Origin of the sequence: Cupriavidus necator (genome assembly GCF_013141915.1) — a bacterium.
Lineage (GTDB): Bacteria > Pseudomonadota > Gammaproteobacteria > Burkholderiales > Burkholderiaceae > Cupriavidus > Cupriavidus necator_B.
Map to the genome: position 1 here is coordinate 225,609 of NZ_SROX01000002.1, position 56,267 is coordinate 281,875.

Here is a 56,267-nt window from a genome sequence, read left to right on the forward strand (position 1 = left end):
TCGGTCGTCCTCGGCGATTCGCGCCAGCGGCACCGGCCGGGGCTTGCCCCAGCCCTTCGGGCCGCGGACCTGCTCCAGCGGCTCGATCGTGCCGGGCGCGCCGTCGGCATCGAGCGTCAGCGCCCACAGCAGGCGCCGGGCGGGCTGGGCTACGCCGGTTGAGCTGGCGGGGTCGGCGCCGGCGAGCGCGCGCAGCGCGTCCAGCGCCTGCTGCCAGCCGGCTTCCGGCGCCGGCGCGCCAGGGACGTCCGGTATCGCGTCGGGCTGGCGATCGGGGCTGGAATGTGGGCTCGGAGGCACGGCTCGTAGATGAGATCGGTGGGCCGGCGCGCCCGACACGGCGGCGCGCTGCCGCAAACGCGGCGACAATGCCCGGAAAAAGAGGATTCTAGACCGCCGCGGCGCCCGCGCCGCGTTGTGACCCATGCCCCCGGGGCTTACAATATCGTTTTTGCTATTTTCACGGCGCAGGAGAACAGACATGTCGATGGCGGATCGCGACGGCAAGATTTGGATGGACGGCAAGCTGATCGAATGGCGCGACGCCAAGATCCACGTGCTGACGCATACGCTGCACTACGGCATGGGCGTGTTCGAGGGCGTGCGCGCCTACAAGACTCCGGAAGGCACCGCCATCTTCCGCCTGAAGGAACACACCCGCCGCCTGTTCAACTCGGCCAAGATCTTCCAGATGGCCATGCCCTTCGACGAAGCCACGCTCGAGGCCGCCCAGCGCGAAGTGGTGCGCGCCAACAACCTGGAATCGTGCTACATCCGCCCGCTGGTGTGGATCGGCTCGGAAAAGCTGGGCGTGTCGGCCAAGGGCAACACCATCCACGTCGCCATCGCGGCATGGCCGTGGGGCGCGTACCTGGGCGAGGAAGGCATGGAGCGCGGCATCCGCGTGAAGACCTCGTCCTTCACCCGCCACCACGTCAACGTGTCGCTGGTGCGCGCCAAGGCCAGCGGCTACTACATCAACTCGATCCTGGCCAACCAGGAGGCCACCGGCCTCGGCTATGACGAAGCGCTGCTGCTCGACACCGACGGCTACGTCAGCGAAGGCTCGGGCGAGAATGTCTTCATCGTGCGCAACGGCGTGATCTACACCCCGGACCTGGCCTCGTGCCTGGACGGCATCACGCGCGACGCCACCCTGACCATCGCGCGCGACCTGGGCATCGAGGTCCGCGAAAAGCGCATCACGCGCGACGAAATGTACTGCGCCGACGAAGCCTTCTTCACCGGCACCGCCGCCGAAGTCACGCCGATCCGCGAGCTGGACGACCGCATCATCGGCGAAGGCCGCCGCGGCCCGGTGACCAAGCAGATCCAGGACGCATTCTTTGCCGCCGTCGGCGGCACCGACGAAAAGTACAAGAAGTGGCTGACGCTGGTCTGAGCACCAGCCGGCAGTCGACGCGCCCGGCGCCCGCCCCTTGCGGGCGCCGGGCGCGCACCTTGTTTTGACGAACAATAAGCCTTATTCCCTGCAACACCATGACGCAAACCGCGACCATCATCGAAATCGGCGCCGAAGACATTCCGCTGCACTGCCCGACCGCGAACACCCCGGCCTGGAACTACCACCCGCGCGTGTTTCTCGACGTGGCCGACACCGGCGAAGCCAAGTGCCCGTATTGCGGCACCGTCTACAAGCTCAAGCCGGGCACCGTGCTGAAGGGCCACCACTGACCCGAGCCGCCTGCCATCGCACCACCCTGACGCTCCGGGCCGCCTTCCAGCGCCCCGGAGCGTTGGCGTTGCCGGCGCCCGCGCCGCTGCGCCCGTGCCGGCTCCTTGCGCCCCGCCCATGAAGAAAGCCCTCGTCATCGCCCCCAACTGGATCGGCGACGCCCTGATGGCGCAGCCGCTGTTCGCGCTGCTCAAGGCGCGCCATCCGCGCCTGGTCATCGATGCCCTCGCGCCCAAGTGGGTCGCGCCGGTGCTCGCGCGCATGCCGGAAATCGGCCGCGTGTTCCCGTCCGACCTTGCGCACGGCAAGCTGCAGCTGTCGGCGCGGCTGATGTTCGCGCAGCAGCTGAAGAACGAAGGCTATGACCTCGCCTACGTGCTGCCGAACTCGCTCAAGTCAGCGCTGATCCCGTGGCTGGCAGGCATTCCGCTGCGCATCGGCTATCGCGGCGAAGCGCGCTTCGGCATGCTCAACGTGCGCCACGCCAATCCGCCGCGCGACCACCGCCCGCCAATGGTCGAGCACTATGCCCGGCTGGCGCTCAAGCCTGGCGCGCGCCTGCCCGAGAACCTGACCGAGCCGCGCCTGCGCGTGGACCCGGCGCGCGTGGCGGCCACCGCCGAGCGCTTCGGGCTGGCCCCGCACACGCGCGTGATCGCGTTCTGCCCCGGCGCGGAATTCGGCCCGGCCAAGCGCTGGCCCGCGGCCCATTTCGCCAAGCTGGCGCAGATGCTGCGGCGCTCCTACCCCTACGCGCAGATGATCGCGCTGGGCTCGGCCAAGGACGCCGAGATCGCCGCCGAAATCACCAGCGAGGCGCCGTTCGTGCGCAACCTGTGCGGCCAGACCTCGCTCGACGACGCCGTGGACCTGCTGGCGCTGTCCGAAGCCGCGGTCTGCAATGACTCCGGCCTGATGCACGTGACCGCGGCGCTGGGCCGGCCCCAGGTGGCGGTGTACGGCTCGAGCGATCCGCGCCACACGCCGCCGCTGTCACAGGCAGCGAGTATCATGTGGCTGCAGCTGGAGTGCAGTCCGTGCTTCAAGCGCGAGTGCCCACTGGGCCACCTGCGCTGCCTGAAAGAAATCGAACCGGAAATGGTGTTCGTCGAGCTGCGCAAGCTGCTGCACCGGCCCTGACCTCCCTGCCCTTTCCACGTCCATTGCCACCATGCCTCGCTTTGCCCGCCTGTTCGATTCCGCCGAAGACATCGTCGAAGCTTTCCGCGAAGCGCTGAAGCTGCGCGACGCCGAAGGCGCGCTGCGCCTGTGGCTGGACGAAGACTCGATCACCTGCGTGCTGCCCGACGGGCAGCGCCTGATCGGCCACGAGCAGCTGCGCCAGGCGTTCTCGCAATTGCTGGAAGAGCAGCCGGTGCTGGTCGACGCCATCGAGACCAGCAGCCATGCCTCGATGGCCGTGTCGATCTTCGACGTGACCGAGGCGCTGCGCTTCGGCAGCGACCGCGTCGAGGCCGACCTGTACGTCCACACCACCTACGTGCTGATGCAGAACCACGAAGGCTGGCGCCTGGCGCATATCCACTGCAGCCCGGCCAACGCGGTGCAGGTCGCCGCCGTGGCCGCCACGCCGGGCCAGGCGCTGCACTGAAACCGCGGCCGCGCAGCGGCCCGTCGCCACCACATTGCCGGCATGACGCAGCTCCCGCACCACCGCCTGCCGCACGCGGTCCAGGCCGACCTGGCGACTGCATCGCATAGCTACGGCGGCAACATGCCGATGCCGTGGTGGCTGCGCGGCGGCCACGCGCAAACCATCATCCCCGCGCGCTTCACGCGCCGCCCGCCACGCGTCGGTTTTCGCCGCGAACGCTGGACCACGCCCGACCACGACTTCATCGACCTCGACTGGACCACGCACGCGGTGCAGGCCGATACTCCGCTGGTGGTGATGTTCCACGGGCTGGAAGGCGACTCCGGCAGCCACTACGCGCAGGCGCTGATGCATGCACTGGCGCTGCGCGGCTGGCAGGGCGTGATCCCGCATTTCCGCGGCTGCTCGGGCGAACTCAACCTGGCGCCGCGCTTCTACCACTCGGGCGATTCGGCGGAAATCCGCTGGGTGCTGGAGCGCCTGCGCCAGCACCACTGCGCTAACGGGCGCAAGCTGCTGGTGGTAGGCATCTCGCTGGGCGGCAATGCGCTGCTGCGCATGCTGGGCGAGGACGGCAGCCGCGCCGGGCACGTGCATGCGGCCGCGGCGATCTCGGCGCCGCTGGACCTGGCCGCGGGCGGCGCGGCGCTGTCGGTTGGCTTCAACCTGGTCTACACGCGCATGTTCCTGCAGACGCTCAAGCGCAAGTCGCTGGCCAAGCTGGAACAGTTCCCGGGCCTGTTCGACCGCGACACGATGCTGGCCAGCCGCGACCTGTACGCCTTCGACAACGTCGTCACCGCGCCGCTGCACGGCTTTGCCGATACCGACGACTACTGGCGCCGCGCCGCGAGCAAACCCGTGCTGCGCGACATCGCCGTGCCCACGCTGGTGCTCAACGCGCGCAACGATCCCTTCCTGCCAGGCCAGCACCTGCCCGGCCCCGCCGACGTCAGCCTGCAGGTCTGGCTGGAACAGCCCGAGCACGGCGGCCATGTCGGCTTCATGACCCCGCCCGCGGGCTGGCGCCGGCACCTGCCGCTGCAGGTCGACGGGCGCTTCAGCGGCCATATCGAATGGCTGCCGGCACGGATCCTGCAATTTTTCGACAGCATGATGTAAGGCGGGGCACCGCTCCGCCGGGAGGCAATGATGGACGACATCGTCAGGCAGGCCATGGCACGCTGGCCCAACGTGCCCAATGCCTATGGCTGGCTCGCGCTGGACCGCCGCGGCCAGTGGCGCCTGCGCAATGAATACGCCCAGCAGCACGGGCTCTCGGGCGACCCCATCCGCCATGAAGCGCTGATCGGCTTTATCGAGCGCAACTACCTGTGCGATGAGCGCGGCTGCTGGTACTTCCAGAACGGGCCGCAGCGGGTCTTCGTGTCACTGGGCTATGCGCCGTGGATCGTGCGGCTGCACCAGGGCAGGTTGCAGACCACTACGCGGCAGGCCTTCACGCTGCAGTCATGCTACGCCGACGAGCACGGCAACGTAGTGCTGGCAGGCACCGTGGACGGCGTTGATGGCCCGCAGGCAGCCCTGCTGCACGACCATGACCTGGAGCAGTTCAGCGGCGCCAGCACCTGGCATGGCGAAGCCTGCGGCGCCGACCTGGGCGTGTTCCACCACGATGGCCGCGACCTGCCGATCGAACCGATTGCCGAGAGCGAAGTGCCCAAGCGCTTCGGCTTCGTGCGCCAGCCGGCGTCGACGGAATGAAGCGGGCCTAGTTCGGCATGCCCTTGTTGTCCTGCTTGTCCTCGCGGTACTGGCGCTCCAGCTGGTGCAGCCGCGCATCGACCTCGGAGAGCGTGTAGAAATCGCCATCGCCGGCCTTGCGCGCGATCTGCAGCTGTTCGATGGCAGCCTGGTAGGCGCCATCCATCGCGTACTTTTCCGCCAGCGCCTGGTGTTGCTGCAGCCGCTTGCCCTGGCCCGCGTAGGCGCGCGCGAGCATCTCCCACCATTCGCTGCGGCCGGTCTCCTGGCGCGTGCGCTCGCGCAGGAAACGCACGGCTTCGTCGTGGCGGCCCGAGCCGATCAGGGTCTCGGCGTAAGCCACCGCCACCGCGTGCGACAGCGGGAAGGCCTTCATCGAAGCGCTGGCCTGGGACAGCGCCTCGGGCACCCGGCCCTGCACGCGCGCCAGTTCCACCGCCATCACGTCCAGCATCGGGCTGCCGGAGCTGGCGCCGGGGATATTGCCGTAGAGGCGGCGCGCTTCGGCCAGTTCCTGTTCGGCAGCCGGATAGCGGCGCAGGCGCTGCTCGATAAACGCCAGCGCGTAGTGCAGGGCCGGCGCGCGCAACGTGGAGGCACCCGACAGTTGCGTGCGCAGCGCCGCGCGCAGGTTCTGCAGGTCGCTCGGCGACGCTTCCTGGATCACGCGTGCGCGCATCCGCGCGAACTCGTACTCGGGCGTGTTGGGCACCTTGCGCTGGCTGGCATGGCTGACGCGATCCTGCATGTCGGCGATGCGCTCGGAGGTCAGCGGGTGGGTGCGCACATAAGACGGCACCGAGTTCTCGGCAGTGCCCGAAGCACGCTGCAGCCGCATGAAGAAATCGGGCATGCCCTGCGGATCGAATCCCGCCGCGGTCAGGATCTGGAAGCCGACCCGGTCGGCCTCGCGCTCCGCGCCGCGCGAGAACGACAGCTGGTTGGCGATGGCAGCGCCCTGCCCGCCCATGGCCAGCGCCGCCGCCGCATCCGGGCTGCGCGTCGCGGCGAGCCCGGCCAACACCATCGACGCCAGCGCAATCCACATCGACTGGTCTTGCTGGGTGATGCCGCGCGCGATATGCCGCTGCATCACGTGGCCGATTTCATGGCCCACCACCGAGGCCAGCTCGGATTCGGTATCGGACTGCACCAGCAGCCCGGTGTGCACGCCGATATAGCCGCCCGGCAGGGCAAAGGCGTTGATGCTGCGGTCGCGCACCGCGAACAGGTCGAAGCCGGTGGCGAAGGTGCCCGCGCCGGTGGAGCCGGAGATGCTCTGGCGCCGCGCCGCCTGCACCAGCCGGTAGCCGAGCGCGTTCAGGTAATCGGACAGCAGCGGATCAGCCACGTACAGCGGATCGCGCCGGATATCGCGCATGATGCGGTCGCCCAGGCGTTTTTCCATGTCGGGCGACAGCGCCGCGGTGGACGGGTCGCCAAGGTCCGGCAGCTGCACGCCGCCCGCCTCTACCACTGCGTTGTTGGTGCGCAGGCCGAACTCGGATTTCTGGCCGGCCTTCACACTGCGGTTCAGGTTGTCATAGACCTGGTCGGCGGCCTCGCCCGATGCGGCCGGTACCGGCGTCGCTGGCGCCGCCGCGGTGCGCGGCGTACCTTGTGGCCAGGCCGGTGCCGCGAACGTCAGCGCAAGCAGTGCCGCCAGCGGGCGCCGCCACGGCGACCTGCCGCACCGATGTGACGCGGAGCCGGCAGGAACGGCATCTGCCACGGCGTCACGGCCACATGCGGCAGACCTGCGAAGCGATGGGTGATTTGGCATGTTGCTATGATAGCGGCCTCCCGCACGCAGTTCGCCCCCAGGCTTTCCACCATGACCCAGCTCACTCATTTCGACACCGCCGGACAAGCCCACATGGTCGACGTCGGCGACAAGGCCAGCACCCATCGCGTCGCGGTGGCCACCGGCACCATCACCATGCAGCCCGCCACCTTCGCCCTGGTGCGCGACGGCAGCGCCAAGAAAGGCGACGTGATCGGCATCGCCCGCGTGGCGGCGATCATGGCCACCAAGCGCACCGCCGACCTGATCCCGCTGTGCCATCCGATCGGCCTGACCAAGGTGGCCGTAGAGTTCGCGCTGGACGAGGCCACCGCCACCGTCGCCTGCACCGTGCGCACCGAGACCCGCGGCCAGACCGGCGTGGAGATGGAGGCACTGACCGGCGTGCAGGTGGCGCTGCTGACGATCTATGACATGTGCAAGGCGGTGGACCGCGGCATGGTGATCGGCAATGTGAAGCTGCTGGAGAAGCACGGCGGCAAGTCCGGGGATTGGGTGGCGGCGGATTGAAGCGCTGGTGTTGAATCCCGACGTACGTGACGCTCGCAATACGTGGGGTAAGGGATGACGTGGCCTTGTCTTACTCGAACCTGGTTCCCGAGTAATAAAGGTAACGCCGCATTTCCCCGTGCGCTTTCGCCCACATCTGCGCGTGACAATTTGGTATTCAATATGATTGCGGGCCGCCGCTGGGTCGCGGCCAGCTGACCCTGTCCGCGGCGCGCGCGGGGATGAGGTGGATACCATGAACGGGCGCATGCTCTGCCAGATCGCCCTGGCACTCGCGGCCACGGCCGCAAGCGGCGCCGCCCTTGCCGGGCGGGCCGATTTCCATGATGCCGCCTGGCATGACGGCGATACCCGCGGCGGCATGATCCGGACACGGACCAGCGTGGGCGTCGGCATCTATCTCGGCCCCGGCGCGTTCTACGGTGGCTATCCCTATGGCTACCCCGCTCCGTACTATTACCCGCCCGCCGTGGTCGCGGTACCCGCGGCGCCGCCGCAGTATATCGAGCAGGGACCCAACGGCCCGGTGCCGGCCCCCGGCCCCGACGGCGTCATGCCGCAGCAGGGCTGGTGGTACCACTGCAACCAGCCTGAAGGCTACTACCCTTACGTGGCAGACTGCCCGGGCGGCTGGCAACGCGTACCGGCACAGCCGCCGGCCAATTCCTGACACGGGGGTGACACCATGCATGCCCTGATCCGCGCCACGCTGGCCGTGGCCACCCTCGCCCTTGGCGCTTGCGCCGTGCTGCCCGCGGGACCTAGCGTGATGGCGCTGCCGGGCACCGGCAAGAGCTTCGACCAGTTCCGCACCGACGACTACAACTGCCGGCAATTTGCCTTCGGGCGCGTCGGCGGTGTTTCTTCGGCACAGGCGGCGAACAACGCCGCGGTCGGCAGCGCCGTGGTCGGCACCGCGCTGGGCGCCGCCGCCGGCGCCGCGTTCAACGGCGGCTCGGGCGCGGCGGTGGGCGCGGGCGTCGGCCTGCTCACGGGCGCGGCGGTCGGCGCCGGCAATGCGCAGTACGCCGGCTATGGCACGCAGCAGCAATACGACGCCGCCTACGTGCAATGCATGTACGCGAGCGGCAATCGCGTCCCCGTGCCGGGGCGCGTGGCCGCGGCACCGGTTGCGGCGCCGCGCTACTACTATCCGCCGCCCCCGCCGCCGGTCTACTACAGCCCGTATCCGTACTACTAGGTCAGTCGCGGCCCAGTTGCGCAAGCCGCCGCGAGCGATCGGCCACCCACGCGCAGAACGCCTGCGGGCGCTCATCCGCCTTCACGCCGCGGCACGCCTGCGCGATCGTCGCATATTGCGCGGGCTCGTCGCCAAGGTAGTACCAGCGTAGGCGCTCCATCCATTGCCGGCCTTGCGCGGCATCGCCCGTCAGCGCCAGCAGCCATGCCGTGCGCGCGATCATGGTCGGGGTCGGCAGCAGGTGCACCCCCGCAACATGCGCGGGCAACAATGCCGCGGCATTCTCCGGCGTGATGTCGGCCTGTCCGGCCGCATCGGCCTGCGCATGCTGGCGGAACCAGAAGCGCGGCATCGGCAAGGCCTCGCGGCCCTCGCTGCTGGCATACTCGCGCGCTTCGGCGCGGCGATAGTCCTGCCACATCGTGCCCAGTACCACCGCCGCCACCGCGACAAACGCCAGCGCCAGCCCCCGCGCCACCGGCAACGGCACCTGCCAGCGCCCGATGCCCGCCGGCTCCAGCCAACCGAGCATGAAGCAGAACGGCAGGAAGAAATACAGGTAATGCAGCGGGTATTCCAGCATCGAATGCGCGCACAGCATGGCCAGCCAGGTGAGCACAAGTACCGTTTGCTTGCGCTCCTCGCTATCGCCATGCCACAAGCGAACTCGAACCACGCGCCACAGCCACGCCAGCAGGATTACGCCCACGCCGGCGGTGCCGACGATGCCGGTCTTGGCGAGCAGATCGAGAATCGCGTTGTGGGCGTGGAGCGACATTTCGACTTTGACGCCGACCTGATCCAATTGCTGGAACTGCGCCCAGCCGAACTCACCCCAGCCCACGCCAAACCACGGATGCGCGCGGAACATGGCGATGGCGTGCGCCCAGAGCGCGCTGCGCGCAGACATCTGGTCTTCGGCGCCGAGCTGGGCGACGGTATCGAACAGGCGCCAGTCAAAGGCCTGCCCTGCGGCGCGGATCAGAGGCTGGAGGATCAGCAGCATCGCTACCAGTGCCACGGCCGCAACCAGCAGACCGATTGGCCGCTGCATAGGATCGGCATCGCGCCGCGCGCCTCGTGCGAGCCAGGCTGCAATAAGCGCGTAGACCGTGGCCAAGCCGACATGCAACACGCCGGTGCGCGACCCGGACAGCACGATGCCACTCTCTAGCAGCACCACGGCGACGAGCCACATCGGGAAGCGCAGGCTGCCGCGCGAGGCGAGCCACACCGCGGCCACCAGCGCGAGGCCTTCAACGGTGGCCTGGTGGTTGGGTTGGTTGAGGTTGCCCCAGAGGCGGCGGTTGGTGTCGTAGAAGTAGGTGGAGATCAGGCCGAACGAACGCGATTCGAGGTGGAATAATTGAGCCCACTGCGAGACGGTCCCCAGCAGCCCGGCGATCAGAAACGCAACGGCGAGAGCGTCACCAAGGTCCTGTTCGCTGCCTGACGGAGTGCAACGGTACCACCAGGCGGCGCATGCGACTGTAGCCCCGAGAAGCAACGTGAGGACGGTTAGCAAGCGGCTGCCGGTTGTGTCGGTGTGCCCGAGAGCCGCGAAGATCAGGCTGGCTATGACCAACCAGAGGAATAGCAGTGAGACCAACGATAGCGATGTGGACGGCTTCGTTGTTGACGTTGCCGGTCTGCGGATCACTTGAAAGCCGGCAGCGACCGCAGCAATGCTGCACAGAAGTGCGGCGGTCCACTCGCCGTAAAACGTCGCTAGTGGCAGCGTGTGCCGGGAAACTAGCAGCGGGATGACGATTGCTGCGATGAGAGCAGCCGGCGGGAGGTTTGTCCGGGACGGCGGCATCGAGGCGCTTGGGTAAGGAAAAGGCGCATGATAGCTCGGGCTGCGGATAAAGAAAAAGCGCCCGAAGGCGCTTTCTCGTTGCGTGACTTGTGCTACGGGGCCGTCATTAGCACTTAAGACCACGCTTCCCACCGTCGCACACCGTTCCTGTCGCAACCCAATTGACGTTGACGGCATTTAGAGTCGGGGTCAAAGTCAGAGTTGCTGCAGCATTTGCAGCCGTCGTGGCTTCCAAGGTGGCAACAATAACGCCGTTCGTAATGGAGGTGATACCTGACACGTACTTGGGCAACGGGTCTGCGGCAGTGCCTGCGGGAATTGCAGGGACGTTATTGCTACCAGCACTGCAACCTGTCAGGGTCCCGAGTTCCTGCGAACACATTGCCACGGCGACCTTAAAGCTTTCGAGCCCGGCAAGAGCGCCATTCGCCTTCGTTCGTTGCGTATAGTCTTGATATTGCGGAATCGCGATCGCCGCCAAAATACCAATGATCGCCACCACGATCATCAGTTCGATCAGCGTAAAGCCCTTCTGGACGCGGCGGCCCAGCTTCTTCAGTTGTTGTACCCGTTGCATGATTTGACCCCTCGAAGAGATTTTGGTTAAGCGTTGCACGTCTTCGGTTGCGTGACGCGGGGACGATTGAGCAGCAAGTGTGCCAGCGGCATCCCCCATCGGTAGGGGGTGAAAAGCGACAAATTTCGTCACCCGTCGGGGGGAAGCTTGCCGGTTACGCCAAAAATTGTCACCTGGGACCGCTATCACAAGCAAGCGCGACAAAATGTGCGATCACTCACATGAGTTAGTGGGCATGGGCACCGACCCACGCCGTGCAACGCCCGATGAGAAAAAGGGCGGCCAGTTGGCCGCCCTTCCCCCTCAGCAGATCGACGTCAGGCCGGCTGGGCTGACCGGCGGCTGAGCAGCTTGCCGATGAGCACCACCAGGATGGCGCCGGCGGCGCCGAAGACCAGGTGGGCGTGCGGTACGTGGACTTCGAACCAGGCGGCGTCGACCGGGTCGCTGACCAGCATTTCGCCGGCCAGGTAGCCGAGCAGCGCGGCACCCAGCACGATGATGACCGGGAAGCGCTCCATCACCTTGAGCAGGATGGTGCTGCCGAACACGATCAGCGGGATCGACAGGCCCAGGCCGACGATCAGCAGCAGCAGCTGGCTGCCTTCCGGCCCCTTCTGGGCGGCGGCGGCCACGGCGACCACGTTGTCCAGCGACATCACCAGGTCCGCGATCAGGATGGTGCGGATGGCGGCCCAGATATTGTCCTTGGCGTCGTGGCCTTCCTCGTCGTCATCGCCGGTCAGCAGTTGCACGCCGATATAGACCAGCAGCAAGGCGCCGATGATCTTCAGGTACGGCAGGCTCAGCAGCTTGACCGCGGCCACGGTCAGCACCACGCGCATGATGATGGCGGCGGCGCTGCCCCAGAAGATCGCTTTCTTCTGCTGGGCGGGCGGCAGGTTGCGGGAAGCGAGCGCGATTACCACCGCGTTGTCGCCGGACAGGACGATGTTGGTCAGGATGATCGATCCCAACGCAATCCAGAAAGTGGTGGAAGACAGCATTTCCACGGCGAGGCTCCTCGAGTTCTATGTTGTGGCGCGCCCCGTCATCTGACGGGATTTCGGATGTCTGAAAGCGCAGACATGACTGTTTAACGCACCAACCTTTCGATTAGATTTCAATATTGTAATCTCCCGCTCGGGCGTGGCAACCAAGCCACTTCGCGCGGAAAAAACAATGCCCCCGCAGTGCGGGGGCATTGATGGCCGGCCTTCTCCACCAAAGCGGAGAAGCCGCGGCAATACTTGTTACAGCATTGCCTTCAGCAGGCGGCCCATTTCGGACGGGTTCTTGGTCACCTTGATGCCGCAGGCTTCCATGATTTCCAGCTTGGCCTGGGCGGTGTCGGCACCGCCCGAGATCAGCGCGCCGGCGTGGCCCATGCGCTTGCCCGGAGGGGCGGTCACGCCAGCGATGAAGCCAACCACCGGCTTCTTCATGTTGTCCTTGATCCAGTTGGCCGCGTTGGCTTCATCCGGACCGCCGATCTCGCCGATCATGACCACGGCGTCCGTTTCCGGATCGTCGTTGAACATCTTCATCACGTCGATGTGCTTCAGGCCGTTGATGGGGTCGCCACCGATGCCGACAGCCGACGACTGGCCCAGGCCCAGCGCGGTCAGCTGGCCCACGGCTTCGTACGTCAGCGTGCCCGAGCGCGACACCACGCCGATGCGGCCCTTGCGGTGGATATGGCCCGGCATGATGCCGATCTTGATTTCGTCCGGCGTGATCAGGCCCGGGCAGTTCGGCCCGAGCAGCAGGGTCTTCTTGTTCTCGCGGCGCATGCGGTCCTTGACTTCCATCATGTCGCGCACGGGAATGCCTTCGGTGATGCAGACCACCAGGTCCAGGTCGGCGTCAACGGCTTCCCAGATCGCGGCGGCGGCGCCCGCGGGCGGCACGTAGATGACCGACACGGTGGCGCCGGTCTCGGCCTTGGCGTCCTTGACGCTGGCGTAGATGGGAATGCCTTCGAAGTCTTCGCCGGCTTTCTTCGGGTTCACGCCGGCGACGAAGCAGTTCTTGCCGTTGGCGTAGTCGCGGCAGCCACGGGTGTGGAACTGGCCGGTCTTGCCGGTAATGCCCTGGGTGATGACCTTGGTGTCTTTGTTGATCAGAATCGACATGCTTTCGTCCTTTGCTTGACTCTGGCAGCGCGGGCTAGGCCACGCGCGCTGCCGGAGTTCGCTTGTATTGGGTAACGGCGCCTCGGCTTACTTGCCGGCGGCGGCAGCCACGACCTTCTGGGCGGCCTCTTCCATCGTGTCCGCCGAGATGATCGGCAGGCCCGAGTCAGCCAGCATCTTGCGGCCCAGTTCTTCGTTGGTGCCCTTCATGCGCACGACCAGCGGCACCGTCAGGTGCACGGCCTTCGAGGCCGAGATCACGCCTTCGGCGATCACGTCGCAGCGCATGATGCCGCCGAAGATGTTGACCAGGATGGCCTGCACGTTCGGGTTCTTCAGCATCAGCTTGAAGGCCTCGGTCACCTTCTCGGTGGTGGCACCGCCGCCCACGTCGAGGAAGTTGGCCGGCTCGCCGCCGAACAGCTTGATGGTGTCCATGGTGGCCATGGCCAGGCCGGCGCCGTTCACCAGGCAGCCGATGTTGCCGTCCAGCGAGATATAGGCCAGGTCGAACTTCGAGGCCTCGATTTCGTTGGCGTCTTCTTCATCCAGGTCGCGGTAGGCGACGATTTCCGGGTGACGGAACAGCGCGTTCGAGTCGAAGTTGAACTTGGCGTCCAGCGCGATGACCTTGCCGTCGCCGGTCAGGATCAGCGGGTTGATTTCAGCCAGCGAGGCGTCGGTGTCGTAGAACGCCTTGTACAGGCCTTGCAGGGCCTGGCGAGCCTGGGCAACCGAAGCGTCGGGCACGCCGATCTTGCGGGCGATGTCGTCGGCGTCGGCGTCGGTCAGGCCGGTCGACGGCTCGATGATCAGCGTGTGGATCTTTTCCGGGCTGTGGGCAGCGACTTCCTCGATGTCCATGCCGCCTTCGCTCGACGCCATCAGCGCGATCTTCTGCGAAACACGGTCCACCACCAGCGAAACGTACAGTTCCTTCTTGATGTCGGCGCCTTCTTCGATCAGCAGGCGGTTGACCTTCTTGCCTTCCGGACCGGTCTGGTGCGTGACCAGCTGCATGCCCAGGATGTTCGAGGCGTAGGTCTTGACGTCGTCGATGCTCTTGGCAACCTTGACGCCGCCGCCCTTGCCGCGGCCGCCCGCGTGGATCTGCGCCTTGACAACCCACACCGGGCCGCCGAGCTGTTCTGCGGCCTTCAGGGCCTCGTCAACCGAGAACGCGGGGATGCCGCGCGGAACCGGCACATTGTATTTGCGCAGGATTTCCTTGCCTTGATACTCATGGATATTCATGCGTGTTTCCTTTCGGGTAGGCGTAAAAGGTAGAAGGGAAGAATCTGAAAGAAGACGAACTCTCTCGTCGGACTGGCCGATCCTGAGAATCAGCCGGAGGTGCCGGTCGGCCGGTCGGCCGGGACAGCGTCGTTGCCGTCGATTGCGTGACCACCGCGGTCGCCATTGGCCGCGGGCTGCTGCGCCTGGGGCGCGGATGCGACGGCAGGCGCGGCCTCGGCCCGTACCTTGGGCGTCGGCTGGTGACCATACCAGCGCGGGTAAAACTGACGCACCACCTCGCCGTCGAAACGCAGGGCGTGGCAGCCGTTCAACTGATAGGGCGGCTCCGGATTCGGATCGTCCTCGCCGTTGTCGCGGATACTGATGACCTCGCCGGCAAAGGCCTGGATCGCGGTGCTGGGCAGCACGCCCGCGGCTTCGGTCAGGTGCGAGCAGCCGTGCATGCCGCCCAGGCGCTCGCGCACGGCCTTGCGGAACCCCTTGCGCAGGTTCAGCCCGATCAGCTTGCGGTAAGCCGGGCCGATCGTGTCGCAGTGGGACGGATACGGCACCCAGTCCGAGCAGGCCTCGGCATCCACCACCGTCATTGCCTCATCGATGGTGATGCGCAGCCACAGGTCATGCAGCGGCTGGCCTTGCGGCCGGATGCGGTCGCCGGCCAGTTCGATATCACGGGGCTTGGTGTCGGTCAGGCGCACCTCGATGTCCCACAGGCCGTCGTCCCTCTGGTACGCCTCGGCCGAAATGGCGCGACGGTGACGCAGGGAGCGGTTGACGGGCTGGGACAGAGGCATGGCCAGGCTGGGAATACGGAAGATACGGAGGCGACGGGAGAATCCGGGGGCTGGGGCACCGTGGTGCCGCGGCACCGAAATAACCCGGGGAGTTTAACATGCCAGGCCGCGTTGGCCGGGAACATCCTTGTGCGGCGACTGTCGCGCCAGGATTGTCGGCCGACCATGGCGCAAGGGCAGGCCGGTCGGCCTTGCCGCAATGCACCAGCAGGTACTGCCTTCCGGCCCAGACAAGAATGCGGAGTGGGCATTGCGCCATGACGCAACGCAGCGAAATACACATGACGGCAGCGCAGGTACTCGCACCTGGCCTGCGGACGCGAGTTCAATCCCCGTCGCCGTAGTCGTCGTCCGCGCCCTGGATGATCTTGCCGACCACCGCACGCGAAAATCCGCGCGCCACCATGAAGCGGATCTGCTTCGCCCGTGCCTCGGGCGTATCGGGCGGCGTGCCGAAGCGCTTGCGCCAGACCTCGCGGGCACGCTCGGCCTCCGTGGCGCGCAGGCGCTCCTGCAGCTCGCCCAGTTGCTCGTTGTCCAGCTTGTGGGTCTTGGCCTCCTGCATCACGCGCGCGGTGCCATAGCGGGCGCCGCGGCGATGCACCAGGCTGTCGGCGAAGCGCTGGTTCGACAGCCAGTTCTCGCGCTCCAGCGCGTCCAGCAATTGTTCCAGCTGCTCGGCCGACTCGGCATGGGGCGCCAGCTTGCGCGCCAGTTCGGCGCGGCTGTGCTCGCGGCGCGACAGGTAGCCGACGGCGCGGGCCTTCAGCGACAGCGGGGGACGGGTTGCCATGGATGAGCGGGAATCAGCGGATAGGAGACCGGCCCTGCGGGCCAAGCAAAAAGGCCGGGGCATCGGCGATGCCCCGGCCTTCCGGATGGCGCAGCGGGCGCCAGCCCGATCAGTCTTCGATCGTTGCCGCCGCGGCCGCGGCCGTGGGGTTCATGGCCACCACGCCCAGTGCGGCGCGCACCTTGTTTTCGATTTCGTCGGCAATGTCCGGGTTCTCGCGCAGGTATTCGCGCGCGTTGTCCTTGCCCTGGCCGATCTTCTCGCCGTTGTAGCTGTACCAGGCGCCCGACTTCTCGACGATTTTGGCATCGACGCCCAGATCGATGATCTCGCCCTGGCGCGAGATGCCCTGGCCGTAGAGGATGTCGAAGAAGGCCTCGCGGAACGGCGGCGACACCTTGTTCTTGACCACCTTGACCTTGGTCTCGTTGCCGATCACGTCGTCGCCCTTCTTGATCGAGCCGATGCGGCGGATATCCAGGCGCACCGAGGCGTAGAACTTCAGCGCATTGCCGCCGGTGGTGGTTTCCGGCGAGCCGAACATCACGCCGATCTTCATGCGGATCTGGTTGATGAAAATCACCAGGCAGTTGGTGCGCTTGATGGTGCCGGTCAGCTTGCGCAGCGCCTGGCTCATCAGGCGGGCCTGCAGGCCGGGCAGCGAATCGCCCATTTCGCCTTCGATTTCGGCCTTGGGCACCAGCGCCGCCACCGAGTCGATCACGATCAGGTCGATCGAGCCCGAGCGCACCAGCGCGTCGGTGATTTCCAGCGCCTGCTCGCCGGTGTCCGGCTGCGAAATCAGCAGGTCGCCGACACTTACGCCCAGCTTGGAGGCGTAGTTGACGTCCAGCGCGTGCTCGGCATCGATAAAGGCGCAAGTGCCGCCCAGCTTCTGCATCTCGGCCACGACCTGCAGCGTCAGCGTGGTCTTGCCCGACGATTCCGGCCCGTAGATCTCGACCACGCGGCCGCGCGGCAAACCACCGACGCCAAGCGCGATATCCAGGCCGAGCGAACCGGTGGAAACCACCTGGATGTCCTTTTCGACCTCGCCGTCGCCCAGGCGCATGATCGAGCCCTTGCCGAACTGCTTCTCGATCTGGGAGAGCGCGGCGGCAAGCGCCTTTTGCTTCTCGGCGCTCACGCCGGCACCTGCCTTCTTGTCGTCCATGGTCGTCCTTGAGTCAATGGTGTATAAATAGGCCGCATGTGGCGCGGCACCGGCATTTGCCGGCATCAGCGCCGGCCCGGCTATCTGCGCGGCCGCACTCCAGGGGGTCTCCCCCGGGCGGCCCCAGCGGAACGTGCGGGTACTGTATAAAAAAACAGTATGCTTGGCAAGCCCCTTCGCGCCGCGCGCCGCTGTTTGCGCACCGGTGCCGGCGATGCCGGCCAGGGTGGAGACAACCATGCGCATTCTGATCGCCGAAGATGACGACGTGCTGGCCGACGGCCTGACACGCTCGCTACGCCACTCTGGCTATGCCGTCGACCACGTCGCCAATGGGCTGGAAGCCGATTCGGCGCTGTCGACCCAAACCTTCGACCTGCTGATCCTCGACCTCGGCCTGCCGCGCATGAGCGGGCTGGAGGTGCTCAAGCGCCTGCGCGCGCGCGGCGCCATGCTGCCGGTGCTGATCCTGACCGCCGCCGACAGCGTCGACGAGCGCGTCAAGGGCCTGGACCTGGGTGCCGACGACTATATGGCCAAGCCGTTCGCGCTGTCCGAGCTGGAAGCGCGCGTGCGCGCGCTGGTGCGGCGCGGCGCCGGCGGCGGCGCCACGCTGATGCGGCACGGGCCGCTGGCCTATGACCAGGTCGGGCGCATCGCCTATCTGAACGACCAGATGCTGGACCTGTCCGCGCGCGAGATCGGCCTGCTCGAGATCCTGCTCACGCGCAGCGGCCGCCTGGTGTCGAAGGAACAGTTGGTGGACCACCTGTGCGAATGGGGCGAGGAAGTCAGCAACAACGCCATCGAGGTCTATGTGCACCGCCTGCGCAAGAAGATCGAGGTGGGCGGCATCCGCATCGCCACCGTGCGCGGGCTGGGCTATTGCCTGGAAAAATTCCAGCCGGCCGTGGCCGCGCCACATTGATCGCACCGATCGCATGCAGGCCACGCGACTGACCTGAGCGCAACCTCGCCGACATGAGCCTGCTGCGACTGCCCTGGCGGCGCGTGCCCCGCACCGCGCCACCACCGCCTCCCGCCCCGGACGCCACCGACCAGGACCTCGCGGACGCCCTGCCGCACCTGGAGGAAAGCACCGCCCATCCCGCACCGCGCTCGCTGTTCGGCGAGATCCTCGACTGGATGCTGGCACCGCTGCTGCTGCTCTGGCCGATGAGCATCGCGGTGACCTACCTGGTGGCCAAGTCGATCGCCAACGGCCCGTTCGACCGCGCGCTGGAAGCCAGCGCCATCGTGCTGTCGCAGCAGGTGCGCGAGGTCAACGGCCGCGTCACGCTGCAGCTGCCGCTGTCGGCGCGCGAGATCCTGCGCGCCGACGAGACCGACAACATCTACTACCAGGTGGTCGGCAAGCGCGGCGAGTACATCGCCGGCGACCATGACCTGCCGTTGCCTTCCGAGGAAGACCAGGGCCACGCGGGGCTGGTGTCGCTGCGCGATGACCGCGTGGCCGGCAACGACGTGCGCGTGGCCTACACGTATATCGAACTGAAGCAGGTCAGCGGCACCCAGCCGGTGCTGGTGCAGGTGGCCGAGACCCTCGACAAGCGCGCGCGCCTGGCCAACGAGATCATCAAGGGCGTGATCCTGCCGCAGTTCGTGATCCTGCCGCTGGCGGTGGTGCTGGTGTGGTTCGGGCTGTCGCGCGGACTGGCACCGCTGACCGCGATCCAGCAGCGCATCCGCGCGCGCAACCCTGGCGATACCAGCCCCATCGACGAGCGCGCCGCGCCGCAGGAGATCACGCCGCTGGTGGGCTCGTTCAACGACCTGCTGGCGCGCCTGGACCAGTCCGTTCAAACCCAGAAGCGCTTTATCGCCGATGCCGCGCACCAGATGAAGACGCCGCTGGCGGGCCTGCGCATGCAGGCCGAGCTGGCGCAGCGCGAGCAGTCGCCCGAGGAACTGCGACGCTCACTGGCGCAGATCGCCGGCAGCTCGGAACGCACCGCGCACCTGGTCACGCAGTTGCTGTCGCTGGCGCGCATGGAAAACCTGGCCGGCACCGGCGGCATGGCCGCGCTGGACCTTGCAGCGCTGGCGCGCGAGGTGGTGAAGGACTGGCTGCCGCAGGCCTGGGCGCGCGATATCGATCTTGGCCTCGATGCCGACGACCATCCGGTGGTGGTCCAGGGCAATCGCCTGATGCTGACCGAGATGCTGAACAACCTGCTCGACAACGCCATCCGCTACACCCCGCGCGGCGGCCACGCCACGGTGCGGGTCAGCGCCGACGCCTTCGAGCCGTTCGCCTATCTGGACGTTGAAGACACCGGCCCGGGTATCGCGCCGGCCGAGCGCGACCGCGTGATGGAACGCTTCTACCGCGTACTGGGCACCAACACCGAAGGCAGCGGCCTGGGCCTGGCGATCGTGCGCGAAATCGTGCAGCAGCACGGCGGCGACGTCCAGATCTCGGACCACGTCTACCAGCAATCGCCACGGCTGGCCGGCGCGCATTTCCGTGTGACGCTGCGCCGCCCCGAGAACTTTCCCTCTGTATGAATGACAGTCCCACTCCCGACGGCGCCGAAGCACGCCAGCGCCTCGCCTGGCACCGCAACCTGCGCTGGATCAGCGGCCTGCTCGCGGTCTGGTTCACGGTCACGTTCGTGGTGGCGTGGTTTGCGCGCGACCTGCGCTTCGACTTCTTTGGCTGGCCGTTCTCGTTCTGGGTCGGCGCGCAGGGAGCGCTGGTGGTCTACGTGCTGATGGCCGCGCTCTATGCCTGGCGCATGAACCATAGCGATGCCGAGGCCGAGCGCCCCGCCGCGCCACCGGCGGCGATGCCCTCGCAAGGCGCCTCGCGCGGGCCGGGCGCGGATGCTGCATAGCGGCACCCCCGCAGGCCGCATTGCTGAGCGGCGCAGGCGCGCCGACCCCTGCAGCGCAGCATCCAAAGCCTTGTCGGCGGCTAGCGTATACCCCGACGGTTTTGCGGCCTGCGCGCCGGAATCTGTCAGACCGCAGTAAGTTTCGCGACCCACAATCCTCTGCAACTCTGGGCATGGTGGCCAGCCGCGCGGTGCTTCCCGCGCGCCACCCCCGCCCGAGATCCATTCCAGACGGAGGAGACAAATGGCAAACGTGCAGAACGTCGCGGTGCCCGGAGGGGGCGCGCAGAACGCACCGATGACCCGTGAAGAGCGCAAGGTGATTCTTGCCTCATCGCTGGGTACGGTGTTCGAGTGGTACGACTTCTATCTATACGGCTCGCTCGCGGCCATCATCGCCAAGCAGTTCTTCGCCGGGCTTGACCCGACCTCGGCCTTCATCTTCGCGCTGCTCGCCTTCGCCGCCGGCTTTATCGTGCGGCCGTTCGGGGCCCTGGTGTTCGGTCGCCTCGGCGACATGATCGGGCGCAAGTACACCTTCCTGGTGACGATCCTGATCATGGGCCTGTCGACCTTCATCGTCGGCCTGCTGCCCAGCTACGCCACCATCGGCTGGGCCGCGCCGATCATCCTGATCGCGCTGCGCATGCTGCAGGGCCTGGCGCTGGGCGGCGAGTACGGCGGCGCCGCCACCTACGTGGCCGAACACGCCCCGCACGGCAAGCGCGGTGCGTACACCTCGTGGATCCAGACCACGGCCACGCTCGGCCTGTTCCTGTCGCTGATCGTGATCCTGCTGTGCCGCGAGTTCACCGGCCCGAACTTCGAGACCTGGGGCTGGCGCATCCCGTTCCTGCTGTCGATCCTGCTGCTGGGAATGTCGGTGTACATCCGTCTGTCGATGAGCGAATCGCCGGCATTTCAGCGCATGAAGGCGGAGGGCAAGACCTCCAAGGCTCCGCTGACCGAGTCCTTTGGCCAGTGGCGCAACCTGAAGATCGTGATCCTGGCCCTGCTCGGCCTGACCGCCGGCCAGGCCGTGGTGTGGTACACGGGCCAGTTCTACGCGCTGTTCTTCCTGACGCAGGTACTCAAGGTAGATGCCAAGACGGCCAACCTGCTGATCGCCGGCGCGCTGGTGATCGGCACGCCGTTCTTCATCTTCTTCGGCTCGCTGTCGGACAAGATCGGCCGCAAGTGGATCATCCTGCTGGGCTGCGCGCTGGCCGTGCTGACCTACTTCCCGCTGTTCAAGGCGCTGACCCACTACGCCAACCCGGCGCTGGAACGCGCCCAGCAATCGGCGCAGATCGTGGTGACCGCAGACCCGAAGCAGTGCTCGTTCCAGGGCAGCCCGATCGCCCGCGAGGTCGACTTCCGCAGCTCGTGCGATATCGTCAAGCGCACGCTGGCCCAGGCATCGGCCAGCTATGAGGTGGTCAGCGCTCCGCCGGGCACGGTGGCTTCGGTCAAGATCGGCGACAAGGAAATCAAGGCTTTCGACGCCAAGCTTGCCAACAGCAACAGCTTCGATGATGCCAGCAAGAGCCAGATCGCGGCGTTCAAGAAGGAAGTCAGCGGTGCCATGTCTTCGGCCGGATACCCGTCCAAGGCCGATCCGGCGCAGATGAACACGATCATGGTGCTGGTGATCCTGGTCATCCTGGTGATCTACGTCACCATGGTCTACGGCCCGATCGCCGCCATGCTGGTGGAACTGTTCCCGACCCGCATCCGCTACACCTCGATGTCGCTGCCCTACCATATCGGCAACGGCTGGTTCGGCGGCCTGCTGCCCACCATCTCGTTCGCGCTGGTGGCACAGAACGGCAACATCTACTACGGCCTCTGGTACCCGATCATCATCGCTGCCATCACCTTCGTGATCGGTGCGCTGTTCATCCGCGAGACCAAGGACGTGAACATCTACGCCAACGACTGAGCAATCGTGCGGCACTGACTAAAACGGCAGGCCCTGTGGCCTGCCGTTTTTTTTGATCGAAGGCGTCGTGCAAAATCTTCACCGCAAGGTGTTGACAGCCTCGAAAGCCTAGGTATAATCTCAGTCTTCGTTGGCGAATTAGCTCAGTCGGTTAGAGCGACGGAATCATAATCCGCAGGTCCGGGGTTCGAGTCCCTGATTCGCCACCATCTATTTGAAAAGCCGCGTTCTCGCAAGAGATCGCGGCTTTTTGCTTTGGCTCCTCGCCAGCGCAGACGGGCACCCCAACCGGGGCAGCCCGACAGGCAACGCTTACCAGTAGCGCACGCGTCCGGTATCGATGTGCACGAATTGATCGGACTCGTAGTAGCCGACGCCCCCGCCCTGCAATGACTTGGCGGCGTCGCGCACGTCTGCCAGCGACACGCCGGCGAGCCGGATGTCGATGGCCTTGCCATCCATGTGCAGGCTGTGCTTGGCCACGCCACCGCCGCGCGTGCTGCGCAGGCGCGAATTGGTGGCCGGGCTGCGGTAGCCGGAAATGACCTGGAACGGCTGGTCCGTGCCAAGCTCGCGGCGGACCTGGAACAGCAGGTCGAACAGCTGCGGATCGATGGTGCCGACCTTGCCCGAGTAATGGTCGCGCAGGAAGCCGTTGAGCGTCGTCAGTGCGTCGGGTACGAAGCGGTCGCCAACGGCATAGACCAGCGACACGCGCTCGCCGGTGTGGGTGTGATCGAAAGCCAATGTGCGGGCATTCGGCAGGCCCGCCAGCGACTGGTTGGCAGGCAGGCTGGCCTGCGCGCGGCGCGGCGCCAGCGGCATCAGGCCGGCGGCCAGCGCCAGGGTTCCGGTGGTATGAAGAAAGCGGCGGCGTGCCTTGCGCGTCGCGTCGGTCATGTTACTTCCTCTGAATGTGCAGGGGGCGCCTCAGTGAGCGACGCCGGAGGCGCTGGCAACAGCGCGCGGCTGGGGGCGAGCGGTGCGTTGCCGCAGCGCCTTGTCCAGCAATTTGTCGTGACCGTAGATGTCAGGCAAGAAGGATACACGACCATCGGCGCGCGCGATGACCGTGCCGTAAGCCAGCACCACCGGCAACGGCTGCTGCAGGCGCACCGTGTTGGACTTGCCACGCGTCATGGCTTCACGGATCCGGGTCTCGTTCCAGTCCGGCATATCCTGCAACACGAATTGGGCCAGCGCTACTGGGGCTTCCACGCGGATGCAGCCGTGGCTGAAGTCGCGCCGGTCGCGCTGGAACAGCTGCGGCGAGGGGGTGTGGTGCAGGTAGATGTTCTCGTTGTTGGGGAACACGAACTTGATGTCGCCCAGCGCGTTGAGCGGGCCCGGCCGCTGGCGGATGCGCAGGCTGCCGTTCAGCACGGCGTCCAGGTTCGCTTCGGACAAGGTGGTCACGGCCTTGCCGTCGCCGCCGACGAACTCCAGCCCCTGCCGGTTGAAATACGCCGGGTCGCGGCGCAGGCGCGGCACCGTCTCGCGGCGCGCGATCGACGGCGGGATGTTCCAGTACGGGCTGAACTCGATATAGCGCATGTCCTCCTCGAACAGCGGCGTGCGCGTATCGAGCGCCTTGCCGACGATCACCTTCATCTCCAGCTTGATGTCGAGCTTGCCGTCGCGGATCTCGTAGGCGCGCAGCATGAACTCCGGCACGTTCACCACGATCATGCGCGGGCCGTCCAGCGGAGTCCAGCGCATGCGCTCCATGGTCAGTTCGATCTGCCGCACGCGCTCGGCGATGGGCAGGTTCAGCTGCGCCAGCGTGGCCGCGCCGATCACGCCGTCGGCCTCCAGGCCATGGCGCGACTGGAAGGCCTTGACGCCATCGACCAGAGCGCCCTCGTAGCGGGCCGGCGGCTGCGTGCCGGCGGGCAGGTCGCCCAGCGCCACCAGGCGCGCGGTCAGCGCGCCGGCGCCCACCCACGGCTGGCCCGGCGTCAGCTTGCTGGCCGGCAAGGGCGGCAGCGGCTGTTGCCACACCGGCTGCCTGGCGATGTCGCGGTAGTGGGCCAGGGCCTGGCGCAGCGTGCCATACAGCGGGAACGTGGGTGCCGCCTGGCGGATGGCATCCGGCAAACGGTGCTGGGCGACGGCCTCGCGCAGCCAGGTGGCGGCGTCGAAGGGCCGCTCCGCCTGGGGCGCAAAGTTGGCATGGACCGTGCGCGGGTTGATCCGTCCGCCGTGCAGGTCGGCCAGCATCCGTTCCATGGCGGCGCTCAGCGCGGCATCGAGCCGTGCCGCGGCATCGGGAGGCAAGGCCGGGCCGCTGGCGGCCTGGGTCACGGCCTGGCGCAAGGGTTCGGCATCGTAGTCGCGCGGATCGAGACCGTCGGTGGCCGCGGCAGCCAGTGCGTCCACCGCCTGCCTGGCTTCGGGCACCGGCCGGCCCTGCACGAACCACATCGGCTCGTTGGCAAAGGCGGGCATGGCAAGCCACGTGGCGCAGGCAACGGCGACGGCGCCAAGGCCGCGCACGACAGCATTCAGGGTCTGGGGCATCGGGCGGATAGCTCGCATTCGTCACAGATGCCAACAGTCTACCCGCGATGGCGGACCGGCGCGGCCCGACGCGCCCAACCCGGCAGGCGCCCTTCACCACACCAGTTGATGGCGGCGCGCGTAGTCCACCATCTCGACCAGCGAGCCCACATGCAGCTTGGCCATGATATTGGCCTTGTGCGTGCTGACGGTCTTGCTGCTGATCAGCAGCTGCGCGGCGATCGACTTGTTGGAGTGTCCGCGCGCCAGGTACTGGAGGATGGTGATCTCGCGGTTGCTCAACCGCGGCAGGCCGGCCTGCTGCTGCTCGCCGAGCTGGCGCACCGTCTCCAGCGTCTGCAGCGGAAACACCAGGTAGCCGCTCAGCACGCCGCGCACGGCCTGCATCACTTCGTCCAGGCCACGCTGCTTGACCACGAAGCCGTGGGCGCCGGCGCGCAAGGCCCGCACCGGCGCCTGGGCCGCCTCTGTGCCGGACAGCACCAGCAGCGCCACGGACGGCAGCGTGGCCGCCACCCGCCGGACGAAGTCGAGGCCGGGATTGCCGAAGCGTTCGACATCGACCAGCACCAGGCCGGGCCGCTGTTCGCGGGCGAGGCGGAAGCCCTCCCTGACACCATCCGTTTCCAGGACCTCGTCCCCATCGAATCTGGCGGCAAGTTCGGCGCACAACAAGGTGCGGAACTTCGAGGGTGCGTCGACGATCAGCGCGGGTGGCAATTCATGGCTCCTTAACAACTGGCGAGGGATTGGCCAGGCGGCTGGCTATGCCAAGGTTAAGGGCCCTGAGGTGGCTTGATGCGCCGAATTCTCACTGCGCTGACGCAGCGGATTCTGCACGAGAGTCAGGCTTTTCCTTCGATGACGCGGCTAGCGTCAATTGCCTGCGGCGTCGCGCTATGCGGCGCGCGTGGGGCTTGCTGCGCGCAGCCGCGGCATCGACGCCGCGGCGCCAGTCATTCCGTGCCGGCGGGCAGGAAGCGCGGCGCGGGCGCCGAGCGCGGCAGTTCGCGCTCGCCCTGCTGGTACAGGCGGTATGTGCCCCGTGCCTGGTTGTGCGGATGGCGCGCGGCCTCGTCCAGCGTCAGCACGCGCGCGAAGCACACGTCGGTGCCGCCCAGCACGGATTCCCAGTGGGTGCTGGGCTGATTGGCAATGGTGGCGGCGATGCGGGCCTTCACCGCCGGCCACTGTGCGCGGTCGTACTGCGCGGCCGGGTCGATGTCAGTCAGTTCGAGGCGCTCGAGCAGTTCGCGGTAGAACTGCGGCTCCAGCGCGCCCAGGGTGATGGCGCGTCCGTCCGCGCACGGGAACACATCGTAGAACGGCGAATCATGGAACGGGCTCGGTTGCGGGCCGCCCAGCGTGCCCGCCGCCCGCGACACCTGCACCAGCGAGCCGAGCATGGCGACGATATCGGTGATGGCGGCATCCACCACGCAGCCCTCGCCGCTGGCGCGCGCGCTGAGGATGGCGCTGGTGATGCCGAAGGCCAGCCCGAGCGCGCCGGTGGCATCGCCCATCACCGTGGGAGGCACCATCGGCAGGCTGCCTTCGCGCGCGGCCATCGACAGCAGGCCGGTCAGCGCAATGTAGTTGAGGTCGTGGCCGGCGCTCTGCGACAGCGGGCCGGTCTGGCCCCAGCCGGTCATGCGGCCATAGACCAGCCGGGGATTGCGGGCATGGCAGGCCTTGGGCCCCAGGCCCAGGCGCTCCATCGCGCCGGGACGCAGCCCCTCGATCAGCGCGTCGGCCCCGGCCACCAGCTCCAGCGCGGCCGCAACATCCTCAGGCGCCTTCAGGTTCAGCTGCACCACGCGCTTGTCGTGCTCCAGCTCCATCTCCGCCGGCACCGGCTGCCCGCGCAGGATGCGCCGCGCGTCGGGGGCCACCGGGCGGGTGACCAGCGTGACCTCGGCGCCAAGGCCGGCCAGCATGGCGCCACACAACGGGCCGGGGCCGATGCCTTCGAATTCCACTACCTTGATACCACGCAGGGGCTGCAGGTTGCCGCGCTCACTCATGATCGTTGTCTCCGGTTCGCTGCCCGCGCGTGCCAGGCGGGGCCGCTTGCATTGGTGGTTGGATCGGTCTGCCCTTCGCCGCATGGGGGCCATGCTGGCCGCGGGGCTCGGGAGCATGCTACGCGTCGCCGTGTTGACGGGGCAATGGCCAAATGCTTCAGCCGGATTGACGGAATCCGTCAGGCCGACCCGCCAACCGGTTATCGCACCAGAAATTCGGACAGTTCCTATGCGACTTGATCTGAATCGCATCCTGGCAGGACACTAGGGGGCATGATGGTTCCAGATGGCGTTGCGGCCACATGGTCGCGGCGCTTGCCGACAGCCCCCATCCAGGAGATTCCGCCATGACTCATATCGTCCTCGCCACCGACGGCTCGGCCTTCAGCGACGCCGCGGCACGTTTTATTGCCGAAGGCAAGCTGCTGCAGAACGGCTTTACCGTCCATGTCGTGCACGTGGCGCCCGAAGTAAGCGGCCAGGTGCGCGCCTTTGTCAGCAAGGAAACCATCGACGACTGGCACAAGGAAGCCAGCGACAAGGCGATGGCGGGGGTCTGCGACATCCTCGCCGCGGCCAATGTGCCATTCGAGCGGCACCCCCTGCACGGTTTCGCGCCCGAGCGCATCGTCGGCTATGCGCGTTCGGTCGGCGCGGCCGCCATCGTGATGGGCACGCATGGGCGCGGGTCGTTCTTCGATGCGGTGATCGGTTCGGTGGCAGGGCGCGTGCTGGCGCAGGCCGACTGCCCGGTGGTGCTGGTCAAGGCACCGGAAAAGAAGGGCTAAGCCAGCGGCAGGGCGGGCGGCGTAAGCGCCCGCGTTCCGCAAGCCTCAAGCGCCCCACAGGGGCGCTTCGTCCATCAGCGCGACCTGTTCGCGCAGTTCCAGGATGCGGTCCTGCCAGTAGCGCGCCGTGCCGAACCACGGGAACGCGGCCGGAAAGGCCGGGTCGGCCCAGCGGCTCGCCAGCCAGGCGCTGTAGTGCAGCAGCCGCAGCGTGCGCAGCGCTTCCACCAGCCACAGCTCGCGCGTCTGGAATTCCGCAAAATCCTCGTAGCCCGCCACGATGTCGGCAAGCTGGCCTTGCATCGCCGCGCGGTCGCCCTCGAGCAGCATCCAGATGTCCTGGACCGCCGGGGCCATGCGGCTGTCGTCGAAGTCGACAAAATGCGGGCCGGGCTCGCCGTGGGCGCCGCCGCGCGCGTCGTCCTGGTCGATCCACAGCACATTGCCGCGATGGCAGTCGCCATGAACGCGCAGCAGCCGCACGTCGCCGGCGCGCTCATAGCAACGCCGCACGCCGTCCAGCGCCAGCTGCGCCACCGACTGCCACGCGGGCAGGAGATCCGCCGGAATGCAGCCGCTGGCAAGCAGCCAGTCGCGCGGGGCAATGCCGAAGGTGTCGAGATCCAGCGCCGGGCGCGCCTGGTACGGCTGGGTTGCACCCAGCGCATGGATGCGGCCGATGAAGCGGCCAAGCCAGGTCAGCGTATCGGCGCGGTCCAGCGCCGGCTCGCGGCCGCCGCAGCGGGGGAAGACGGCAAAGCGGAAGCCGGCGTGATGCAGCAGCGTACCGGCCTCGCCCGGCGCCAGCGCCATGGCTGGCACCGCGGGAATCTCGGCGTCGGCCAGTTGCTGCACGAACGCGTGTTCTTCAAGGATGGCCGCATCGGTCCAGCGGCCCGGGCGATAGAACTTGGCGATGACCGGTGGGGCGTCCTCGATGCCCACCTGCCAGACCCGGTTCTCGTAGCTGTTGAGCGCCAGCAGACGCCCGTCGGGGCGCAGGCCGGCGCCCTCGAGCGCGTCCAGCATCAGCTCCGGCGTCAGGCCGGCATAGGGCACACCGGAGTCGGCGGGAGCGTCGGAGGCGTGCATGGTGCCGGCCGGCTCCGCTCAGCGCGCCGGCTTGCGGCTGCCGCCCAGCAGCGCCGCCTGCGGCGCCGGACGGCGGTTGCGCGCCGGTGCCGGCGCGGCATCATGCGGCTGGCGCGCGGGCTGGGCCGCGGCACGTTGCGGGCGCGCCTGGTCCTGGCCATCGCGGCGCGGCGCCGGGTTGCGCGCGCCGGCGGGCTGGGCGGCACGGTTGCCGTTGGCGGCATTGTTGCCGCGCTGGCCGCCCTGGCCCTGCCGCGGTGCACCCTGTCCGCCCTGCGCGCCCTGCCCCTGGCGGGCCGGACGCTGGCGCTGCGCGCCCTCGCTGTCGCCGGCCGGACGCGCTTCGGCCCGTGCGCGGCCCTGGCCCTGTCCGCCGCCGCGCTGCTGGCGGCCCTTCTGGATCGGCTCGGGCGCGATGCTGGGGTCGACTTCGAAGCCCGGCAGCACGGTCTGTTCGAGCTTGCGCTTGATCAGTCGTTCGATATCGCGCAGCAGCGCCACTTCGTCCACGCAGACCAGCGAGATCGCCTCGCCCTCGGCGCCGGCGCGGCCGGTGCGGCCGATGCGGTGGACATAATCCTCCGGCACATTGGGCAGGTCGAAGTTGACCACGTGCGGCAGCTGGTCGATGTCGATGCCGCGCGCGGCGATATCGGTTGCCACCAGCAGCCGCAGCGTGCCGGCCTTGAATTCGGACAGCGCGCGCGTGCGTGCCGACTGGCTCTTGTTGCCGTGGATCGCCAGCGCCGACAGGCCTTCCTTGGTCAGCTGCTCGGCCAGGCGGTTGGCGCCGTGCTTGGTGCGCGTGAACACCAGCACCTGGTGCCAGTCATGCTGGCGCACCAGGTGGGCCAGCAGTTCGCGTTTGCGTTCGCGATCGACCGGGTAGACGCGCTGGTCGACGGTCTCGGCGGTGGTATTGCGCCGCGCGACTTCGATCGACGCGGGGTTGTTCAGCAGGCGGTCGGCCAGCGCGCGGATATCGTCCGAGAAGGTCGCCGAGAACAGCAGGTTCTGGCGCTTGGCCGGCAGCACGTTGAGGATCTTGCGGATATCGTGGATGAAGCCCATGTCGAGCATGCGATCGGCTTCATCGAGCACCAGCAGTTCCACCTGCGACAGGTCGATGGTGCGCTGTGACACGTGGTCCAGCAGGCGGCCCGGCGTGGCCACGACAATCTCCACGCCGCGCTTGAGCTGCTCGATCTGCGGGTTGATGCCGACCCCGCCGAACATCACCATGGAGCGCAGGCGCAGGTACTTGCCGTAGTTGCGCACGCTCTCTTCGACCTGCGCCGCCAGTTCGCGCGTGGGCGTCAGCACCAGCGCGCGCACGGCCACGCGGCCGGGACGCTGGGCGCCGCCGGCGTGGCGTGGCGCGGTTTCGGACAGCAGCTGCAGCATTGGCAGCGTAAAGCCGGCGGTCTTGCCGGTGCCGGTCTGGGCGCCGGCAAGCAGGTCGCCGCCCTTGAGGACGGCGGGAATGGCCTGCGCCTGGATGGGGGTCGGAGTGGTGTAGCCCTGTTCGGCTACGGCACGCACAATCTTGTCGGACAAGCCGAGTTCAGAAAAAGACATGAATTGCTGCTTGGGCCATCGCTGCGCACGCGGTGCGCCAAACGCCGGATGGCTCCTTTGTAATCGATCGGAATCGGAACGCGAACGCCGGGAAGCCGGCCTGGCAGGGCACCGGCCCGCCCGCGGAGGAAAGAGCGGTAGTGTACCAGTCCGGCGCAGGCGGATTATGCACCCGATCCGGCACCGGTTTCCGCCGCGAATGCGCGCCGGCGCACATCGGGTTTGCGCAGGTGGCGCTGCGCTATCATGACGGCCTCTGTCCGCCCCGCTTCTGCGGCCCGGCCCCTCGCCTCGCCTGCCCCGGAAAGCCGCCATGCGCTTGCGTTTCCTCGAAGACCAGGAAGTCATCCTGCTTGCGGCCATCCCGGTCGGGATCGTCGCCGCCATTGCCACCACGCTGTTCAAGGAGGCGCTGGACGGCGCCGGCGTCGTGCTGTTTTCCAGCCATGCCGACGTGGTCACCGTGTTCGCCACGCTGGCGCTGGCGTGGCGCGTGGTGGTGCCGGCAGTGGGCGGCGCGCTCGCGGGCGGCCTGCTGGTGCTGGCCAACCGCCTGGCCCGCACCCACCCTGGCGCCACCGACTATATGGAAGCGGTCGCCAATGGCAGCGGCCGGCTGCCGGTGCGCATCACCGTGCTGCGCGCGCTGTCGTCGTTCTGTTCGATCGTCAGCGGCAGCTCGGTCGGCAAGGAAGGCGCGATGATCCAGCTGGCGGCGCTGTGCGGGTCGCTGTTCCCCACGAACCGGCTCGAGCGTGGCGGCGGCTCCAACATGCGCCGCATGCTGACCGCCTGCGGCGCTGCCGCGGGCCTGGCCACCGTGTACCACACGCCGTTTTCCGCCGCGGTCTTTGTCGCCGAAGTGGTGTTCGGCGCGCTGGCGGTGCAGCGCCTGATGCCGCTGTTCCTGGCGTCGGTGGCCGGCGCCATGGTCAGCCAGTGGCACGGCGGGCTGCAGCCGCTCTACCCCGGCCTCGACATCGCGCCGGACCTGCGCCCGCAGATGCTGCTGGCCGCGGCCGCGCTGGGCGTGGCCGCCGGCATCGCCGGCGCGCTGTTTTTGCGCGCGGCCGGCTTCGCGCGCAGCCGCTTCGCGGTGCTACCGGGCGGGCCGGTGGCGCGGCTGGCGCTGGGCGGCGCGCTGGTCGGCGTGCTGGCGATGGCGGTGCCGGAGGTGGTCGGCAACGGCTTCTCCACCATCCAGACCCTGCTGCAGGAGCAGCCGTTGAGCGTGCCGGTGGCCGCCGTGCTGCTGGCCAAGCTGGCGGCCACGGTGATCAGCATGGGCTCGGGCGCGGTCGGCGGCGTGTTTACGCCGTCGCTGTTCGTCGGCGCGGCGCTGGGCCAGTTGCTGGCGCTCGGCATGCCGGGCGCGGCGGCGGGCGCGGCGCCGTTGCTGCCGCTGGTGGGCATGAGCGCCTTCCTGGCGGCCACCAGCCAGGCGCCGCTGATGTCAGTGCTGATGGTGTTCGAGATGACGCTGGCGCCGGCGCTGCTGCTGCCGTCGATGATTGGCGCGGTGGCGGCGTACTACACCGCGTCGCGCTGCCAGACGCTGTCGCTGTACAGCGTGATCGCCGAGCGCGCGCAGGCGTCGGCGGCCGCCGAGCAGGCCCGCACGCTGACGCTGGCCGGCCTGTGCGACCCGACCGACACCGTGCTCGACCCCAACGCCACGCTGGCCGCCGCCGCCGACAAGTTTGCCGAAACCGGCACGCGCTACCTGTACCTGGCGCGGGCGGACGGCAAGCTGCTCGGCGCGCTGTCGATCCATGCGCTGCAGCGCGCGCAGCGCGACGGGGCGCCGGATGATGTGCTGGCGCTGGCCGAGCGCGACTTTCCGGCGCTGACGCCGGACTCGCGCCTGCGCGATGCGCTGGCGGTGTTCGCCGAGCACGGCATCAACCGCATCCCGCTGGTGCGCGATGCGGCCAGCCGCGAACTGATGGGCACGGTATCGAAGCAGCGCGTGCTGCAAGAGGCATCCTGCCTGTTCTGAGCGCGACCCGATCCGCGCACCGGAGCGGCCGCGAGCGGGTAAAATGCCCGGTTGCGCCCGCCCTCGGGCCGTTCCCGCCAATGCTTCGCCCCTTTGCCGGAGTTCTCCCATGCCAGCAGGTCGTGATACGCGCCGCGAGGCACTGAAGTCGATCCAGTCTTCGCGCCTGGCGCGGCTGGCCTGCGGCGCGGCCCTGATACTGGGCGCGGCCGGTGCGATGGCCCAGCCGGTACGGGCGATTCCGGCGGATGCGCCAGCGGCGAAACTCGTGCTCGCCGCGCCGTCGGCCGGTGCGCCGCAGGCGGCCACGCTCGACGGCAAGACCGTAGGCGTGGCGCCCGGGCTGCGCCTGTTCGGCACCGACAACCAGTTGCTGGCCAGCGCCGCGGTGGCGGGCCGGAAGCTGCCGGTGCGGTACAAGCTTGACCTGTATGGCCAGTTGCTGACCGCATGGGTGCTGAGCGAGTCCGAACAGCAGGCGCTGAAGAAATAACCATCCCCGAAGTGCGACCGGCGCGCCCCACGCGCCGTGCCGTGTTGTTGCCACACCCTGATGCCCCCAGGTCAACCACTGAGATCGGCATATGAAGAAAGTTTTCGTCAAGACGTACGGCTGCCAGATGAACGAGTATGACTCGGACAAGATGGTCGACGTCCTCCACGCCAGCCAGGGGCTGGAAGCCACCGACCGCGTCGAAGACGCCGACGTGATCCTGTTCAACACCTGCTCGGTGCGCGAGAAGGCGCAGGAGAAAGTGTTCTCCGAACTGGGCCGGATGAAGGCGCTCAAGGCCGCCAAGCCCGACCTGGTGATTGGCGTGGGCGGCTGCGTGGCCAGCCAGGAGGGCGCCAGCATCGTAGCGCGCGCGCCGTATGTCGACGTGGTGTTCGGCCCGCAGACGCTGCACCGCCTGCCTGACCTGATCGCGCGCCGCCAGCGCACCGGCCAGTCGCAGGTGGATATCTCCTTCCCCGAGATCGAGAAATTCGACCACCTGCCGCCGGCGCGCGTGGAAGGCCCGAGCGCCTTCGTCTCGATCATGGAAGGCTGCTCCAAGTACTGCAGCTACTGCGTGGTGCCCTACACCCGCGGCGAGGAAGTGTCGCGCCCGTTCGAGGACGTGCTGGCCGAAGTGGCCGGCCTGGCCGAACAGGGCGTGCGCGAAGTCACGCTGCTGGGCCAGAACGTCAACGCCTACCGCGGCAAGATGGGCGATACCGCCGAGATTGCCGACTTCGCGCTGCTGATCGAGTATGTGGCGGAGATTCCCGGCATCGAGCGCATCCGCTACACCACCAGCCACCCGAAGGAATTCACGTCGCGCCTGGTCGAGCTGTACGGCCGTTGCGACAAACTGGTGAACCACCTGCACCTGCCGGTGCAGCATGCGTCGGACCGCATCCTGATGGCGATGAAGCGCGGCTACAGCGTGCTTGAATACAAGAGCATCATCCGCAAGCTGCGCGCGCTGCGCCCGGACATGTCGATGTCGTCGGACTTTATCGTCGGCTTCCCCGGCGAGACCGATGCCGACTTCGACAAGCTGATGGCGATGATCGAGGAAATCGGCTACGACACCTCGTTCTCGTTCATCTTCAGCCCGCGCCCCGGTACGCCCGCCGCCAACCTGCACGACGACACCCCGCGCGAGGTCAAGCTGCGCCGGCTGCAGCGGCTGCAGGCCACGATCGAGGAAAACGTGCAGCGTATCAGCCAGAACATGGTCGGCACGGTGCAGCGCATCCTGGTCGAGGGCCCGGCGCGCAAGGACCCGACCGAGCTGCACGGCCGCACCGAGAACAACCGCGTGGTCAACTTCGCCTTGCCTGGCGTGCCGCAGGCGGGCCGCGACCGGCTGGTCGGCCAGCTGGTCGAGGTCAGCATCACGCAGGCGTTCCCGCACTCGCTGCGCGGCGAGATCGTGGTGCGCCAGTAACGCACCCGCAACCGAGGCCATCGCCCACCGATGAAAATCCCTTCCGCAGAATTTGTCGCCCCCCGGGACGACAACACCCGGCTGCAGAACCTGTGCGGCCCGCTCGACGAGAACCTGCGCCAGATCGAGCAGGCGCTGGACGTGACCATCCAGCGCCGCGGCCACCGCATGACCATCCGTGGCAACCACGCGCAGGACGCCGCGCTGGCGCTGGAGCGTTTCTACAACCACGCGCGCACGCCGCTGTCGATCGACGACGTGCAACTGGGCCTGGTCGAGACGCGCCAGCTCAGCGCGCATGGCAGCTATCTGCCCGGCAACGGCAATGACGACGAGGCCGAGCGCGAGGAAGGCGACGAATCGCCGGTGCTGCATACCCGCCGCCCCGGCCTGCAGGGCCGCACCGTGGCGCAGCGCGACTACCTGCGCAATATCCTGTCGCACGACCTGACCATGGGCATCGGCCCGGCCGGCACCGGCAAGACCTACCTGGCGGTGGCGTGCGCGGTCGACGCGCTGGAGCGCGACGCGGTCAAGCGCATCGTGCTGACGCGCCCGGCGGTGGAGGCCGGCGAACGGCTCGGCTTCCTGCCGGGCGACCTGGCGCAGAAGGTAGACCCCTATCTGCGCCCGCTGTACGACGCGCTGTATGACCTGCTTGGCTTCGACCGCACGCAGAAGATGTTCGAGCGCCAGATGATCGAGATCGCGCCGCTGGCCTACATGCGCGGGCGCACGCTGAACCATGCCTTCATCATCCTGGACGAGGCGCAGAACACCACGCCCGAGCAGATGAAGATGTTCCTGACGCGCATCGGCTTCGGCTCCAGGGCGGTGATCACCGGCGACACCACGCAGATCGACCTGCCCAAGGGCCAGAAGAGCGGCCTGGTCGAAGCGCAGCATGTGCTGCGCGACGTGCGCGGCATCGCTTGCACCCGCTTTACCAGCATCGACGTGGTGCGCCATCCGCTGGTGGCGCGCATCGTCGACGCCTATGACGAATACCACGCCCAGCACAAGGACGCGTAATTGAAATCCCCCAACTCCAAGTCTTCCGCGGTCAGCCTGACCCTGTTCGATAACGAGGGCCGCGCGCGCAAGAGCGCCGCGCACGCGCTGCGGGTGCAGCTGCCCGACGGTCGCAGCCTGACGCTGGACCTGTCGCAGGCGGCCGACGGCGTGGTCGCGCTGCTGGCCGAACACACCGATACCCACCAGCAGGCCGGCCTGCTGGTGCGCCCGGACAACCATGACGCGCTGTCGGTGGCGGTGACCGCCACGCCGCTGACCACCACCACCGGCACCCCGGCCACGCCACCGGCGCTGGAGCTGGAAGTCCAGCTCGGCGACGGCATCGGCAAGGGCAACGGCCTGCCGGCACGGCGCAAGCTGGAAACCTGGGTCAAGTCGGCGCTGTACGCCGACGCCGCGCTGACCATCCGCTTCGTCGGCGAGGAAGAGGGTCGCACGCTGAACCGCACCTATCGCGGCAAGGACTACGCCACCAATGTGCTGACCTTCGCCTATGCCGAGCACGAGGATGACCCGGTCACCGGCGACATCGTGCTGTGCTGCCCGGTAGTGGAAGCCGAGGCACGTGAACAGCGCAAGCCGCTTGAGGCGCATTACGCCCACCTGGTCGTGCATGGCGTGCTGCACGCGCAAGGCTACGAGCACGAGGACGACGCCGAGGCCGAGGAAATGGAAGCGATCGAGACCGAGACGCTGCAGGCGCTCGGCTACGCCGACCCCTACCGCGCCGACCGGATGGACCGGGCAGCGTGATGCGGCTGCCGCCGGGGGCGCCCGCAAGCGCCTCCTGCGGCACACCCCGACCCCAGCCGCCGCCCGCCGTCACGGGACAGCCAGGCTTTTAGTGTATCCTTCAGACGATCTCCACCACGCGCTCGCCGCGAAATGAACGACCCCTATCCCAGTTCGAAGCCCGCTTACCTGAAGCAGGCCGATCGGCCCAGATCGTTGCTCGAACGCCTGTCAGACCTGATCTCCCCCGAGCCGGACACCCGTGCCGAATTGCTTGAAGTGCTCCAGGAAGCGCATGAGCGCAACCTGATCGACGCCGATTCCCTGTCGATGATCGAAGGCGTGTTCCAGGTTTCCGAACTGACCGCCGCCGACATCATGGTGCCGCGCGCGCAGATGGATATGGTCAATATCACGGACGCGCCGGAGACCTTCATCCCGTTCATGCAGCAGACCGCGCACTCGCGCTTTCCGGTCTACGAAGGCAGCCGCGACAACATCATCGGCATCCTGCTGGCCAAGGACCTGCTGCGCTACTACACCGACCCCGCCTTCGACCTGCGCGAGACCCTGCGCCCGGCGGTGTTCATTCCCGAATCCAAGCGCCTGAACATCCTGCTGCGCGATTTCCGCATCAACCGCAACCATATCGCCATGGTCGTCGACGAGTACGGCGGCGTGGCCGGGCTGGTGACGATCGAGGACGTGCTGGAGCAGATCGTGGGCGATATCGAGGACGAGTTCGACCTCGACGAAGACCAGGACAATATCCTGCCGATGCCCGATGGCAGCTGGCGCGTGCACGGCCTGACCGAGATCGCGCAGTTCAATGAAGCCTTCGGCACGGGCTTCTCCGACCACGATGTCGACACCGTCGGCGGGCTGCTGTCCAACCACGTAGGCCACGTGCCCCATCGCGGCGAGATCATCACGCTGCCGCCGATCCGCTTCGAGGTGCTGCGCGCCGACGCGCGGCAGGTGCATCTGCTGCACGTGCACCGCGAAACCAACGCCGACAGCGCTAGCGCCGCCAGCGCATGAAGCTTCCCGCCCCGTTCTTCAACGGCGCCGCCACCGACGCCGCCCCGGCAGGCGTGCCTGGCGCGCGCGCGCATTCGCGCACCGCGACGCTGGCGCGGCTGCTACTGGCCGGCATACTCGGCATCGCCCATACCCAGGCCTTCGCCCCGCATGACTGGTGGTGGCTGCAGATCCTGTCGCTGGCCGGAGTGGCCGCGCTGATGGCCGATGCCCCGCGCACGCGCGCGGCCGGCGCCATCGGCTTTGCCTTCGGGCTGGGCGGGTTCCTGTCCGGCATCTGGTGGCTCTATATCAGCATGCACGTGTACGGCGAGATGCCGTCGTGGATGGCCGCGCTGGCGGTGGTGCTGTTCTCGGGCTACCTGTCGCTCTACCCCGCGCTGGCCGGGGCGCTATGGCACCGGCTGACGGCGCGCCTGCCCGCAGGCACGCTGCTCGCACCGCTGGCGTTCGGCGCGGCGTGGGGCCTGACTGAATGGCTGCGCGGCGTGGTGTTCACCGGCTTCCCGTGGCTGTCAGGCGGCTATGCGCACGCCGACGGCCCGCTGGCGGGCTTCGCGCCGGTGCTGGGCGTGTACGGCATCGGCGCGCTGGCGGCCGCCGTGGCGGCACTGCTGGCGGCCGCGGTGCGCGGGCTGGGCGGTGGCCAACGACGCCGCGCGCTGGGCGTGCTGGCGCTGGCGCTGCTGCTGCCCGCCGCCGGCGCGGTGCTGGCGCCGCTGGCCTGGACCACGCCCGCGGGCAAGCCGCTGACGGTGCGGCTGCTGCAAGGCAACGTGGCGCAGGACATCAAGTTCGAACCCGCCGGCATCCAGCGCTCGATCGAGCTGTACCGCGACATGATCACCGCGGTGCCGGCCGACCTGGTGGTGACGCCCGAAACCGCGTTCCCGGTGATCCTGCAGGAGCTGCCGGTCGACGTGGCCGTCGCCGTGCGCGACTACGCGCTGGCCAGCGGCACCACGGTGCTGTTCGGCGCCGCCGGCGCCGACTCGCCGGTCGACTTCACCAACAGCGTGTTCGGCCTGGGCCCGGAAACCGAGCGCCTGTACCGCTACAACAAGCATCACCTGGTGCCGTTCGGCGAATTCATCCCGCTGGGCTTCCGCTGGTTCGTCGACATGATGAAGATGCCGCTGGGCGACTTCCGCCGCGGCGGGCTGGACCAGGCTTCGCTGCCGGTGCGCGGTGTGCGCGTGGCGCCGAACATCTGCTACGAGGATCTGTTCGGCGAAGAGATCGCGCAGACGCTGCGCCAGCAGCCGGCGCCGGCCAACCTGCTGGCCAACCTGACCAACCTGGCGTGGTTCGGCGACACCATCGCGCTGGACCAGCACCTGCAGATCTCGCGCATGCGCGCGCTGGAAACGCGCCGGCCGATGCTGCGCTCGACCAATACCGGCATGACCGCGGTGGTGCGCCCGGACGGCTCGGTGCAGCAACGCCTGCCGACCTTCACCATCGGCACGCTGACGGCCGAGGTGCAGGGTATGCAGGGGCTGACGCCCTATATCCGCTGGGGTAACGCGCCGGTGCTGGCGCTGTTTGCGCTGGTGCTGGGGCTGGCGGCGTGGCGCGCGCGCAAGGTGCGCGACGCGGGCTGAAGGCACAGGGCGAGGCAAACACCGGACGCGGCGGGATCACCGCTGCAGGTCCGGTGCGGGTGGTGGCGCGTCAGATAAGCGCCGGCAGGTTCAGCTCAGCAGCCCGGTCACCACGGACACGGTGGCCGCGGCGATCATGACCGCGATTGCGACCAGATAAGGTTTGCGAGAAAGAAGTGCCATGATCCGAAAGTCCCCATCAACAATTAGTTACTGACAAACGGCTGCCGCGGTACTGCCCGGAAGCCGCCGTGCCTGCATACCGCACGGGCTGTCAATCGCAACGCTCTGAAACGGGTTGCTTACTCATACTGTATACAAAAACATTATCGGCAAGCAGCGGCCCGACTTGAAATCGGCGTCGGTATTTTCCCGAGGCGTTGCGCAGGGCCGACATTGCCCGAGCTGGCCGGGCATCGGTGCGTGCCCTATGCAGCCCCGCCAAACGGGGCGCCTGGCCAAAAAGCCGATAGAATTCAGGGTTTGGCAAAATCCGTATGCGGCGGCTCCGGCACGCGCTGCGCGGCCTCGGCTTGCCTCCGCTTGCCTCTACCAAGTCTTTCTATGCTGACCTTCCAACAAATGATTCTGACCCTGCAGGCCTATTGGGACCGGCAGGGCTGCGCGCTGTTGCAACCCATCGATCTGGAGGTCGGCGCCGGCACTTCCCACGTACACACCTTCCTGCGCGCGATCGGCCCCGAGCCGTGGCGTGCCGCCTACGTGCAGCCGTCGCGGCGCCCCAAGGACGGCCGCTACGGCGAGAACCCGAACCGGCTGCAGCACTACTACCAATACCAGGTGGTGCTCAAGCCCGCGCCGGAGAACATCCTGGAGCTGTACCTGGGCTCGCTCGAGGCGCTCGGCCTGGACCTGAAGCAGAACGACATCCGCTTCGTCGAGGACGACTGGGAAAACCCCACGCTGGGTGCGTGGGGCCTGGGCTGGGAAGTCTGGCTCAACGGCATGGAAGTGACCCAGTTCACCTACTTCCAGCAGGTCGGCGGCATCGACTGCAAGCCCATCACCGGCGAAATCACCTACGGCATCGAACGCCTGGCGATGTACCTGCAGAAGGTCGAGAACGTCTACGACCTGGTCTGGACCGAGTGGGTCGAGAACGGCGAGACGCGCCGGCTGACCTACGGCGACGTGTACCACCAGAACGAGGTGGAGCAATCCACCTACAACTTCGAGCACAGCAACACCGAAATCCTGTTCCGCCATTTCGCCGAGCATGAAGGCGAGGCCCGGCGCCTGATGGGCAATGGCGAAGGCGAGGACGGCACGGCTGGCGCGCGCCTGGCGCTGCCCGCCTATGAGCAGGTGCTCAAGGCCGCGCACACCTTCAACCTGCTCGATGCGCGCGGCGCGATCTCGGTGACCGAGCGCGCGGCGTATATCGGCCGTATCCGCAACCTGTCGCGCCTGGTGGCGCAGGCCTACTACGACTCGCGCGAAGCCCTTGGCTTCCCGATGTGCGGTCAGCGCGACGGAGCGCGGGCATGAGGCTGCCAGCGCGCAGCGCGCTGGGCTGCGCCCTGGCCCTCGCCGCGCTGGCCGCGGCGGGCAATGCCGTCGGCGCGCGCGCGCAGGCCGCTCCCAGCGCGCAGGTGCTGATGCTGCCGGCCGAACTGAGCAACGTGTGCGAGGCCGACGCGCAGGCGCTGCAGCTGGCGATGGCGCGCCAGTGGCGCCCGTCGCTGAACGCGCTTGACCAGTGGACGCAACTGGTGCGCTCGTTCTCGTGCGACCTGTCCGGCCAGCGCGACCTGGGCTGGCACCGGGTGCCGCTGCGCGCTTATGAGAGCGCGATCCGCTACCCGCTGACCTGGGTCGAAACCGAGACCCACAACGGCCGCACCCGGCGCCAGGTCAAGACCTATCACTCGGCCGCGCAGCTGCCGCCCAAGATCGATTTCTGGGTGGGCGGGCGCATCGACGAGATCCGCTACGACAAGCGCCTGCGCCGCATCGACGCGCGCTTCCCCGCCGCCGGCAGCCGCGGCGGCAGCAATGGCGCCGCCAGCGCCGCGGCGGCCGCGCAATGCGCCTACACCACGCTGCAATTCCGGCAACAGAACGGCCTGTGGCTGCTGTCCGGAGTGGAACCTAATCTTTCGCCGCGCTGCTGACCCTGGCCGCGCGCGCTACAACCTGTTGGATACGATTCATGTCGCAACCCCTGACCGACTCGCTGCTGATCGAACTGTTCACCGAAGAGCTGCCCCCCAAGGCGCTGGCGCGCCTGGGCGACGCCTTCGCGCAGGGCCTGTTCGCCGGCCTGGGCGAGCGCGACCTGCTTGAGCCGGGCGCCACCGTGACGCCGTTCGCCACCCCGCGCCGCCTGGCGGCGCTGGTCAGCGGCGTGCGCCGCAACGCCCCGGACCGCGAGCAGCGCGAGAAGGTCCTGCCGCTGTCGGTGGCGCTGGACGCCAACGGCGAGCCGACGGCCCCGCTGGCCAAGAAGCTGGCGGCGCTGGCCAAGTCCGTCGGCGTTGCCGAGATCGACTGGCAGGCGCTCGAGCGCGCCTCCGACGGCAAGGCCGAGGCCTTCTTCTACCGCTACACCGCGCGCGGCGCCGAGCTGGCAGCCGGGCTGCAGGCCACGCTGGAAGACACCGTGGCAAAGCTGCCGATCCCCAAACTCATGAGCTACCAGCGCCCGGACGGCAGCACGGTGCATTTCGTGCGTCCGGCGCACAGCCTGATCGCGCTGTTTGGCGCCGAGATCCTGCCGGTGACGCTGCTCGGGCTGCAGGCCAGCAACCTGACCCAGGGCCATCGCTTCCTGTCACATGGCGTGATCGAGATCGCGCACGCCAATGACTACGCGCAGCAGCTCGAGTCCGCCGGCCGCGTGGTCGCCAGCTATGCCCGGCGCCGCGAGCGCATGCGCGCAGCACTGCTGCAGGAAGCCGGCGCCGACCAGGTCATCATGCCCGAGTCGCTGCTCGATGAGGTCAACTCGCTGGTGGAATGGCCGGTGGTGTACGCCTGCCATTTCGAGGAAGCCTTCCTGGCGGTGCCGCAGGAATGCCTGATCCTGACCATGCAGACCAACCAGAAGTACTTTGCGCTGACCGATGCCGACGGCCACCTGCGCAACCGCTTCCTGATCGTGTCGAACCTGGCTACGGAAACGCCGCAGTCGATCATCACCGGCAATGAGCGCGTGGTGCGGCCGCGCCTGGCCGACGCCAAGTTCTTCTTCGACCAGGACCGCAAGAAGACGCTGGCCTCGCGCGTGCCGCAACTGGCCAGCGTGGTCTACCACAACAAGATCGGCACGCAGCTGGACCGCGTGCAGCGCCTGCAGCAGATCGCCGGCCATATCGCCGATGCGCTCAACGGGGCCGGCGTGGCCACCGACAAGGCCGCCGCGATGCGCGGCGCCGAACTGGCCAAGGCCGACCTGCTGACCGACATGGTGGGCGAATTCCCCGAGCTGCAAGGCACCATGGGTACCTACTACGCCCGCCACGACGACGAAGCCGAGGAGGTGGCGCTGGCCTGCTCCGAACACTATCGCCCGCGCTTTGCCGGCGATGCGCTGCCGGCGGGTGCGGTCAGCACCGCGGTGGCGCTGGCCGACAAGCTCGAGACCCTGGTCGGGATCTGGGGCATCGGCCTGCAGCCCACCGGCGAGAAAGACCCGTTCGCGCTGCGCCGCCACGCGCTGGGCATCCTGCGCATGCTGATCGAGAAGCCGCTGGCGCTGTCGCTGTCGTCGCTGCTGGCGCTGACGCAGCAGGCCTTCGCCGGCATCGCCGCGGTCAAGCCGGCGCCCGAGGCCATCCTCGACTTCCTGTACGACCGCGTGCGCGGCTACCTGAAGGACAAGGGCTACACCACCAATGAGGTCGAGGCGGTGGTCAGCCTGCGCCCGGACCAGCTGCATGACATCCTGGGCCGCATGGAAGCGGTGCGCACCTTTGCCGCGCTGCCTGAAGCCGAGGCCCTGGCCGCCGCCAACAAGCGCATCACCAACATCCTGCGCAAGAACACCGAGCCGGTAGGCGCGGTGAACCCGGCGCTGTTCCGGGAAAACGCCGAAGGCGCGCTGCACGCCGCCATCGAGCACGTGCGCCCGGCCGTCGAAGCCGCCTTCGCCAGCGGCGACTTCACCGCCGCGCTGCGCGACCTGGCCCAGCTGCGCGACGCCGTCGACCAGTTCTTCAACGACGTGATGGTGATGGCCGAGGACGCGCAGCTGCGCGCCAACCGCCTGGCGCTGCTGGCCTCGCTGCATGCGCTGGCCAACCGCGTCGCCGACATCTCCAAGCTGGCCGCCTGAGCGCCGCCCGCAGCCATAGCCGGAGCCTCACATGCCGCAGACGCCGCCCAAGTTTGTCATCCTGGACCGCGACGGGGTGATCAACCTCGACAGCGAACAATTCGTCAAGTCGCCCGATGAATGGGTGCCGATCGACGGCAGCCTGGAAGCCATCGCCGCGCTGAACCAGGCTGGCTACCGCGTGGTCATCGCCAGCAACCAGTCCGGCATCGGCCGCGGGCTGTTCGAGATGAGCGCGCTCAACGCCATGCACGAGAAGATGCACACCTTGCTGGCCCGCCTGGGCGGGCGCGTCGAGGCGGTGTTCTTCTGCCCCCATACCGCCGCCGACGGCTGCGACTGCCGCAAGCCGCGCTCCGGCATGCTGGAACAGATCAGCGAGCGCTTCGGCATCGAGCTGCGCGGCGTGCCGATCGTCGGCGATTCGCTGCGCGACCTTGAAGCTGGCGTGGCGGTCGGCTGCGCGCCGCACCTGGTGCGCAGCGGCAAGGGCCAGAAGACGCTCGACAAGGGCGGCCTGCCGCCCGGCACACAGGTGCACGACGACTTGCTCGCCTTTGCCCGCTGGCTGACCGGCAACGATGGCGGGCAGCGGCAGCCGGCCCAGAGTGCCCACAGTGCCCAGAGCGGCCATGGCGCCGCCGGCTGACCAAGCCTGCGGCCGACCGTCCGCACCCATTTTCTCTTTGCGCCCCCGCATGACGTTCCTCCGTTCCCTGTTGTTCGCGCTGTACCTGCTGGTGCTGACGCCGCCCTACGCCTGCACCTGCTTCCTGGTGTTCCCGTTCATGAATGCCGACCAGCGCTTCCGCTTCGTGCGCGGCTGGCCCCGGCTGGTCATCGGCGCGGCGCGCATCATCTGCGGCATCCAGTACCGCATCCAGGGCCATGAGCACATGGACGCCATGCTGGACAAGCCGGTGGTGCTGCTGTCCAAGCACCAGTCGGCCTGGGAGACCGTGGCCTACGTGGCCCTGATGCCCAAGCCGCTGTGCTTCGTGTTCAAGCGCGAGCTGCTGCTGGTGCCGTTTTTCGGCTGGGCGCTGGGCATGCTGAAGATGGTCCATATCAACCGCAAGGAAGGCACCCGCGCCTTTGCCTCGGCGGCGCGCCAGGGTCGCGAGCGGCTTGCCGAAGGCGCCTGGATCATCATGTTCCCGGAAGGCACGCGTACCCCTTCGGGCCTGGAGAAGACGCGCTACAAGAGCGGCGGCGCGCGCCTGGCGGTGGAGACCGGCGCCTGGGTGCTGCCGATGGCGGTCAACTCGGGCCGGGTCTGGCCGCGCAATTCGTTCCTGAAATATCCGGGCATGGTGACGATCTCGGTCGGCCCGCCGATTGCGTCGGCCAACAAGACCGCCGACCAGCTCAACCAGGAAGTGGCGGAATGGATCGAACGGGACATGCGCCGTATCGACCCCGAAAGCTACCAGGCCGCGCGACGCAGCGAGTCGGCCGCATGAAATTGCTGCGACCCGCCTCCGAAGCCGACGGCGCGCAGCTGGAACTGCCGCTGGCGGAATCCGCCCACGCCCCGCAGCCGGCGGCGCCGCTGGCACCGGAGCCGCCACAGGCGCCTGCATGGCCGGCGCCGCAGCCCAATGCGCGCCTGCTGCGGATCGGCGAGCGGCCGCTGCACTACACGCTGAAGCGCTCGGCGCGCCGCACCATCGGCTTCACCATCGACGACCGTGGCCTGTCGATCACGGCGCCGCGCTGGGTCACGCTGGCCGATATCGAATCCGCCATCCTGGAAAAACAGCGCTGGATCTTCAACAAGCTGGGCGAGTGGCGCCACCGCGACGCGCGCCGGATCCTGCCCACGGTCCAATGGCGCGACGGCGCCACCCTGCCCTTTCTCGGCCAGCCGCTGACGCTGGCGCTGGAGTCGCCGATCGGCGCGCTGCTCTTCGATGCCGACCGCCGTGTGCTGCACCTGGCGCTGCCCACGCATGCCGACGAGCAGCAGATCAAGGACCGCGTGCAGGGCTGGCTGCAACAGCAGGCGCGCCGCCTGCTGGCCGAGCGGCTGGAGCTCTATGCCGGCAAGCTCGGCGTGCGCCACACCGGCTTCGCGCTGACCTCGGCCGCCACGCGCTGGGGCAGCTGCACCGCCGACGGCAAGATCCGGCTGAACTGGCGCCTGATGCATTTCCCGCTGTCGATGATCGACTATGTCGCCGCGCATGAGCTGGCGCACCTGAAAGAGATGAACCACGGCCCGCGCTTCTGGGAAACCGTGGAGTCGATCTTTCCGGAGTTCCGGGACGCGCGCGCGCAGTTGCGCGCCCACCCGCCGGAGCTGTTGCCGACGTTCTGAGGGGGCGTTCGCACGGCCAGTGGCTTTCGGCCAAAGCTACTAAAATGGCGCCTTCCGCTACCGATAACAGTTGAAGGCCCTCCCATGCGACTCCTCCACACCATGCTGCGCGTCGGCGACATGCAGCGCTCCATCGATTTCTACACCCGCGTGCTCGGCATGCAGCTGCTGCGCGAGAGCGACAACCCCGAGTACAAGTACCGCCTCGCCTTTGTCGGCTATGGCCCGGAGAGCGAAACCGCGGTGCTGGAGCTGACCTACAACTACGGCGTCGACCACTATGACCTCGGTACCGCCTATGGCCATATCGCGCTGGAGACCGACGATGCCGCGGCCGCCTGCGAACGCATTCGCGCCGCCGGCGGCAAGGTCACGCGCGAAGCCGGCCCGGTCAAGGGCGGCACCACCGTGATCGCCTTTGTCGAGGACCCGGACGGCTACAAGATCGAGCTGATCGAGCGCCATTCCACCCGCGACTCCAGCCGTCCCTGAAGGCCGGCCCCGTGAGCACGCCTAGCCTGGCGCGCCAGCCGCTCGACGGCACCGCCATCGGCCTGATGGTGGTGCTTTGCGCCGCCTGGGGACTGCAGCAGGTCGTGATCAAGGTCACCGCGCCACTGATGGGCGCGGTACTGCAGGCTGGCGTGCGCTCGGCCGTGGCGGCGCTGCTGGTATTCGGGTTTGCAGCGTGGCGCGGCACCCCGCTGTGGCGGCGCGACGGCACGCTGAACGCCGGCCTGCTGGCCGGGCTGCTGTTCGGGGCGGAGTTTTTCTGCATCTTCGTCGGCCTGGGGCACACCACGGCCTCACGCATGGCGGTGTTCCTGTACACCGCGCCGATCTTCACCGCGCTGGGACTGCATGCGGCGGTCCCCGGCGAACGGCTGCGCCGCGGGCAATGGCTGGGCGTGACACTGGCGTTCGCGGGCATGGCGCTGGCCTTTGCGGATGGCATCGCCGCGCCGTCGACGCAGGGCAGCACGCTGCTGGGCGATGCGCTCGGCATCCTCGCCGGCGCGCTGTGGGCAGCCACCACCGTGGTGGTGCGCGCCAGCCCGCTGGCCAGCGCGCCGGCCAGCAAGACGCTGCTGTACCAGCTGGCGGTGTCCGCGGTGATGCTGCTGGCCATGGCGGTAGCCGGCGGCCAGACCATGACGGTACAGATCGACGGCGTGGTGCTGGCGAGCCTGTTCTACCAGTCGGTGCTGATCGCCTTTGCCAGCTACCTGACCTGGTTCTGGCTGCTGCAGCGCTACCTGGCGTCGCGGCTGTCGGTGTTTTCCTTCCTGACGCCGCTGTTCGGGGTCGCTTTCGGCGTGGTGCTGATGCACGATGCCGTGGGCCCGCGCTTTGCCGTGGCGGCAGTGCTGGTGCTGGCGGGGATCGTGCTGGTGAATCGGCGGGCGTGAGGGACTGAACGAAGGCACCACCCCTGGCATACGCTGCCCTCGCCCGCCTGCGGGAGAGGGGAGCAAACCCTCAGCACGCCAGCGTGATCAGCGGCGTGCCTCGAACGAGAACATGCCCAGCGCGTCGCGCACTTCTTCCAGCGTCTGCTGGGTCAGCGCGCGGGCTTTTTCGGTGCCCTGGCGCAGGATGTCGAACACGTAGTCCGGATCCTTGGCCAGCGCTTCGCGGCGCTCGCGGATCGGCGCCAGCAGGTCCTGCAGCACCCCCTCGATGCGGCGCTTGAGCACCATGTCGCCCAGCCCGCCGCGCTGGTAGTGTTCCTTCAGCGCCTTGACTTCCTCGGTGTTCGGATCGAAGGCGTCCAGGTAGGTGAACACCACGTTGCCCTCGACCTGGCCCGGATCGGCCACGCGCAGGTGGTTGGGGTCGGTGTACATGCTGTGCACCGCGGCCTTGATCTGCTCCGGGGCAGCCCCCAGCGCGATCGCGTTGCCCATCGACTTGCTCATCTTGGCCTTGCCATCGACGCCCGGCAGGCGGCCGAATTCCGGAATCAGCGCCTTGCACTCGGGCAGCACGTCGCGGCCGACCTGGTGGTTGATGCGGCGCACGATTTCGTTGGTCTGCTCGATCAGCGGCGCCTGGTCCTCGCCCACCGGCACCACCTCGGCCTTGAAGGCGGTGATGTCGGCGGCCTGCGAGGCCGGATAGCACAGGAAGCCGGCCGGAATGTCGCGGCCAAAGCCGCGCGCCTGGATCTCTTCCTTGATGGTCGGGTTGCGCTCCAGCCGCGCCACCGTGACGAAGTTCAGGTACATCAGCGTCAGCTCGGCCAGCGCGGGCAGGTGCGACTGCACCGTGACGGTGGTCTTGGCCGGGTCGATGCCGACGGCCAGGTAGTCCAGCGCCACCTCCAGCACGTTGCGGCGCACCTTGTCGGGATCGTGCGCGTTGTCGGTCATGGCCTGGGTGTCGGCCAGCAGCAGGTATTGCTCGTGCGTATCCTGCAGCGCTACGCGGCTCTTGAGCGAGCCGACAAAGTGGCCGAGGTGCAGCGGGCCGGTGGGACGGTCGCCGGTCAGGATCACGGGACGCCGGTTGGTTTGGCTGGTGTTGGACTGGGCTGTCATGGGACGGTCTTGCACGAGATAGTCGCGGGAGATTCTGGATGTGTTCGGGATTCGGGAATTCGCCCGGGCTTCAGGCGGCCCGGCCAGAGGCCTTGTTGCCGAGGCGCCGGGCCAGTTCGACATACTCGCCGACCGGCACTTCCTCGGCGCGCCGGCCCAGGTCGAAGCCCATCGCATCGAAGTCGACCTGGTCGCGCAGGAACGACAGCGTGTTGCGCAGCACCTTGCGCCGCTGCGAGAACGCAGCCGTGACCACGTCGCCAAGCACGGTGATGTCGCAATCGGCATGGGGCGAACGCAGCCGGCCGTCGCCGTGGCGCGGCCACGGGATCATGCGGACCACGGCCGAGTCCACCTTGGGCGGCGGGTTGAAGGCGCCCGGCGGCACATCCAGCACATGCTCCATGTAGTAGCGCACCTGCAGCATGATCGAAAGCCGGCCGAAGGCCTTGCTGCCGGGTTCGGCGACCATGCGCTCCACCACCTCCTTCTGCAGCATGAAGTGCTGGTCGCGCACGTGGTCGGCGAACTCCATCAGATGGAACAGCAGCGGGCTCGAAATGTTGTAGGGCAGGTTGCCCACGATTCGCAGCGGGCGGCCCGGCACGGCGAGCTTGTCGAAATCGAAGTCGAGCGCGTCGCCGGCGTGGACCTGCAGGCGGTCGCCATAGCGGCGGCGCAGCCGCTCGACCAGGTCGCGGTCCAGTTCGACCACTTGCATCTGCGCAATGCGCTCGAGCAGCGGGTCGGTCAGCGCGCCCAGCCCCGGCCCGATCTCGACCAGCACGTCGCCGGCCTGCGGGCTGATGGCATTGACGATGCCGTGGATGATGGTGTCGTCGACCAGGAAGTTCTGCCCGAATCGTTTGCGGGCCACATGGCCCTGGTGCACGTTTGAACGCATGATGTCTTAGTCCGGCTTCAGCATGGCGGCTGCATGCCGGAAGGGGTGTGGCCGGCGGGGCCCGTGGCGCCCGCGCTGCCGCGCCGGCGGCCGTTGGCATGGCCAGACATGATAACCGCCGTGCGGATGGCCTCGATCATGCTGCCGTGCTCGGCCTGGCCGGTGCCGGCGAGATCGAGCGCGGTGCCATGGTCCACCGACGTGCGGATGAAGGGCAGCCCCAGCGTGATATTCACGCCGTGGCCGAAGGTGCCGTACTTGAGCGGCGCCAACCCCTGGTCATGGTACATCGCCAGCACGCAGTCGGCATCGCGCAGGTGGCGCGGCTGGAACAGCGTGTCGGCCGGGAACGGCCCGCGCGCGTCGATGCCGGCATCCTTGGCCTGCGCCAGCGCGGGCGCGATGATGTCGATCTCTTCGCGGCCCATGTGGCCGCTTTCGCCGGCGTGCGGGTTCAGTCCCGTGACCAGGATGCGCGGCCGCGCGATGCCGAAGCCGCGGCGCAGGTCGGCATCGATGATCGCCAGGGTCTGCACCAGCAGCGGCACCGACAGTGCATCGGGCACCGCGCGCAGCGGCAGGTGGGTGGTGGCCAGCGCCACGCGCAGCATGGCGTCGTCGTGCGCCGGCTGCGGGCCGGCCAGCATCATCACCACGCGCGGCACGCCGGCGCGGTCAGCCAGGTATTCGGTATGGCCGGTGAAGGGCACGCCGGCGTCGTTGATGGTGCTCTTCTGCACCGGCGCGGTGACCATCGCGGCATACCGCGGCGCGGCGTTGCCATGCGCCCGGCAGCCGTCGATGGCGGCATCGAGCAGCTGCAGCACATAGCGGCCGTTGCGCGCGTCGAGGCGCCCGGGCTCGCATGCCACCGCCAGCGGCACGTCCTCGATCACGATGTCGCCGTCGGCCATGCGCCGCTCCCACGCGTGCGTAACCCCAAGCGCCGCGGCACGCTCGGCCAGCAGGCGGGCATCGCCCAGCACATGGAAGCGGTATGGCGTACTGCCCGCGCCATGGTTGGCGCCCCCCCATTGCAGCAACGCCCCGATGGTGATATCGGGGCCGATGCCGGCGGGTTCTCCGGTCGAGATGGCGAGGGCTAGCGGGTCGGGCATGTCGGCTCAGGCTGATGGGCGCAGCGGCGGCGCGTCAGCGCTGCCGGTTGACCCGGTACTCCACGTACGCCTGCGAACGCAATTGGCGCACCCAGTCATCATAGGCGGCGCGCAGCTTCTGTTCGCGGACTTCGGCACGGGCAAAATCGCGCTGCTTTTCTGGCGACAACTCGGTTTCGCGGCGGTTCAGCACCTGGATCAGGTGCACCCCGAACTGCGTGACCACCGGCTCGGAGATCTCGTTCGGGCGCAGCCGGCTCATGGCCTGCTCGAATTCGGGCACCAGCTCGCCCGGCGAGACCCAGCCGAGGTCGCCGCCCTTCTGCGCCGAGCCGTCCTGCGAGAAGCGCTTGGCCGCCTCGGCGAAGTCGCCGCCGTGAGTGATGCGCTCGCGCAGCGTGCCGAGCTGGCGGCGCGCCTCGGCCTCGGGCATGTTGGGCCCGGTGCGGATCAGGATATGGCGCACCTGGGTCTGCGTGATCTTGCCCGCCGCCGCCGGGCCCGAGGCCGGCGCCGCGCGCTTGGCCACCAGCTTGACCACATGGAAGCCAGCGGCGCTCTCGACCACCTGCGGCGCCACCGCGCCGGGCTGCAGGTCGACCACGGCATTGGCAAACAGCGCCGGCAGGCGGCCGATCTCGCGGAAGCCCATGGCACCACCCTGGGCCGCTTCCGGGCCTTCGGAGCTGGCCTGCGCCAGCTGCGCGAAGTCGGCGCCGCCCTGGGCCTGCTTGAGCAGCCCCTCGGCCTTGGCGCGCAGCGCCTGCTTCTGCGCGTCCGAGGCGTTCTCGGGCACGCGCACCAGGATCTGCGCCATGTTGTATTCGGTGGGGCCGCTGGCCGCGCCCTGGCCGCCGCGCGCCGCCAGGTAGTTGTCGATCTCGCCGTCGTAGACCTGCACCTTGGAATCGACTTCGCGCTCGCGCAGGCGGATCACCTGCACCTGCTTGCGCAGCTCGTCGCGGTACTTGGTCCAGGTCATGCCGCTGCCCTCGACCCGGCGGCGCAGCTCGGCCGCGTTCATCTGGTTCTGCTGGGCCACCGATTCAATCGCGCGGTCGACTTCCTGGTCGGTGACGCGGATGCCGGCGTCCTGCGCGGCCTGGGTCTGCACGCGTTCCATCACCAGGCGCTCGAGCACCTCGCCCAGCAGGTCGGCACGCGCGGGCACCGGCCGGCCGGCGGCGCGCAGCTGGCTTTCGATCTCGTCGGCGCGGTCAAGCAGTTCGCGCCGCGTGATCACGCTGTTGTTGACCACCGCCACCACTTCGTCGATCAACTGCGAGCGCTTCTGCCCGCCGGGCTGCGGCACCCCCAGCTTGGGCTGGCTGGACGGCGCGGTGACGTCGGACGCCTGCGGCACGAAGATGCCGCTGGCGCGCGCGCCTCCAGGCGCCTTCAGTTGCGCCGCGGCAGGCAGCGCCATCGCGGCCAGCACGGCTGGCAGCAGCAGGCGGTGCCAGGACGTCAGCAAAAAGGAAAACGCGGCGAATTCTTGACGTTTCATCGTAATCCGTCATTCATAGTGATCGAACTGGGTCGTCGGCACCGGCTTGGACGAGACCGGCTCGTAGCCCGGCACGTTCAGGCGCAGGATGTTCAACGGGTTGGACCCGATCTTGGAAAGGCCACGGAACTCCACCTGCAGGAAGACCCGCCCGGTGTAGCCCTGGGTGGTGTTGCGGAAACGCTGGTAGACCACGCGGCCGACCCAGCAGTCAGCGGCGTATTCGACGCCGGCCAGCGCATCGACCATCTGGCTGGCGGACAGGTCGAAGGCAAAGCGCGCAATGCCATAGGCACGGCGCGTGATGGGCCACTGGCTCGACAGCTCGAACTGGTCGATCGCGGTGTTGTCGGTGACCGAGGTGGGCCGGCGGTAGCGGTAGCCGGCGTTGAACACCTTGCGCGACTCGGGGCGGTAGGTGAACGCCACGTTGCCGTAGCTGATCCGGTCCGAATCGGGGTTGTACTGCACCCCCGCATCGAGGTAGTAGCCGCGGAACAGCTGGATGGTGGTGGCGGCCAGCAGGTCCGACGAGCCCGCCTTGGGGTCCGCCAGCGTGCCGTTGATCTGCACGCGCTGGCCGGTGAAGTCATAGCGCTGCGCAATGGTGCCGCGGAAGCGCTCGATGCCGGTATCGGACTCGATCAGGCGCGTGGTCACGCCGCCGGTCAGCTTGTTGTTGTCGGCGATGCGGTCGTAGCCGGTGAACGGGTTTTCGCTGAAGATCTGCCCGTAGCCGAAGTCGGACTGCACCGTGTCGAACAACGGGAACTGGCTCTGGTCTTTGAAGGGGGTGTAAACGTAGAACAGCCGCGGCTCCAGCGTCTGCACGTAGTTGACCCCGAACAGCCGGCTCATGGTCGGCGCATCGCGCTCGAAGGTCATGCCCGAATCCAGGCTGACGGTCGGGATCGCGCGGGACAGATTGTTCTGCGCGGTCGGCGTGTTGCTGGCCGCTTCCATCTGGTACTGCGCGGCGTTGAACGACACCTTCGGCGTCACGTACCAGCCGGCGCGCACGATCGGGTAGCTGATGCTCGGCACGAAATACATGCGCTCGCCCTGCGGCTGCTGGAAGCCGGTGGACGTCAGCGGAATGCGGAAGCGGGTGTAGTCGGCTTCCATCTGCACGTCGAAGCCGCCCAGGTCATAGCGGAGGTACTTGCCGTTGAGCTGCGGCACGCGCTCGTACGATGGCTCGCTGGGCCGCAGCGTCTGGAACTTCTGCACCCGGGCCAGCACGGTGAAGTCTTCCCAGTTGTAGGTGACGCCGCCTTCCTGCACATACTGCCGCAGCGTGGATTGCGACACGCTGCGGTTGAAGTCGTCCGGGTAGCGGTCATCGGAGACCCGGTTCAGGTTCAGGTAGGCATTGAGGCCCGGCGCCAGCTTCTGGTTGTGCTGCAGCGAATAGGCCCAGCGATTCGAGTTGGTCTTCTGGTCGTCGGGCAGGAACTCGGCGCGCAGCCGCCCGGAGTAGGTTTCGCTCAGGTACCGGTATTCGCCACCGAGCTGCAGTCCGCGCTCGGTCATCAGCCGCGGGAAGATGGTCAGGTCGCGGTTGGGCGCGATATTGACGTAGTACGGCGTGGTCAGGTCGAAACCCGATTTCGAGCTGTAGCCCATCAGCGGCGGCAGGAAGCCGCTGCGGCGGTCATCATTCAGCGGGAAGCTGAACGCCGGCGCGGCCGCGACCGGCACGCCGAAGAAATTCAGCACGCCGCCGTAGGCCACGCCCACCTGGCGGTCGCTATCCAGGTCGATCCGGTTGGCGCTGAAATACCAGTCAGCGTTGTCAGGCGAACAGGTGGTGTACGACGCCTGCCGGGCGGTGCTGCGGTCCTGGTCCAGGAAGTCGATGCGCTCGGCCTTGCCGGTGCCGCCGGTCTGCTGGAAGTAGTAGTCCGGCGACAGCATGTAGCCTTCGTTGGCTTCGACCTTGAGCCGCGCTTCCGGGCCGACCGCCAGCGTGCCGCTGCGCGACATGCGCACATTGCCCTGCGCGAAGGCCTCGTCGGTGTCCTGGTCGTAGGTCAGCTTGTCGCCCTGGACCACGCCGCCGTCGCGGCGCAACTCGGCATGGCCTTCCAGCTCGACGCCGCGTTCGCTGTAGCCGGTCATGCGGTCGGCTTCGATGAAGGTGGGGGCGTCGGGATTGGACTGGCCCTTGGCGGCCGGCTCGGCCAGGCGGGGCACCAGTTCGCCGGATTCCACCGGCAGCGGCGGCGCCGGCGGGGCGGCTTCGAACACCGGCTCGACCTGGTCGAGGTCGGGGATCGCCGAGCCGGTCATCTGCGCATGGGCGCCGGCCGACAGGCCAGCCATGGCCAGCACCAGCGGGCGCAGCGCGCCCGCATGCAGGCCGCCGGCGCGCCTGGCTCGTGCCGGGGAGCGGGGGGAAGCAGGCGCAGGCAAGTCCCTGTTGTTCGGTGATCGTTGTGGTTCGGTCATTCGCACGGGTTGTCAGTCTCGGCGTGGCAGCGGCTCGCCTGCAGGCCGCCAGGCCCCGTCGGGGCAGGCTGCGGGGCAACGGGGGCCCCTCCCGGAGCCCACCGGCGCCCCGGTCTGGTCGGGTATTATACGGGGCAACCCGGGGTGCTCTTGCCGCTTACTTCCGGTTTCATTTCCGGTTGCATTGACGGGTTTCAATTTCGTTCCGCCCCGCGCCCCATCCCCACACGTGCCTCCGACAAGTAACTGTATGGCAGCTCTTCCCCACGACCCGCGCCTGGACCAGCTCAAGGCCTGGGTGGCCGGACTCGGACCGGCATGGTCCGCCGATCCCGACTCCTGCGCCCCGGCCTCGGCCGATGCCAGCTTCCGGCGCTATTTCCGCGTGCGCACCGGCCATGCCGCGCATCCCACCGCGATCGTGATGGACGCCCCGCCCGCGCACGAGGACTGCCGCCCGTTCATCCATGTGTGCGGGCTGTTCGGCGCCGCCGGCGTGACCGTGCCGACGGTGCTGGCGCAGGACCTGGCCCAGGGCTTCCTGCTGCTGGCCGACCTCGGCAGCCAGACCTACCTGTCGCGGCTCGACGATTTCACCGCGCACGGCCTGTACGCCGACGCGGCCGCCACGCTGGTCCGCATCCAGGCCGCCTCGCGTCCCGGCGAACTGCCCGTGTACGACCGCGCGCTGCTGCAACGCGAACTCGACCTGTTCCCGCAGTGGTACGTGGCCAGGCACGTCGGTGCCACCCTGTCCGAGGCGCAGCAGGCCGACTGGCGCGAAGTGACGGAAGCACTGCTTGTCAACAACCTCGCGCAGCCCCAGGTCTACGTCCACCGCGATTTCCACTCGCGCAACCTGATGGTGCTCGAGGGCGCCGCCAACCCGGGCGTGCTGGACTTCCAGGACGCGGTGCTCGGCCCGATCACCTACGACGCGGTCTCGCTGTGGCGCGATGCCTATATCGAATGGGATGAAGAGCAGCAGCTCGACTGGCTGATCCGCTACTGGGAGCGCGCGCGCAAGGCCGCGCTGCCGGTCAACCCCGACTTCGGCGAGTTCTACCGCGACTTCGAGTGGATGGGCCTGCAGCGCCATCTCAAGGTGCTGGGGATCTTCGCCCGCCTGTACCACCGCGACGGCAAGGACGGCTACCTGGCCAACCTGCCGCTGGTGATGAAATACACCCGCCAGGTGGCCGGGCGCTATACCGAACTGCGCAAGCTGATCCGCCTGCTGGACGCGCTCGAAGGCGTCGCCAGCCCGGCCGGCTATACCTTCTGACGCCATGCGCGCCGACGCCCCCGGTCCGGACGACAGTACCGCGCCTGCCATCACCGCCGCCGGCGAATGGCTGGCCGGCGCGCGCGCGCTCGCGCCGATGCTGCTGGGCGTGGTGCCGTTCGGCCTGATCTACGGCGTGCTGGCGGTCGGCGCCGGCATGCCCGCATGGCTGGCCTGCGCAATGAGCGCGATCGTGTTCGGCGGTGCCTCGCAGATGATCCTGACGCAGCTGTGGAGCGCCGGCACCCCGGCGGTGGTGATCACGCTGACGGTGGCCATGGTCAACCTGCGCCACGCGCTGTATTCCGCCACCATCGCGCCGACGCTGGCGCACCTGCCGCGGCGCTGGAAGGCGCTGATCGCCTACCTGCTGACCGACGAGGCCTTTGCCGCGATGACGCACCGGCTGGGCGACACCGGCCCGCGCGCCCGCTACCGGCACTGGTATTACTTTGGCGGCGGCTTCGCACTGTGGGCCAGCTGGCAGCTGTCGACGCTGGCCGGCGTGCTGGTCGGCGCCCAGGTGCCGCGCGACTGGCCGCTGGACTTTTTCCTGCCGCTGACTTTTATCGGCATCATCGTGCCGGGCCTCAGGCACCGCTCGCACGTCGCCGCGGCGCTGGCAGCCAGCGCGCTGGCGGTGGCCTGCTACAGCCTGCCGCACAAGCTCGGCCTGATGGTGGCCGCGCTCGGCGGCATCGCCGTGGGCATGCTGGTGCTGGGGCGCGGCAACCGGCCCGGACCGCGTGCGGCCAGCCACGCCACCGACGCCGACACCGGCACCGGCACTGCCGGCAAGGAGGCCGCATGAATGCCCTGACATTGCTGTGGGTCTTCCTGGCCGCGGGCCTGGCCACCTTCCTGATCCGCCTGTCGTTCATCGCCGTCGAAGGCCGCGTGCGGCTGCCGTCGTGGTTCCGCACCGCGCTGCAGTTCGTGCCGGCCGCAATGCTGTCGGCGCTGATCGCCCCCGACCTGCTGATGCAACACGGCGAACTCGCCCTCACCCCGACCAACGCCAGGCTGGTGGCCGGCGTGGTCGCCATCCTGATTGCCGCACGAACCCGCAGCGTGGGCTGGACCATTGCCGGCGGCATGGCCACGCTGCTTGCCCTGGAGGCCCTGTTCTGATGAAGACCATGATCTTCGCCGCCGGCCGCGGCGACCGCATGCGTCCGCTGACCGATACCTGCCCGAAGCCACTGCTGACGGTGGGCGGCAAGCCGCTGATTGCCTGGAAGATCGAAGCGCTGGCACGCGCGGGACTGCGCGACATCGTCATCAACCACGCCTGGCTGGGCGGGCAGATCGAAGCCGCCCTCGGCGACGGCAGCCGCTTCGGCGTGCGCATCGCCTATTCGGCCGAAGGCGAAGCGCTGGAAACGGCAGGCGGCATCGCCCGGGCCCTGCCGCTGCTGTCGCACGACCCGGCGCGCGGCGAAATCTTCCTGGCCGTGTCCGGCGACATCTTCTGCGACTATGACTTCCGCGCGCTGCTGCCGCGCGCGCAGGCGCTGGCGGGCGCGGCCGCGCCGCACATGCACCTGGTGATGGTGCCGAACCCGCCGTTCCATCCGCGCGGTGATTTCGGGCTG

At 68.1% G+C, this 56,267-nt stretch carries 54 protein-coding genes and 1 tRNA gene (2 of these 55 cut by a window edge); 34 read left to right on the forward strand and 21 right to left on the reverse strand.

Translation table 11 applies throughout. The annotated features are described in order from the left end of the window. Positions 1–300 carry the start of an SNF2-related protein gene (locus E5S69_RS05995; RefSeq protein ID WP_171514110.1) on the reverse strand. It extends 2,712 nt beyond the left edge of the window, so 300 of the gene's 3,012 nt are visible here — the first part of the coding sequence; its start codon is at positions 298–300; the stop codon falls past the left edge of the window. A 181-nt stretch (positions 301–481) separates the two neighbouring features. On the opposite strand from E5S69_RS05995, the gene E5S69_RS06000 reads away from it, so the two are divergent. The 6 genes from E5S69_RS06000 to E5S69_RS06025 all read left to right on the forward strand — a co-directional run bounded on the left by E5S69_RS06000 (position 482) and on the right by E5S69_RS06025 (position 5,036). Beyond that, a complete protein-coding gene (locus tag E5S69_RS06000; RefSeq protein ID WP_116355690.1) occupies positions 482–1,402 on the forward strand; it encodes a branched-chain amino acid transaminase in 921 nt (306 codons plus the stop codon). Positions 1,403–1,500: 98 nt separating this feature from the next. Then, positions 1,501–1,695, forward strand: a complete 195-nt coding sequence (locus E5S69_RS06005; RefSeq protein WP_010812205.1) for a zinc-finger domain-containing protein — start codon at positions 1,501–1,503, stop codon at positions 1,693–1,695. 118 nt (positions 1,696–1,813) lie between these two features. After that, entirely contained in the window at positions 1,814–2,836 is a 1,023-nt protein-coding gene (gene waaF, locus E5S69_RS06010; RefSeq protein ID WP_171514111.1) for a lipopolysaccharide heptosyltransferase II, read from the forward strand. A gap of 31 nt (positions 2,837–2,867) precedes the next feature. Next, a complete protein-coding gene (locus tag E5S69_RS06015; protein WP_116355688.1) occupies positions 2,868–3,308 on the forward strand; it encodes a YybH family protein in 441 nt (146 codons plus the stop codon). A 42-nt stretch (positions 3,309–3,350) separates the two neighbouring features. Then, complete coding sequence (locus E5S69_RS06020) at positions 3,351–4,433, forward strand: YheT family hydrolase (protein ID WP_171514112.1); 1,083 nt, start codon at positions 3,351–3,353, stop codon at positions 4,431–4,433. A gap of 30 nt (positions 4,434–4,463) precedes the next feature. Then, positions 4,464–5,036, forward strand: coding sequence for a DUF2946 family protein (locus E5S69_RS06025; RefSeq protein WP_171514449.1), 573 nt, complete (start codon positions 4,464–4,466; stop codon positions 5,034–5,036). Between the two features lie 7 nt (positions 5,037–5,043). Here E5S69_RS06025 and E5S69_RS06030 read toward each other — a convergent pair whose 3' ends face one another. Then, a complete protein-coding gene (locus tag E5S69_RS06030) occupies positions 5,044–6,819 on the reverse strand; it encodes a M48 family metalloprotease (RefSeq protein ID WP_171514113.1) in 1,776 nt (591 codons plus the stop codon). A 51-nt stretch (positions 6,820–6,870) separates the two neighbouring features. Between E5S69_RS06030 and moaC the strand changes: the two genes are divergently transcribed. The 3 genes from moaC (at position 6,871) to E5S69_RS06045 (ending at position 8,551) form a co-directional block, all read left to right on the forward strand. Beyond that, positions 6,871–7,350, forward strand: coding sequence for a cyclic pyranopterin monophosphate synthase MoaC (gene moaC, locus E5S69_RS06035; protein WP_112773713.1), 480 nt, complete (start codon positions 6,871–6,873; stop codon positions 7,348–7,350). A 235-nt stretch (positions 7,351–7,585) separates the two neighbouring features. After that, entirely contained in the window at positions 7,586–8,020 is a 435-nt protein-coding gene (locus E5S69_RS06040) for a hypothetical protein (protein ID WP_171514114.1), read from the forward strand. Between the two features lie 15 nt (positions 8,021–8,035). Beyond that, on the forward strand, positions 8,036–8,551 hold the full coding sequence (locus E5S69_RS06045; RefSeq protein ID WP_171514115.1) for a hypothetical protein: 516 nt from the start codon (positions 8,036–8,038) through the stop codon (positions 8,549–8,551). Position 8,552: 1 nt separating this feature from the next. Here E5S69_RS06045 and E5S69_RS06050 read toward each other — a convergent pair whose 3' ends face one another. From E5S69_RS06050 to recA, 8 genes are all read right to left on the reverse strand, one after another. Then, positions 8,553–10,370, reverse strand: coding sequence for a PglL family O-oligosaccharyltransferase (locus E5S69_RS06050; protein ID WP_171514116.1), 1,818 nt, complete (start codon positions 10,368–10,370; stop codon positions 8,553–8,555). Positions 10,371–10,476: 106 nt separating this feature from the next. Further along, entirely contained in the window at positions 10,477–10,947 is a 471-nt protein-coding gene (locus E5S69_RS06055) for a pilin (protein ID WP_171514117.1), read from the reverse strand. A 317-nt stretch (positions 10,948–11,264) separates the two neighbouring features. Next, on the reverse strand, positions 11,265–11,960 hold the full coding sequence (locus tag E5S69_RS06060) for a YjbE family putative metal transport protein (protein ID WP_171514118.1): 696 nt from the start codon (positions 11,958–11,960) through the stop codon (positions 11,265–11,267). Positions 11,961–12,200: 240 nt separating this feature from the next. Continuing rightward, the gene (gene sucD, locus E5S69_RS06065) at positions 12,201–13,082 is read right to left on the reverse strand and encodes a succinate--CoA ligase subunit alpha (RefSeq protein ID WP_171514119.1); all 882 of its coding nucleotides are present in this window, start codon (positions 13,080–13,082) and stop codon (positions 12,201–12,203) included. An 87-nt stretch (positions 13,083–13,169) separates the two neighbouring features. After that, a complete protein-coding gene (sucC, locus tag E5S69_RS06070) occupies positions 13,170–14,336 on the reverse strand; it encodes an ADP-forming succinate--CoA ligase subunit beta (RefSeq protein ID WP_171514120.1) in 1,167 nt (388 codons plus the stop codon). A gap of 89 nt (positions 14,337–14,425) precedes the next feature. Then, positions 14,426–15,133, reverse strand: coding sequence for a DUF2889 domain-containing protein (locus E5S69_RS06075; RefSeq protein ID WP_171514121.1), 708 nt, complete (start codon positions 15,131–15,133; stop codon positions 14,426–14,428). Positions 15,134–15,458: 325 nt separating this feature from the next. Continuing rightward, complete coding sequence (gene recX, locus E5S69_RS06080) at positions 15,459–15,926, reverse strand: recombination regulator RecX (protein ID WP_171514122.1); 468 nt, start codon at positions 15,924–15,926, stop codon at positions 15,459–15,461. A 109-nt stretch (positions 15,927–16,035) separates the two neighbouring features. Then, the gene (gene recA, locus E5S69_RS06085; protein ID WP_171514123.1) at positions 16,036–17,100 is read right to left on the reverse strand and encodes a recombinase RecA; all 1,065 of its coding nucleotides are present in this window, start codon (positions 17,098–17,100) and stop codon (positions 16,036–16,038) included. A 238-nt stretch (positions 17,101–17,338) separates the two neighbouring features. On the opposite strand from recA, the gene E5S69_RS06090 reads away from it, so the two are divergent. The 5 genes from E5S69_RS06090 (at position 17,339) to E5S69_RS06110 (ending at position 22,109) form a co-directional block, all read left to right on the forward strand. Then, a complete protein-coding gene (locus E5S69_RS06090) occupies positions 17,339–18,028 on the forward strand; it encodes a response regulator (protein WP_012351826.1) in 690 nt (229 codons plus the stop codon). Positions 18,029–18,081: 53 nt separating this feature from the next. Then, entirely contained in the window at positions 18,082–19,629 is a 1,548-nt protein-coding gene (locus E5S69_RS06095; protein WP_171514124.1) for a sensor histidine kinase, read from the forward strand. Continuing rightward, positions 19,626–19,958, forward strand: a complete 333-nt coding sequence (locus tag E5S69_RS06100) for a DUF4212 domain-containing protein (protein WP_171514125.1) — start codon at positions 19,626–19,628, stop codon at positions 19,956–19,958. The genes E5S69_RS06095 and E5S69_RS06100 overlap by 4 nt, the downstream gene beginning before the upstream one ends. Positions 19,959–20,202: 244 nt before the next feature. Further along, positions 20,203–21,900, forward strand: coding sequence for an MFS transporter (locus tag E5S69_RS06105; RefSeq protein ID WP_171514126.1), 1,698 nt, complete (start codon positions 20,203–20,205; stop codon positions 21,898–21,900). Between the two features lie 132 nt (positions 21,901–22,032). Next, positions 22,033–22,109 (forward strand) — tRNA-Met (locus E5S69_RS06110). A 103-nt stretch (positions 22,110–22,212) separates the two neighbouring features. Here E5S69_RS06110 and E5S69_RS06115 read toward each other — a convergent pair. The 4 genes from E5S69_RS06115 to E5S69_RS06130 all read right to left on the reverse strand — a co-directional run bounded on the left by E5S69_RS06115 (position 22,213) and on the right by E5S69_RS06130 (position 26,444). After that, complete coding sequence (locus E5S69_RS06115; protein WP_171514127.1) at positions 22,213–22,800, reverse strand: YcbK family protein; 588 nt, start codon at positions 22,798–22,800, stop codon at positions 22,213–22,215. A gap of 30 nt (positions 22,801–22,830) precedes the next feature. Next, positions 22,831–24,420: a L,D-transpeptidase family protein gene (locus tag E5S69_RS06120; protein WP_171514128.1), complete on the reverse strand. Its 1,590-nt coding sequence runs from the start codon at positions 24,418–24,420 to the stop codon at positions 22,831–22,833. Positions 24,421–24,513: 93 nt separating this feature from the next. Then, entirely contained in the window at positions 24,514–25,140 is a 627-nt protein-coding gene (locus E5S69_RS06125) for a response regulator transcription factor (RefSeq protein WP_171514129.1), read from the reverse strand. A 236-nt stretch (positions 25,141–25,376) separates the two neighbouring features. Continuing rightward, positions 25,377–26,444: a CaiB/BaiF CoA transferase family protein gene (locus E5S69_RS06130; protein WP_171514130.1), complete on the reverse strand. Its 1,068-nt coding sequence runs from the start codon at positions 26,442–26,444 to the stop codon at positions 25,377–25,379. 347 nt (positions 26,445–26,791) lie between these two features. On the opposite strand from E5S69_RS06130, the gene E5S69_RS06135 reads away from it, so the two are divergent. After that, positions 26,792–27,232, forward strand: coding sequence for a universal stress protein (locus E5S69_RS06135; protein ID WP_171514131.1), 441 nt, complete (start codon positions 26,792–26,794; stop codon positions 27,230–27,232). Between the two features lie 45 nt (positions 27,233–27,277). Here E5S69_RS06135 and E5S69_RS06140 read toward each other — a convergent pair whose 3' ends face one another. After that, on the reverse strand, positions 27,278–28,324 hold the full coding sequence (locus E5S69_RS06140; protein ID WP_171514132.1) for a serine/threonine protein kinase: 1,047 nt from the start codon (positions 28,322–28,324) through the stop codon (positions 27,278–27,280). Positions 28,325–28,342: 18 nt separating this feature from the next. After that, positions 28,343–29,902, reverse strand: a complete 1,560-nt coding sequence (locus E5S69_RS06145; protein WP_171514133.1) for a DEAD/DEAH box helicase — start codon at positions 29,900–29,902, stop codon at positions 28,343–28,345. A 313-nt stretch (positions 29,903–30,215) separates the two neighbouring features. Between E5S69_RS06145 and E5S69_RS06150 the strand changes: the two genes are divergently transcribed. From E5S69_RS06150 to E5S69_RS06220, 15 genes are all read left to right on the forward strand, one after another. Beyond that, positions 30,216–31,901 (forward strand): ClcB-like voltage-gated chloride channel protein, encoded by a 1,686-nt coding sequence (locus E5S69_RS06150; RefSeq protein WP_171514134.1) that lies wholly within the window; start codon positions 30,216–30,218, stop codon positions 31,899–31,901. A 109-nt stretch (positions 31,902–32,010) separates the two neighbouring features. After that, positions 32,011–32,394 (forward strand): hypothetical protein, encoded by a 384-nt coding sequence (locus tag E5S69_RS06155; RefSeq protein WP_171514135.1) that lies wholly within the window; start codon positions 32,011–32,013, stop codon positions 32,392–32,394. Positions 32,395–32,485: 91 nt separating this feature from the next. Next, positions 32,486–33,838, forward strand: a complete 1,353-nt coding sequence (miaB, locus tag E5S69_RS06160) for a tRNA (N6-isopentenyl adenosine(37)-C2)-methylthiotransferase MiaB (RefSeq protein WP_171514136.1) — start codon at positions 32,486–32,488, stop codon at positions 33,836–33,838. Positions 33,839–33,868: 30 nt separating this feature from the next. Next, on the forward strand, positions 33,869–34,870 hold the full coding sequence (locus E5S69_RS06165) for a PhoH family protein (RefSeq protein ID WP_171514137.1): 1,002 nt from the start codon (positions 33,869–33,871) through the stop codon (positions 34,868–34,870). After that, positions 34,871–35,626: an rRNA maturation RNase YbeY gene (gene ybeY / locus E5S69_RS06170; protein ID WP_171514138.1), complete on the forward strand. Its 756-nt coding sequence runs from the start codon at positions 34,871–34,873 to the stop codon at positions 35,624–35,626. A 132-nt stretch (positions 35,627–35,758) separates the two neighbouring features. Then, positions 35,759–36,646: an HlyC/CorC family transporter gene (locus E5S69_RS06175; protein WP_171514139.1), complete on the forward strand. Its 888-nt coding sequence runs from the start codon at positions 35,759–35,761 to the stop codon at positions 36,644–36,646. Further along, positions 36,643–38,250, forward strand: a complete 1,608-nt coding sequence (gene lnt / locus E5S69_RS06180) for an apolipoprotein N-acyltransferase (RefSeq protein WP_171514140.1) — start codon at positions 36,643–36,645, stop codon at positions 38,248–38,250. The genes E5S69_RS06175 and lnt overlap by 4 nt, the downstream gene beginning before the upstream one ends. A gap of 564 nt (positions 38,251–38,814) precedes the next feature. Further along, a complete protein-coding gene (glyQ, locus tag E5S69_RS06185; protein WP_171514141.1) occupies positions 38,815–39,759 on the forward strand; it encodes a glycine--tRNA ligase subunit alpha in 945 nt (314 codons plus the stop codon). Beyond that, on the forward strand, positions 39,756–40,385 hold the full coding sequence (locus tag E5S69_RS06190) for a hypothetical protein (RefSeq protein WP_171514142.1): 630 nt from the start codon (positions 39,756–39,758) through the stop codon (positions 40,383–40,385). The genes glyQ and E5S69_RS06190 overlap by 4 nt, the downstream gene beginning before the upstream one ends. A gap of 38 nt (positions 40,386–40,423) precedes the next feature. Continuing rightward, entirely contained in the window at positions 40,424–42,547 is a 2,124-nt protein-coding gene (gene glyS / locus E5S69_RS06195; RefSeq protein ID WP_171514143.1) for a glycine--tRNA ligase subunit beta, read from the forward strand. Positions 42,548–42,578: 31 nt separating this feature from the next. Beyond that, the gene (gmhB, locus tag E5S69_RS06200; protein ID WP_171514144.1) at positions 42,579–43,196 is read left to right on the forward strand and encodes a D-glycero-beta-D-manno-heptose 1,7-bisphosphate 7-phosphatase; all 618 of its coding nucleotides are present in this window, start codon (positions 42,579–42,581) and stop codon (positions 43,194–43,196) included. 49 nt (positions 43,197–43,245) lie between these two features. After that, a complete protein-coding gene (locus E5S69_RS06205) occupies positions 43,246–44,010 on the forward strand; it encodes a lysophospholipid acyltransferase family protein (protein WP_171514145.1) in 765 nt (254 codons plus the stop codon). Further along, a complete protein-coding gene (locus E5S69_RS06210) occupies positions 44,007–44,867 on the forward strand; it encodes a M48 family metallopeptidase (RefSeq protein WP_171514146.1) in 861 nt (286 codons plus the stop codon). The genes E5S69_RS06205 and E5S69_RS06210 overlap by 4 nt, the downstream gene beginning before the upstream one ends. Positions 44,868–44,951: 84 nt before the next feature. Continuing rightward, complete coding sequence (gene gloA, locus E5S69_RS06215; RefSeq protein ID WP_171514147.1) at positions 44,952–45,359, forward strand: lactoylglutathione lyase; 408 nt, start codon at positions 44,952–44,954, stop codon at positions 45,357–45,359. Between the two features lie 65 nt (positions 45,360–45,424). Continuing rightward, positions 45,425–46,276: a DMT family transporter gene (locus E5S69_RS06220; protein ID WP_216621259.1), complete on the forward strand. Its 852-nt coding sequence runs from the start codon at positions 45,425–45,427 to the stop codon at positions 46,274–46,276. Between the two features lie 87 nt (positions 46,277–46,363). Here E5S69_RS06220 and trpS read toward each other — a convergent pair whose 3' ends face one another. The 5 genes from trpS to E5S69_RS06245 all read right to left on the reverse strand — a co-directional run bounded on the left by trpS (position 46,364) and on the right by E5S69_RS06245 (position 53,387). Then, positions 46,364–47,407 carry a tryptophan--tRNA ligase gene (trpS, locus tag E5S69_RS06225; protein ID WP_171514149.1) on the reverse strand — a complete coding sequence of 348 codons (1,044 nt, stop codon included), beginning with the start codon at positions 47,405–47,407 and terminating at the stop codon, positions 46,364–46,366. Positions 47,408–47,477: 70 nt separating this feature from the next. Further along, complete coding sequence (gene rsmA, locus E5S69_RS06230) at positions 47,478–48,311, reverse strand: 16S rRNA (adenine(1518)-N(6)/adenine(1519)-N(6))-dimethyltransferase RsmA (protein ID WP_171514150.1); 834 nt, start codon at positions 48,309–48,311, stop codon at positions 47,478–47,480. A gap of 17 nt (positions 48,312–48,328) precedes the next feature. Continuing rightward, on the reverse strand, positions 48,329–49,429 hold the full coding sequence (gene pdxA / locus E5S69_RS06235) for a 4-hydroxythreonine-4-phosphate dehydrogenase PdxA (RefSeq protein ID WP_171514151.1): 1,101 nt from the start codon (positions 49,427–49,429) through the stop codon (positions 48,329–48,331). 34 nt (positions 49,430–49,463) lie between these two features. Then, on the reverse strand, positions 49,464–50,936 hold the full coding sequence (locus E5S69_RS06240) for a peptidylprolyl isomerase (RefSeq protein WP_171514152.1): 1,473 nt from the start codon (positions 50,934–50,936) through the stop codon (positions 49,464–49,466). Between the two features lie 9 nt (positions 50,937–50,945). Beyond that, the gene (locus E5S69_RS06245) at positions 50,946–53,387 is read right to left on the reverse strand and encodes an LPS-assembly protein LptD (RefSeq protein ID WP_171514153.1); all 2,442 of its coding nucleotides are present in this window, start codon (positions 53,385–53,387) and stop codon (positions 50,946–50,948) included. A gap of 250 nt (positions 53,388–53,637) precedes the next feature. Between E5S69_RS06245 and E5S69_RS06250 the strand changes: the two genes are divergently transcribed. The 4 genes in view from E5S69_RS06250 to murU are tightly spaced (at most 4 nt apart) and all read left to right on the forward strand, a layout consistent with a single transcriptional unit that may run on beyond the window. Continuing rightward, positions 53,638–54,672 carry an aminoglycoside phosphotransferase family protein gene (locus E5S69_RS06250; protein ID WP_171514154.1) on the forward strand — a complete coding sequence of 345 codons (1,035 nt, stop codon included), beginning with the start codon at positions 53,638–53,640 and terminating at the stop codon, positions 54,670–54,672. A gap of 4 nt (positions 54,673–54,676) precedes the next feature. Beyond that, on the forward strand, positions 54,677–55,483 hold the full coding sequence (locus E5S69_RS06255) for an AzlC family ABC transporter permease (protein WP_171514155.1): 807 nt from the start codon (positions 54,677–54,679) through the stop codon (positions 55,481–55,483). Then, on the forward strand, positions 55,480–55,803 hold the full coding sequence (locus E5S69_RS06260; RefSeq protein ID WP_171514156.1) for an AzlD domain-containing protein: 324 nt from the start codon (positions 55,480–55,482) through the stop codon (positions 55,801–55,803). Before E5S69_RS06255 ends, E5S69_RS06260 begins: the two co-directional genes overlap by 4 nt. Further along, a protein-coding gene (gene murU, locus E5S69_RS06265) for an N-acetylmuramate alpha-1-phosphate uridylyltransferase MurU (protein WP_171514157.1) crosses the window boundary here: on the forward strand, positions 55,803–56,267 show its 5' portion. Its footprint extends 261 nt past the window's final position; only the first 465 of its 726 coding nucleotides appear in the window; it begins with the start codon at positions 55,803–55,805; its stop codon lies beyond the right edge, outside the window. Before E5S69_RS06260 ends, murU begins: the two co-directional genes overlap by 1 nt.

Coding starts and splice junctions, on each gene's coding strand:
- E5S69_RS06000 (WP_116355690.1), top strand. CDS start 482: ATGTCGATGGCGGATCGCGACGGCAAGATTTGGATGGACGGCAAGCTG.
- E5S69_RS06005 (WP_010812205.1), top strand. CDS start 1,501: ATGACGCAAACCGCGACCATCATCGAAATCGGCGCCGAAGACATTCCG.
- waaF (WP_171514111.1), top strand. CDS start 1,814: ATGAAGAAAGCCCTCGTCATCGCCCCCAACTGGATCGGCGACGCCCTG.
- E5S69_RS06015 (WP_116355688.1), top strand. CDS start 2,868: ATGCCTCGCTTTGCCCGCCTGTTCGATTCCGCCGAAGACATCGTCGAA.
- E5S69_RS06020 (WP_171514112.1), top strand. CDS start 3,351: ATGACGCAGCTCCCGCACCACCGCCTGCCGCACGCGGTCCAGGCCGAC.
- E5S69_RS06025 (WP_171514449.1), top strand. CDS start 4,464: ATGGACGACATCGTCAGGCAGGCCATGGCACGCTGGCCCAACGTGCCC.
- E5S69_RS06030 (WP_171514113.1), bottom strand. CDS start 6,819: ATGCCAAATCACCCATCGCTTCGCAGGTCTGCCGCATGTGGCCGTGAC.
- moaC (WP_112773713.1), top strand. CDS start 6,871: ATGACCCAGCTCACTCATTTCGACACCGCCGGACAAGCCCACATGGTC.
- E5S69_RS06040 (WP_171514114.1), top strand. CDS start 7,586: ATGAACGGGCGCATGCTCTGCCAGATCGCCCTGGCACTCGCGGCCACG.
- E5S69_RS06045 (WP_171514115.1), top strand. CDS start 8,036: ATGCATGCCCTGATCCGCGCCACGCTGGCCGTGGCCACCCTCGCCCTT.
- E5S69_RS06050 (WP_171514116.1), bottom strand. CDS start 10,370: ATGCCGCCGTCCCGGACAAACCTCCCGCCGGCTGCTCTCATCGCAGCA.
- E5S69_RS06055 (WP_171514117.1), bottom strand. CDS start 10,947: ATGCAACGGGTACAACAACTGAAGAAGCTGGGCCGCCGCGTCCAGAAG.
- sucD (WP_171514119.1), bottom strand. CDS start 13,082: ATGTCGATTCTGATCAACAAAGACACCAAGGTCATCACCCAGGGCATT.
- sucC (WP_171514120.1), bottom strand. CDS start 14,336: ATGAATATCCATGAGTATCAAGGCAAGGAAATCCTGCGCAAATACAAT.
- E5S69_RS06075 (WP_171514121.1), bottom strand. CDS start 15,133: ATGCCTCTGTCCCAGCCCGTCAACCGCTCCCTGCGTCACCGTCGCGCC.
- recX (WP_171514122.1), bottom strand. CDS start 15,926: ATGGCAACCCGTCCCCCGCTGTCGCTGAAGGCCCGCGCCGTCGGCTAC.
- recA (WP_171514123.1), bottom strand. CDS start 17,100: ATGGACGACAAGAAGGCAGGTGCCGGCGTGAGCGCCGAGAAGCAAAAG.
- E5S69_RS06090 (WP_012351826.1), top strand. CDS start 17,339: ATGCGCATTCTGATCGCCGAAGATGACGACGTGCTGGCCGACGGCCTG.
- E5S69_RS06095 (WP_171514124.1), top strand. CDS start 18,082: ATGAGCCTGCTGCGACTGCCCTGGCGGCGCGTGCCCCGCACCGCGCCA.
- E5S69_RS06100 (WP_171514125.1), top strand. CDS start 19,626: ATGAATGACAGTCCCACTCCCGACGGCGCCGAAGCACGCCAGCGCCTC.
- E5S69_RS06105 (WP_171514126.1), top strand. CDS start 20,203: ATGGCAAACGTGCAGAACGTCGCGGTGCCCGGAGGGGGCGCGCAGAAC.
- E5S69_RS06115 (WP_171514127.1), bottom strand. CDS start 22,800: ATGACCGACGCGACGCGCAAGGCACGCCGCCGCTTTCTTCATACCACC.
- E5S69_RS06120 (WP_171514128.1), bottom strand. CDS start 24,420: ATGCCCCAGACCCTGAATGCTGTCGTGCGCGGCCTTGGCGCCGTCGCC.
- E5S69_RS06130 (WP_171514130.1), bottom strand. CDS start 26,444: ATGAGTGAGCGCGGCAACCTGCAGCCCCTGCGTGGTATCAAGGTAGTG.
- E5S69_RS06135 (WP_171514131.1), top strand. CDS start 26,792: ATGACTCATATCGTCCTCGCCACCGACGGCTCGGCCTTCAGCGACGCC.
- E5S69_RS06140 (WP_171514132.1), bottom strand. CDS start 28,324: ATGCACGCCTCCGACGCTCCCGCCGACTCCGGTGTGCCCTATGCCGGC.
- E5S69_RS06145 (WP_171514133.1), bottom strand. CDS start 29,902: ATGTCTTTTTCTGAACTCGGCTTGTCCGACAAGATTGTGCGTGCCGTA.
- E5S69_RS06150 (WP_171514134.1), top strand. CDS start 30,216: ATGCGCTTGCGTTTCCTCGAAGACCAGGAAGTCATCCTGCTTGCGGCC.
- E5S69_RS06155 (WP_171514135.1), top strand. CDS start 32,011: ATGCCAGCAGGTCGTGATACGCGCCGCGAGGCACTGAAGTCGATCCAG.
- miaB (WP_171514136.1), top strand. CDS start 32,486: ATGAAGAAAGTTTTCGTCAAGACGTACGGCTGCCAGATGAACGAGTAT.
- E5S69_RS06165 (WP_171514137.1), top strand. CDS start 33,869: ATGAAAATCCCTTCCGCAGAATTTGTCGCCCCCCGGGACGACAACACC.
- E5S69_RS06175 (WP_171514139.1), top strand. CDS start 35,759: ATGAACGACCCCTATCCCAGTTCGAAGCCCGCTTACCTGAAGCAGGCC.
- lnt (WP_171514140.1), top strand. CDS start 36,643: ATGAAGCTTCCCGCCCCGTTCTTCAACGGCGCCGCCACCGACGCCGCC.
- glyQ (WP_171514141.1), top strand. CDS start 38,815: ATGCTGACCTTCCAACAAATGATTCTGACCCTGCAGGCCTATTGGGAC.
- E5S69_RS06190 (WP_171514142.1), top strand. CDS start 39,756: ATGAGGCTGCCAGCGCGCAGCGCGCTGGGCTGCGCCCTGGCCCTCGCC.
- glyS (WP_171514143.1), top strand. CDS start 40,424: ATGTCGCAACCCCTGACCGACTCGCTGCTGATCGAACTGTTCACCGAA.
- gmhB (WP_171514144.1), top strand. CDS start 42,579: ATGCCGCAGACGCCGCCCAAGTTTGTCATCCTGGACCGCGACGGGGTG.
- E5S69_RS06205 (WP_171514145.1), top strand. CDS start 43,246: ATGACGTTCCTCCGTTCCCTGTTGTTCGCGCTGTACCTGCTGGTGCTG.
- E5S69_RS06210 (WP_171514146.1), top strand. CDS start 44,007: ATGAAATTGCTGCGACCCGCCTCCGAAGCCGACGGCGCGCAGCTGGAA.
- gloA (WP_171514147.1), top strand. CDS start 44,952: ATGCGACTCCTCCACACCATGCTGCGCGTCGGCGACATGCAGCGCTCC.
- E5S69_RS06220 (WP_216621259.1), top strand. CDS start 45,425: ATGGTGGTGCTTTGCGCCGCCTGGGGACTGCAGCAGGTCGTGATCAAG.
- trpS (WP_171514149.1), bottom strand. CDS start 47,407: ATGACAGCCCAGTCCAACACCAGCCAAACCAACCGGCGTCCCGTGATC.
- rsmA (WP_171514150.1), bottom strand. CDS start 48,311: ATGCGTTCAAACGTGCACCAGGGCCATGTGGCCCGCAAACGATTCGGG.
- pdxA (WP_171514151.1), bottom strand. CDS start 49,429: ATGCCCGACCCGCTAGCCCTCGCCATCTCGACCGGAGAACCCGCCGGC.
- E5S69_RS06240 (WP_171514152.1), bottom strand. CDS start 50,936: ATGAAACGTCAAGAATTCGCCGCGTTTTCCTTTTTGCTGACGTCCTGG.
- E5S69_RS06245 (WP_171514153.1), bottom strand. CDS start 53,387: ATGACCGAACCACAACGATCACCGAACAACAGGGACTTGCCTGCGCCT.
- E5S69_RS06250 (WP_171514154.1), top strand. CDS start 53,638: ATGGCAGCTCTTCCCCACGACCCGCGCCTGGACCAGCTCAAGGCCTGG.
- E5S69_RS06255 (WP_171514155.1), top strand. CDS start 54,677: ATGCGCGCCGACGCCCCCGGTCCGGACGACAGTACCGCGCCTGCCATC.
- E5S69_RS06260 (WP_171514156.1), top strand. CDS start 55,480: ATGAATGCCCTGACATTGCTGTGGGTCTTCCTGGCCGCGGGCCTGGCC.